This is a genomic window from Solwaraspora sp. WMMB762 (assembly GCF_049179115.1).
Lineage (GTDB): Bacteria > Actinomycetota > Actinomycetes > Mycobacteriales > Micromonosporaceae > Micromonospora_E.
Genome location: NZ_JBMHMD010000001.1, coordinates 6,661,367 through 6,716,933, shown reverse-complemented (window position 1 = coordinate 6,716,933; position 55,567 = coordinate 6,661,367). Strand labels below are relative to the sequence as shown.

58 protein-coding genes, 1 CRISPR repeat array and 1 riboswitch (2 of these 60 cut by a window edge) are annotated in these 55,567 nt (G+C 71.2%); of the genes, 33 read left to right on the top strand and 25 right to left on the bottom strand.

Annotated elements, in window-relative coordinates; all coding sequences use genetic code 11:
* The 3 genes from ACN27J_RS30265 to ACN27J_RS30255 form a co-directional block, all read right to left on the bottom strand.
* Nucleotides 1-1,062 carry the 5' portion of a M16 family metallopeptidase gene (locus ACN27J_RS30265; RefSeq protein WP_421371470.1) on the bottom strand. Its footprint begins 231 nt before the window's first position, so only the first 1,062 of its 1,293 coding nucleotides appear in the window; it begins with the start codon at nt 1,060-1,062; its stop codon lies beyond the left edge, outside the window.
* 75 nt (nt 1,063-1,137) lie between these two features.
* On the bottom strand, nt 1,138-1,383 hold the full coding sequence (locus ACN27J_RS30260) for a hypothetical protein (protein WP_421371468.1): 246 nt from the start codon (nt 1,381-1,383) through the stop codon (nt 1,138-1,140).
* A 56-nt stretch (nt 1,384-1,439) separates the two neighbouring features.
* Nucleotides 1,440-2,594 carry an alkaline phosphatase PhoX gene (locus tag ACN27J_RS30255; protein WP_421371465.1) on the bottom strand — a complete coding sequence of 385 codons (1,155 nt, stop codon included), beginning with the start codon at nt 2,592-2,594 and terminating at the stop codon, nt 1,440-1,442.
* Nucleotides 2,595-2,957: 363 nt separating this feature from the next.
* Here ACN27J_RS30255 and ACN27J_RS30250 point away from each other — a divergent pair, with 363 nt between their 5' ends.
* The gene (locus tag ACN27J_RS30250) at nt 2,958-4,043 is read left to right on the top strand and encodes a 3-deoxy-7-phosphoheptulonate synthase (protein WP_421371464.1); all 1,086 of its coding nucleotides are present in this window, start codon (nt 2,958-2,960) and stop codon (nt 4,041-4,043) included.
* 123 nt (nt 4,044-4,166) lie between these two features.
* Here the strand turns inward: ACN27J_RS30250 and ACN27J_RS30245 are convergent, their stop codons facing one another.
* Nucleotides 4,167-4,457 carry a GlsB/YeaQ/YmgE family stress response membrane protein gene (locus ACN27J_RS30245; protein ID WP_123600346.1) on the bottom strand — a complete coding sequence of 97 codons (291 nt, stop codon included), beginning with the start codon at nt 4,455-4,457 and terminating at the stop codon, nt 4,167-4,169.
* A 140-nt stretch (nt 4,458-4,597) separates the two neighbouring features.
* Between ACN27J_RS30245 and ACN27J_RS30240 the strand changes: the two genes are divergently transcribed.
* Both ACN27J_RS30240 and ACN27J_RS30235 read left to right on the top strand, forming a co-directional pair.
* A complete protein-coding gene (locus tag ACN27J_RS30240; protein WP_278167595.1) occupies nt 4,598-4,810 on the top strand; it encodes a hypothetical protein in 213 nt (70 codons plus the stop codon).
* A 6-nt stretch (nt 4,811-4,816) separates the two neighbouring features.
* Nucleotides 4,817-5,020 (top strand): hypothetical protein, encoded by a 204-nt coding sequence (locus tag ACN27J_RS30235; protein WP_123600344.1) that lies wholly within the window; start codon nt 4,817-4,819, stop codon nt 5,018-5,020.
* A gap of 51 nt (nt 5,021-5,071) precedes the next feature.
* Here ACN27J_RS30235 and ACN27J_RS30230 read toward each other — a convergent pair whose 3' ends face one another.
* Entirely contained in the window at nt 5,072-5,401 is a 330-nt protein-coding gene (locus ACN27J_RS30230) for a hypothetical protein (protein WP_278167592.1), read from the bottom strand.
* A gap of 3 nt (nt 5,402-5,404) precedes the next feature.
* Nucleotides 5,405-5,605 carry a DUF6158 family protein gene (locus ACN27J_RS30225; protein ID WP_416596009.1) on the bottom strand — a complete coding sequence of 67 codons (201 nt, stop codon included), beginning with the start codon at nt 5,603-5,605 and terminating at the stop codon, nt 5,405-5,407.
* Between the two features lie 311 nt (nt 5,606-5,916).
* On the opposite strand from ACN27J_RS30225, the gene ACN27J_RS30220 reads away from it, so the two are divergent.
* Nucleotides 5,917-6,351 carry a hypothetical protein gene (locus ACN27J_RS30220; protein ID WP_421371460.1) on the top strand — a complete coding sequence of 145 codons (435 nt, stop codon included), beginning with the start codon at nt 5,917-5,919 and terminating at the stop codon, nt 6,349-6,351.
* A gap of 25 nt (nt 6,352-6,376) precedes the next feature.
* Nucleotides 6,377-6,706, top strand: coding sequence for a DUF3817 domain-containing protein (locus ACN27J_RS30215; protein WP_278167589.1), 330 nt, complete (start codon nt 6,377-6,379; stop codon nt 6,704-6,706).
* A 126-nt stretch (nt 6,707-6,832) separates the two neighbouring features.
* Here ACN27J_RS30215 and ACN27J_RS30210 read toward each other — a convergent pair whose 3' ends face one another.
* The gene (locus ACN27J_RS30210) at nt 6,833-7,048 is read right to left on the bottom strand and encodes a DUF397 domain-containing protein (protein WP_421371457.1); all 216 of its coding nucleotides are present in this window, start codon (nt 7,046-7,048) and stop codon (nt 6,833-6,835) included.
* 247 nt (nt 7,049-7,295) lie between these two features.
* On the opposite strand from ACN27J_RS30210, the gene ACN27J_RS30205 reads away from it, so the two are divergent.
* Nucleotides 7,296-8,177, top strand: coding sequence for a DUF5753 domain-containing protein (locus ACN27J_RS30205; RefSeq protein ID WP_421371456.1), 882 nt, complete (start codon nt 7,296-7,298; stop codon nt 8,175-8,177).
* Nucleotides 8,178-8,224: 47 nt separating this feature from the next.
* On the opposite strand, the gene ACN27J_RS30200 is transcribed toward ACN27J_RS30205, so the two are convergent.
* The gene (locus ACN27J_RS30200) at nt 8,225-8,761 is read right to left on the bottom strand and encodes a DUF6232 family protein (RefSeq protein ID WP_421371455.1); all 537 of its coding nucleotides are present in this window, start codon (nt 8,759-8,761) and stop codon (nt 8,225-8,227) included.
* Between the two features lie 475 nt (nt 8,762-9,236).
* Nucleotides 9,237-9,368: riboswitch (cyclic di-AMP (ydaO/yuaA leader) on the top strand.
* Nucleotides 9,369-9,378: 10 nt separating this feature from the next.
* Here ACN27J_RS30200 and ACN27J_RS30195 point away from each other — a divergent pair.
* Nucleotides 9,379-10,338, top strand: a complete 960-nt coding sequence (locus tag ACN27J_RS30195; protein ID WP_421371453.1) for an NlpC/P60 family protein — start codon at nt 9,379-9,381, stop codon at nt 10,336-10,338.
* A 149-nt stretch (nt 10,339-10,487) separates the two neighbouring features.
* Here ACN27J_RS30195 and ACN27J_RS30190 read toward each other — a convergent pair whose 3' ends face one another.
* Together ACN27J_RS30190 and ACN27J_RS30185 are read right to left on the bottom strand one after the other, a co-directional pair.
* Nucleotides 10,488-11,480, bottom strand: a complete 993-nt coding sequence (locus tag ACN27J_RS30190) for a sigma-70 family RNA polymerase sigma factor (RefSeq protein ID WP_416553775.1) — start codon at nt 11,478-11,480, stop codon at nt 10,488-10,490.
* Nucleotides 11,481-11,923: 443 nt separating this feature from the next.
* Nucleotides 11,924-12,607, bottom strand: coding sequence for a dTMP kinase (locus ACN27J_RS30185; protein ID WP_278167582.1), 684 nt, complete (start codon nt 12,605-12,607; stop codon nt 11,924-11,926).
* A 272-nt stretch (nt 12,608-12,879) separates the two neighbouring features.
* Here ACN27J_RS30185 and ACN27J_RS30180 point away from each other — a divergent pair, with 272 nt between their 5' ends.
* From ACN27J_RS30180 to ACN27J_RS30140, 9 genes are all read left to right on the top strand, one after another.
* Nucleotides 12,880-13,170: a hypothetical protein gene (locus ACN27J_RS30180; RefSeq protein WP_421371450.1), complete on the top strand. Its 291-nt coding sequence runs from the start codon at nt 12,880-12,882 to the stop codon at nt 13,168-13,170.
* Nucleotides 13,171-13,199: 29 nt separating this feature from the next.
* Entirely contained in the window at nt 13,200-13,889 is a 690-nt protein-coding gene (locus ACN27J_RS30175) for a metallophosphoesterase family protein (RefSeq protein WP_421372605.1), read from the top strand.
* A 49-nt stretch (nt 13,890-13,938) separates the two neighbouring features.
* Nucleotides 13,939-14,082 (top strand): GPGG-motif small membrane protein, encoded by a 144-nt coding sequence (locus ACN27J_RS30170; protein WP_199757467.1) that lies wholly within the window; start codon nt 13,939-13,941, stop codon nt 14,080-14,082.
* 219 nt (nt 14,083-14,301) lie between these two features.
* On the top strand, nt 14,302-14,760 hold the full coding sequence (locus tag ACN27J_RS30165; RefSeq protein WP_421371448.1) for a TspO/MBR family protein: 459 nt from the start codon (nt 14,302-14,304) through the stop codon (nt 14,758-14,760).
* A gap of 164 nt (nt 14,761-14,924) precedes the next feature.
* Complete coding sequence (locus ACN27J_RS30160; protein ID WP_421371446.1) at nt 14,925-16,271, top strand: ABC transporter substrate-binding protein; 1,347 nt, start codon at nt 14,925-14,927, stop codon at nt 16,269-16,271.
* 89 nt (nt 16,272-16,360) lie between these two features.
* On the top strand, nt 16,361-17,434 hold the full coding sequence (locus ACN27J_RS30155) for a carbohydrate ABC transporter permease (RefSeq protein ID WP_421371444.1): 1,074 nt from the start codon (nt 16,361-16,363) through the stop codon (nt 17,432-17,434).
* Between the two features lie 5 nt (nt 17,435-17,439).
* Entirely contained in the window at nt 17,440-18,408 is a 969-nt protein-coding gene (locus ACN27J_RS30150) for a carbohydrate ABC transporter permease (RefSeq protein WP_123600331.1), read from the top strand.
* Nucleotides 18,409-18,458: 50 nt separating this feature from the next.
* On the top strand, nt 18,459-19,544 hold the full coding sequence (locus ACN27J_RS30145; RefSeq protein ID WP_421371442.1) for a LacI family DNA-binding transcriptional regulator: 1,086 nt from the start codon (nt 18,459-18,461) through the stop codon (nt 19,542-19,544).
* 110 nt (nt 19,545-19,654) lie between these two features.
* Nucleotides 19,655-21,346 (top strand): glycoside hydrolase family 13 protein, encoded by a 1,692-nt coding sequence (locus tag ACN27J_RS30140; RefSeq protein ID WP_421372603.1) that lies wholly within the window; start codon nt 19,655-19,657, stop codon nt 21,344-21,346.
* Here ACN27J_RS30140 and ACN27J_RS30135 read toward each other — a convergent pair.
* Nucleotides 21,315-22,718 (bottom strand): MFS transporter, encoded by a 1,404-nt coding sequence (locus ACN27J_RS30135; protein WP_421371440.1) that lies wholly within the window; start codon nt 22,716-22,718, stop codon nt 21,315-21,317. The genes ACN27J_RS30140 and ACN27J_RS30135 overlap by 32 nt on opposite strands.
* On the opposite strand from ACN27J_RS30135, the gene ACN27J_RS30130 reads away from it, so the two are divergent.
* Both ACN27J_RS30130 and ACN27J_RS30125 read left to right on the top strand, forming a co-directional pair.
* Nucleotides 22,687-23,142, top strand: a complete 456-nt coding sequence (locus tag ACN27J_RS30130) for a hypothetical protein (RefSeq protein WP_421371438.1) — start codon at nt 22,687-22,689, stop codon at nt 23,140-23,142. The two genes, ACN27J_RS30135 and ACN27J_RS30130, sit on opposite strands and share 32 nt — an antisense overlap.
* A gap of 178 nt (nt 23,143-23,320) precedes the next feature.
* Nucleotides 23,321-24,619, top strand: a complete 1,299-nt coding sequence (locus ACN27J_RS30125; protein ID WP_421371436.1) for an MFS transporter — start codon at nt 23,321-23,323, stop codon at nt 24,617-24,619.
* A gap of 660 nt (nt 24,620-25,279) precedes the next feature.
* Here the strand turns inward: ACN27J_RS30125 and ACN27J_RS30120 are convergent.
* Together ACN27J_RS30120 and ACN27J_RS30115 are read right to left on the bottom strand one after the other, a co-directional pair.
* On the bottom strand, nt 25,280-25,465 hold the full coding sequence (locus tag ACN27J_RS30120) for a DUF397 domain-containing protein (RefSeq protein WP_421371434.1): 186 nt from the start codon (nt 25,463-25,465) through the stop codon (nt 25,280-25,282).
* The gene (locus tag ACN27J_RS30115) at nt 25,456-26,241 is read right to left on the bottom strand and encodes a helix-turn-helix domain-containing protein (protein WP_421371432.1); all 786 of its coding nucleotides are present in this window, start codon (nt 26,239-26,241) and stop codon (nt 25,456-25,458) included. Before ACN27J_RS30115 ends, ACN27J_RS30120 begins: the two co-directional genes overlap by 10 nt.
* A gap of 189 nt (nt 26,242-26,430) precedes the next feature.
* On the opposite strand from ACN27J_RS30115, the gene ACN27J_RS30110 reads away from it, so the two are divergent.
* Together ACN27J_RS30110 and ACN27J_RS30105 are read left to right on the top strand one after the other, a co-directional pair.
* Entirely contained in the window at nt 26,431-26,817 is a 387-nt protein-coding gene (locus ACN27J_RS30110; protein WP_421371430.1) for a hypothetical protein, read from the top strand.
* Nucleotides 26,810-27,085: a hypothetical protein gene (locus ACN27J_RS30105; protein WP_421371428.1), complete on the top strand. Its 276-nt coding sequence runs from the start codon at nt 26,810-26,812 to the stop codon at nt 27,083-27,085. Before ACN27J_RS30110 ends, ACN27J_RS30105 begins: the two co-directional genes overlap by 8 nt.
* Before the next feature lie 201 nt (nt 27,086-27,286).
* Nucleotides 27,287-27,838: a CRISPR direct-repeat array (repeat unit 36 nt; unit sequence GCCTCAATGAAGGGCAGCTCCCGAGGGAGCTGCGAC).
* A gap of 266 nt (nt 27,839-28,104) precedes the next feature.
* On the opposite strand, the gene ACN27J_RS30100 is transcribed toward ACN27J_RS30105, so the two are convergent.
* The 4 genes from ACN27J_RS30100 to xylA form a co-directional block, all read right to left on the bottom strand.
* Nucleotides 28,105-28,302 (bottom strand): DUF397 domain-containing protein, encoded by a 198-nt coding sequence (locus ACN27J_RS30100; protein WP_421371427.1) that lies wholly within the window; start codon nt 28,300-28,302, stop codon nt 28,105-28,107.
* Nucleotides 28,293-29,081, bottom strand: coding sequence for a helix-turn-helix domain-containing protein (locus ACN27J_RS30095; protein WP_421371425.1), 789 nt, complete (start codon nt 29,079-29,081; stop codon nt 28,293-28,295). Before ACN27J_RS30095 ends, ACN27J_RS30100 begins: the two co-directional genes overlap by 10 nt.
* Nucleotides 29,082-29,400: 319 nt before the next feature.
* A complete protein-coding gene (gene xylB / locus ACN27J_RS30090; RefSeq protein ID WP_421371423.1) occupies nt 29,401-30,819 on the bottom strand; it encodes a xylulokinase in 1,419 nt (472 codons plus the stop codon).
* Nucleotides 30,820-30,868: 49 nt separating this feature from the next.
* Entirely contained in the window at nt 30,869-32,056 is a 1,188-nt protein-coding gene (xylA, locus tag ACN27J_RS30085; RefSeq protein ID WP_421371420.1) for a xylose isomerase, read from the bottom strand.
* A 74-nt stretch (nt 32,057-32,130) separates the two neighbouring features.
* Between xylA and ACN27J_RS30080 the strand changes: the two genes are divergently transcribed.
* On the top strand, nt 32,131-33,345 hold the full coding sequence (locus ACN27J_RS30080) for an ROK family protein (protein WP_421371418.1): 1,215 nt from the start codon (nt 32,131-32,133) through the stop codon (nt 33,343-33,345).
* Between the two features lie 59 nt (nt 33,346-33,404).
* Here the strand turns inward: ACN27J_RS30080 and ACN27J_RS30075 are convergent, their stop codons facing one another.
* From ACN27J_RS30075 to ACN27J_RS30065, 3 genes are all read right to left on the bottom strand, one after another.
* The gene (locus ACN27J_RS30075) at nt 33,405-34,889 is read right to left on the bottom strand and encodes a sugar transferase (RefSeq protein ID WP_421371416.1); all 1,485 of its coding nucleotides are present in this window, start codon (nt 34,887-34,889) and stop codon (nt 33,405-33,407) included.
* 242 nt (nt 34,890-35,131) lie between these two features.
* Nucleotides 35,132-36,835 carry a VWA domain-containing protein gene (locus ACN27J_RS30070; RefSeq protein WP_421371414.1) on the bottom strand — a complete coding sequence of 568 codons (1,704 nt, stop codon included), beginning with the start codon at nt 36,833-36,835 and terminating at the stop codon, nt 35,132-35,134.
* Nucleotides 36,836-37,091: 256 nt separating this feature from the next.
* Nucleotides 37,092-38,162, bottom strand: coding sequence for a lactonase family protein (locus tag ACN27J_RS30065; RefSeq protein WP_421371411.1), 1,071 nt, complete (start codon nt 38,160-38,162; stop codon nt 37,092-37,094).
* Nucleotides 38,163-38,329: 167 nt separating this feature from the next.
* Between ACN27J_RS30065 and ACN27J_RS30060 the strand changes: the two genes are divergently transcribed.
* From ACN27J_RS30060 to ACN27J_RS30045, 4 genes are read left to right on the top strand one after another with little or no spacing between them, the layout of a single operon-like run.
* Nucleotides 38,330-38,998 (top strand): GntR family transcriptional regulator, encoded by a 669-nt coding sequence (locus ACN27J_RS30060; RefSeq protein ID WP_421371408.1) that lies wholly within the window; start codon nt 38,330-38,332, stop codon nt 38,996-38,998.
* Between the two features lie 4 nt (nt 38,999-39,002).
* Nucleotides 39,003-39,737 carry a (Fe-S)-binding protein gene (locus ACN27J_RS30055; protein ID WP_421371406.1) on the top strand — a complete coding sequence of 245 codons (735 nt, stop codon included), beginning with the start codon at nt 39,003-39,005 and terminating at the stop codon, nt 39,735-39,737.
* The gene (locus ACN27J_RS30050) at nt 39,734-41,278 is read left to right on the top strand and encodes a lactate utilization protein B (protein WP_421371403.1); all 1,545 of its coding nucleotides are present in this window, start codon (nt 39,734-39,736) and stop codon (nt 41,276-41,278) included. Before ACN27J_RS30055 ends, ACN27J_RS30050 begins: the two co-directional genes overlap by 4 nt.
* Nucleotides 41,271-41,981, top strand: coding sequence for a LutC/YkgG family protein (locus tag ACN27J_RS30045; protein WP_421371400.1), 711 nt, complete (start codon nt 41,271-41,273; stop codon nt 41,979-41,981). Before ACN27J_RS30050 ends, ACN27J_RS30045 begins: the two co-directional genes overlap by 8 nt.
* Here ACN27J_RS30045 and ACN27J_RS30040 read toward each other — a convergent pair.
* From ACN27J_RS30040 to ACN27J_RS30025, 4 genes are read right to left on the bottom strand one after another with little or no spacing between them, the layout of a single operon-like run.
* The gene (locus ACN27J_RS30040) at nt 41,960-42,562 is read right to left on the bottom strand and encodes a GTP-binding protein (RefSeq protein WP_278167549.1); all 603 of its coding nucleotides are present in this window, start codon (nt 42,560-42,562) and stop codon (nt 41,960-41,962) included. The two genes, ACN27J_RS30045 and ACN27J_RS30040, sit on opposite strands and share 22 nt — an antisense overlap.
* Nucleotides 42,543-42,929 (bottom strand): DUF742 domain-containing protein, encoded by a 387-nt coding sequence (locus tag ACN27J_RS30035; RefSeq protein WP_278167548.1) that lies wholly within the window; start codon nt 42,927-42,929, stop codon nt 42,543-42,545. The genes ACN27J_RS30040 and ACN27J_RS30035 overlap by 20 nt, the downstream gene beginning before the upstream one ends.
* The gene (locus ACN27J_RS30030) at nt 42,919-43,317 is read right to left on the bottom strand and encodes a roadblock/LC7 domain-containing protein (protein ID WP_278167547.1); all 399 of its coding nucleotides are present in this window, start codon (nt 43,315-43,317) and stop codon (nt 42,919-42,921) included. The genes ACN27J_RS30035 and ACN27J_RS30030 overlap by 11 nt, the downstream gene beginning before the upstream one ends.
* A 23-nt stretch (nt 43,318-43,340) precedes the next feature.
* On the bottom strand, nt 43,341-45,941 hold the full coding sequence (locus tag ACN27J_RS30025) for a nitrate- and nitrite sensing domain-containing protein (protein ID WP_421371396.1): 2,601 nt from the start codon (nt 45,939-45,941) through the stop codon (nt 43,341-43,343).
* Between the two features lie 335 nt (nt 45,942-46,276).
* On the opposite strand from ACN27J_RS30025, the gene ACN27J_RS30020 reads away from it, so the two are divergent.
* The 3 genes from ACN27J_RS30020 (at nt 46,277) to ACN27J_RS30010 (ending at nt 48,031) form a co-directional block, all read left to right on the top strand.
* Nucleotides 46,277-46,912 carry a hypothetical protein gene (locus ACN27J_RS30020; protein WP_421371394.1) on the top strand — a complete coding sequence of 212 codons (636 nt, stop codon included), beginning with the start codon at nt 46,277-46,279 and terminating at the stop codon, nt 46,910-46,912.
* A 10-nt stretch (nt 46,913-46,922) separates the two neighbouring features.
* Nucleotides 46,923-47,567, top strand: coding sequence for a hypothetical protein (locus ACN27J_RS30015; protein ID WP_421371392.1), 645 nt, complete (start codon nt 46,923-46,925; stop codon nt 47,565-47,567).
* Between the two features lie 152 nt (nt 47,568-47,719).
* Complete coding sequence (locus tag ACN27J_RS30010; RefSeq protein ID WP_421371390.1) at nt 47,720-48,031, top strand: hypothetical protein; 312 nt, start codon at nt 47,720-47,722, stop codon at nt 48,029-48,031.
* A gap of 123 nt (nt 48,032-48,154) precedes the next feature.
* Here ACN27J_RS30010 and ACN27J_RS30005 read toward each other — a convergent pair whose 3' ends face one another.
* Entirely contained in the window at nt 48,155-49,984 is a 1,830-nt protein-coding gene (locus tag ACN27J_RS30005; protein WP_421371388.1) for a glycoside hydrolase family 6 protein, read from the bottom strand.
* Nucleotides 49,985-50,467: 483 nt separating this feature from the next.
* Here ACN27J_RS30005 and ACN27J_RS30000 point away from each other — a divergent pair, with 483 nt between their 5' ends.
* The 5 genes in view from ACN27J_RS30000 to ACN27J_RS29980 are tightly spaced (at most 3 nt apart) and all read left to right on the top strand, a layout consistent with a single transcriptional unit that may run on beyond the window.
* Nucleotides 50,468-51,343: a glycosyltransferase family 2 protein gene (locus tag ACN27J_RS30000; protein ID WP_421371386.1), complete on the top strand. Its 876-nt coding sequence runs from the start codon at nt 50,468-50,470 to the stop codon at nt 51,341-51,343.
* 3 nt (nt 51,344-51,346) lie between these two features.
* On the top strand, nt 51,347-52,306 hold the full coding sequence (locus ACN27J_RS29995; RefSeq protein WP_421371384.1) for a glycosyltransferase family 2 protein: 960 nt from the start codon (nt 51,347-51,349) through the stop codon (nt 52,304-52,306).
* Nucleotides 52,306-53,619 (top strand): glycosyltransferase, encoded by a 1,314-nt coding sequence (locus ACN27J_RS29990; protein WP_421371382.1) that lies wholly within the window; start codon nt 52,306-52,308, stop codon nt 53,617-53,619. The genes ACN27J_RS29995 and ACN27J_RS29990 overlap by 1 nt, the downstream gene beginning before the upstream one ends.
* Nucleotides 53,616-54,974 (top strand): lipopolysaccharide biosynthesis protein, encoded by a 1,359-nt coding sequence (locus ACN27J_RS29985; protein WP_421371379.1) that lies wholly within the window; start codon nt 53,616-53,618, stop codon nt 54,972-54,974. The genes ACN27J_RS29990 and ACN27J_RS29985 overlap by 4 nt, the downstream gene beginning before the upstream one ends.
* Nucleotides 54,971-55,567, top strand: the beginning of a protein-coding gene (locus tag ACN27J_RS29980; protein WP_421371377.1) for a hypothetical protein. It continues 1,737 nt past the right edge of the window; the window shows 597 of its 2,334 coding nt (coding positions 1-597); its start codon is at nt 54,971-54,973; its stop codon lies off the right edge, out of view. Before ACN27J_RS29985 ends, ACN27J_RS29980 begins: the two co-directional genes overlap by 4 nt.

Genomic DNA, 55,567 nt, shown 5'->3' with positions numbered 1-55,567 from the left:
GTCGACCTCCCCGTCGGTGACGCCGTCACGGGCCACCTCGTCGAGCACCTCGATCAGGCCGTCGGCGAGCCGCTCGGCGGTCACCGTCGGCTGGGCGGTCGCGGTGATGATCAGCGGTGCGGGCGCGTGCGCCAGGTCGACGCCGTACGCACCCAGGTAGTCGGGCTGCGCGATCCGGGCGCCGTCGGCCAGCCGTTGGTAGAGCCGGCTGCCCCGGCCACTGCCCAGTACGGTGCCGAGCACGGTCGCCACGTCGTACGCCGGGGTTCCGAACGGGTGGGTGCGGTAGGTGAGGTAGTGCCGGGCGGCCGGGACGTCGGCGGTGACCGTCTCGGTCACCGGGCCGGCCAGTGGCGCCGGCGTACGCCCGTCCGGTGCCGGCGGGATGTCGACCCGCGCGGCGATCCCACCGAAGTACTTGTCGGCCAGGCTGAACACCTCGTCGGCGTCGGTGTCGCCGACCACGGTCAGCACCGCGTTGTTCGGCGCGTAGTACATCTCGTGGAACGCCTGGAAGGTGGCCAGATCGGCGGCGTTGAGGTCGTCCATCGAGCCGATCGTGGCGTGGTGGTACGGGTGCCCCGGCGGGTAGAGCAGCGGCAGCAGCCGTAGCCAGGCGTCGCCGTACGGCACGTTGTCGTAGCGCTGCCGCCGCTCGTTCTTGACCACCTCGCGCTGGTTGTCCAGCGTCTCCTGGGTCAGCGCCGGCACCAGGCCGCCCATCCGGTCGGCTTCCAGCCACAACGCGAGGGCCAGATGCTCGGCGGGGACGGTTTCGAAGTAGTTGGTCCGGTCCGGGTTGGTGGTGGCGTTGAGCGAGCCGCCCGCGCCCTGCACCAACTTCATGTGCTCGGTCTTGGCGACGTTGACCGATCCCTCGAACATCAGGTGCTCGAAAAGGTGGGCGAATCCGGTCCGGCCGGCGGGCTCGTGACGCGAGCCCACGTCGTACCAGAGATTGACCGCGACCACCGGCGCGCTGGAGTCGGGGCTGACGACGACCCGCAGGCCGTTGTCCAGCCGGGTGGTCTCGATCGGCCAGGGGTACCCGTTGGGCGACATGCGCCCGACGTTATCCGATCGGGGCCCCGGCCGGCCGCACCGGGCCGGCCGGGTGCCGGCCCGGCGCCATCGGGGTCAGCCGGGCGGCTCGCTGCCCGACTGCGGACGCGGCTGCTCGCGCCGGTCGGAGTCGTCCAGGATGGCTGCGGCCTGACGCACCGGGTCGTCGCTGCCGGCCGCCTCCTCCTCCGGCAGCAGGTGACCGGCGCGCGATTCGATCCGCTCCGCCTCGGCTTCGCTGTCGGCTGCCGCCTGACCCGTGGTGGCGGCGCCCGGTGGTGGTGGGCCGGTGAACGGATCGTCGTCGGTGTCAGTGTTCATGGGCCGAGGGATTACCCGGGCGGCGGCCGAGTCATGCATGTCGCCCTCCACGTAGGTCAGGAGCGGAACGGGCCGCGTACCTCGTAGGTGATGCCGCCGGAGGACGCACCTGAGGTGCCACGCTGCGACGAAAAGTACAGCCGGCCGCCGGCCGGGGAGAACGCCGGACCGCAGATCTCCGACGACGACTGGCCGCTGATCCGCAGGAACGGCGCGATCCGCCCGTCCGGGGTGATCAGGCAGATCTCCATGTTGCCGCCGTCCTCGGCGACGTACAGGTCACCGCCCGGCGTACCGACGATGTTGTCGACACCGGTCAGCGGCGGGGTGCCGGAGACCAGCGAGTCGTCGTAGGCCAGATCGATCCGCTGGCCGACCGCGTCGTACGCCCAGACCCGGTTGTCGCCCTTGGTGGTGAACCAGCAGACGCCGTCGGCGTAGTGGCATCCTTCTCCGCCGTTGAACCGTTTCGCGCCGGAGACCTGGAAGCGGGTGGCGATCGGGCCGCCGTCCGGGTCCGGCACCCGGGCCCAGCTGACCGGCCCGCTGGTGCCGCTGCCGGCCACCAGCACCTCCAGGGTGCCGGTGGACAGGTCGCCCCAGGTGTCCGGCCGGAACCGGTAGAAGCAGCCGTTGCCCTCGTCCTCGGTCAGGTAGATCACGCCGCGGACCGGGTCGGCGGCGGCGGCCTCGTGGCAGAACCGGCCCATCGCCGGGCGCCGGACCGCGCCGGTGCCGCCGAGCGGGTACGTCTCGTAGACGTACCCGCGGGCCACCTCCTCGCAGGAGAGCCAGGTGCCCCACGGCATGGCGCCACCGGCGCAGTTGCGGTTGGTGTCCGCCAGGATCCGGTACGCCGAGACGACGTCGCCGGCGGAGTCGAACCGGATCGCCGAGGCACCGCCGGTACGGGAGATCTCCGAGTTGGAGACGTACACCCAGCCGGTCCCGGCAGCGAAGCAGGCGCCGCCGTCCGGCGCGTCGTGCCAGACGTACGAGGTGTCGCCGACCCGCTGGCGCGACCGGGCCACGATCCGGCTGGTGAAGCCGGCGGGTAGCGCGATGCCGTTGGCGTCGGGGCTGCCCAGTGGCCCGTACGGGCCGGCGCCGGGTTGCGCGGGTGCGGCGAAGGCGCCGGTCCAGAGACTGCCGGAGAAGGCAGCGGCACCAGCGCCGACCACCGTGGCACGCAGTACGCTACGACGATCCATCTCGACCTCCATCGATGCTTGTGGCAATCGATGAAGCTAGGTGTCGCTGGTGGCCACGGATGCCGGTCGTGGTTAACAGACGGCGAGAACCGGCCGAAGTCCGGTGGTGGCACCCGACTGCCGGCCCGGCCGGGGTGGCACTCAGCGGCTGATCCGGTACAGTGTGCGTCGTGGTGCGCACGTATCGATGGTTTAGGCAGCCGGCCCTGGTGCCGGTGGCTCAGCCTTGACCTGACGTCACCCCACCAGAGCCGGCCAAGGGCAGCGGGCATCGAGCCCCTGCCCTTTCGTATGCCAACGAGCAGCCGGCTCGGCTGGGGGCGCCGGCTCCCCAGGGAGACTGGCGGAAGGAACTGACACCACATGAGCACCTCCATCGGACGCGTCGCCGATCAGCGCATCGACCGGGTCGTCCCGCTCACCACCCCGGCCCTGCTGCACCACGAGCTGCCCCTCGACGACCAGCTCACCGCGCGGGTGCTGGACGGCCGACGAGCCGTCGCCGGCGTGCTCGACGGACAGGACGACCGGCTGCTGGTCGTGGTCGGCCCATGTTCGGTGCACGACCCGGCCGCCGCCCTTGAGTACGCGCACCTGCTCGCCGCCGCCGCGCAACGGCACGCCGACGACCTGTTGATCGTGATGCGGGTGTACTTCGAGAAGCCGCGGTCGACGGTCGGCTGGAAAGGTCTGATCAACGACCCGGGCCTGGACGGCTCCGGGGACGTCAACTCCGGGCTGCGGATCGCCCGCTCGCTGCTGCTCGAGGTGCTGCGGGCCGGGCTGCCGGTGGGCTGCGAGTTCCTCGACCCGATCACCCCGCAGTACATCGCCGACGCGGTGGCCTGGGGGGCGATCGGCGCCCGCACCGTCGAGAGCCAGGTGCACCGGCAGCTGTCCTCCGGGCTGTCCATGCCGATCGGCATGAAGAACCGCCCGGACGGCAGCGTCGCCACCGCAGTGGACGCCATCCGGGCCGCCGCCGTGCCGCACGTCTTCCCCGGCATCGACATGTCCGGGACGCCGGCGATCCTGCACACCCGGGGCAACGCCGACTGCCATCTGGTGTTGCGCGGCGGCGCCGGTGAGCCCAACTACGACGCCGAGTCGGTGGCCGCCGCGCTGGACCTGCTGCGGGCCGCCGGACTGCCGCAGCGGCTGGTCATCGACGCCAGCCACGGCAACAGCGGCAAGGACCACCGCCGGCAGCCGCTGGTCGTCGAGGACGTCGCCGGGCAACTCGGCGCCGGGCAACGGGGCATCGTCGGGGTGATGCTGGAGTCGTTCCTGGTGGCCGGCCGGCAGGATCTGGACCCGACCAGGGAACTGGTGCACGGACAGTCGATCACCGACGCCTGCCTGGGTTGGGACCAGACCACCCAGGTCCTTGGGCGGCTGGCGACGGCGGTCGGGGACCGCCGGGCGGCGCTGGCGGCCGCGCAGCGGTAGCCTGCAGCGCTCGGTTGCGGCCAGGCTGCCGAGCCAGGCCGCGGCCGGCGCACCGGCCCCGAGCTGAGTCAGCGGGGCCCCGGGCGGAGTCAGCGGGTGGCCCCGGGCACCGGGGGCGTCAGGTCAACGGGTCGCGCGACCCGGGGCGTCGGTCGGCCGGTGGCCGGCCACCCGCGCGGCGATCCAGACGAAGAACACCGCCAGCGCGACTTGGATCGCGTGTCGCAGCCAGTCGATCCCGGCGGTCTCGCCGATGCCCAGCCAGGCGGCGATCACCCCGCCGAGCAGGGCGGCGGCGATTCCGACGCCGATGGTCAGCCAGACTGAGATGTTCTGCCGGCCGGGTAGCAGCAGACGTCCCAGAGCGCCGATGATCGCGCCAGCGACGAGCGCCCACAAGATGGTGCCGATCATGAGTCCACCTCCTGGCCCGAGCGTAGGTGCCCGGATCGGACCGAGAGGGCGGAACGCCGACGGTCGGCAGGATGAACCCGGCAGTCCGGTCGGTACGTGGAGCGTCGTTTGCCGTGCCGCGTGCGGGGTAGCAGGCGGAGGTGACCGATGAGACGTCCCGTGCCGAGCTGTACGCACTGCTCGACGACATCTACCTCGGCAAGGAACGGGTGAGCCGGGCCGAGATCGCCCGCCGGGCGGTCGCCGCCGAGCTGCCCGCTCACCTGCTGACCAGGATCAATGCCCTGCCGGAAGGCGAATACGCCCAGGACGAGGCGGAAGAGGTCCTGCATTCATCTACGGAAGGTGCCTGATCACCGATGGACGAGCACCAGAACCGGCCGGCCGCCGCACTCGGCCAGACCCCGGACGGCCAGCCACCCGAGGACGACCCGGACTTCGCCGGCGAGCACGACGACACGGCGGTCTCCCATGACATCATCGAAGGGACCGACCGGGACCGGGAGCCGGAGACGCCCCGCGGCTGGTCCGGGATGGAGAAGCCCGGATTCACCGCCGACTGACAAGCAACCGGCGTTACGGACTGACGGTCAACCGGCGTTACGGGCTGACCGTCAGCCGGCGTTGAGGTTGTCGGTGACCGCTCGGACCAGGCTGGTCAGCGTCTCGTCGGCGAGCCGAGTCAGTTGCTCGTGCGGCAGGTCGGAGTCCAGCTCCAGGCGGAGCATTGCACCACCCGCCTGCACCGGGTACACCTGCACGACAGCCGTCCACGGGCCGCCCGCCGTCGACCACCGGGCCTGCAGGTGGTCGCCGTGGGCTGGTTCCGCCGGCACCTGACGCAGCGGCCCCGGCAACCAGGCGGCCCTGCGGTCGGGGTCGGTCGCGGTGCCGAACGCCACCTCAGGGGGCGCGGAGACACCGCGTTCGGCGTACGCGGGCACGGCTCACTCCCCATGCCGCAACCGGGCGGCATCGACCTCCCGGCCCGGGTGCCGGGTGAGGTACTCGGTCTCCAGGTCGGCGGTGCGGTGCAGATGGTTGGCCAGCGCCGCGTCGGTGCCGTGCCGCAGCGTGTCCAGCCGGGTCCGGTGCAGGCTGCCGATCTCGCGGAGCAGTTCGTCGTCGGCCAGCTCGACCGGGTCGATCCCGGTTTCGTCGACCGTGTCGACCCAAGTCTCGGCACCCGGTTCGGGCGGGGCCGACCAGGTTCGGGTGGCACCACCGGGCGGGTGGTCCGGGCGGGGCTCGAAGGGCCGACCGGCCGCCGCCGGGGAGTAGCTGCCGTACCGCGTTGAATCCGTCATCTCCGGCCTCCGGGGAGTCGACGAGGCATTACCGTCGTAGGGTTCCCCGGCCGGTCGGCGGCAAACACCGGGCGCCGGCTTCCGGGCGGCCACGCACCTGACTACGACGGCTCGTCGGAGAAACCGACGGGCGGGCCGGTACGCTTCCCTGCATGCGGCAGCTGTGGACCCCGGTGTGGATCCTGCGGCACCTGGTGGCGGTGGCGCTGGTGGTGGGCTTCCTCGCGCTCGGCTGGTGGCAGATCAGCCGGGCCGCCGCTGGCAACACGCTGAGCTGGGCGTACGCGGTGGAATGGCCGGTTTTCGCGGCGTTCGTGGTGTTCATCTGGGTCCGCGAGATACGGCAGGCCCACCGGGCGGTACCCGGCCCGGACAACGGCACACCGGACAACGGCACACCGAGGAATGGCACGCCGGAAAACGCGCCATCGCGGGAGGAGGCGTTCGGCCGACCGGTACGGGTCCGGTCTGCCTCTGGCGTGACCGCCGCTCCCGGCTCGGACGACCCGGACCTGGCCGCCTACAACGACTATCTGGCCTGGCTGAACGCGAACCCGCACGCCAGGGCCGGCGACTACCCGGGCTGACCGGAAGAGAGAAGGACGGACGACAGTGTCAGGCGCACTCACCCGGTACCGGCTGATCGCGTACGTGGTCGGCGTGGTGCTGATCCTGCTGATGGTGATCGGCATGCCGTTGAAGTACCTGTTCGACCAGGCCATCGTGGTCGAGACGGTCGGGCCGGCGCACGGGTTCCTCTACATGGTCTATCTGGTCGCCGCGTTCGACCTGGCCCGGCGGGCCAACTGGTCACTCGGCCGGATCCTGGCGATCATGCTGGCCGGGACGGTGCCGTTCGTGTCGTTCTACGCCGAGCGGGTAGTCAGCCGCTGGGCGAGCGAGCAACCGCGTACCGAGCCGGACAAGGTGTTCACCGGCTGACACCGGGCGGGCGGTGACCGGTTGACAGCGCCCCGGCCGGGCCGGCACCGTTGTCGGGCCGACCTGACCGGGGCGTACGGCCGACGTTGTCGGCGGCCGTGGAGCCGAGCCTTGTGCGGCGTCGGATCAACCCGTGGTGTGGCCGCCGGAGCTGGTCGGCGTGCCGGACAGCCCGGCGACGAATGCCGACCAGGCGGCTGCCGAGAATTCCAGGTGCACTCCGGGGTCGGTGGAGTTGCGCACCCCGACCGCCGGGCCGATCTCGGCTACCTCGACGCAGGTCGTCGCCTCGCAGCGGCGGCTCTTACGCCACGCCGGACCGGCAGTGCTGATCACAGTCACCCAGACTCCTTAATAAGGATAAATCGGTAAATTTGCCATCAGAGCACGCAGGCAATCGGGCGGACTGTACCAGTTCTCGATCTTGCTGACGCGACTGGCCGACACCGGGGAGAGCCGGCGGAACCGCCATCCGGACAATGCGGAGGGGCCGGCCGTCCTTAGCAGACCTGACGGCGGCGGTGTAGCGTGCAACAGGGTGGCAACCAGCCAGGTAGCACTCTGCTAGGCACTCCCCCGGAGCGTTCCCATGTCTGCCCGACACCAGGGCCCGACCATCGGGCGTCGCCGGCTGCGCGCGGCGCTACGCCGGGCACGCGAGGCCGCCGCGCTGACCCAGGACTACGTCGCCGCTCAAATGGACTGGTCGCTGTCGAAGCTGATCCGGATCGAGTCGGGGTCGGTCAGCATCTCGACCAACGACGTCAAGGCCCTGCTGGACCTGTACGGCGTACGCGACCAGCAGCAGGTGCAGGAGCTCGTCGAGTTGGCCCGGGCGGCACGACGGCGCGCCTGGTGGAGCGGATACAAGGACCGGGTGCCGGCCGCCTACGCGGCCTACATCGGCCTGGAGGCGGAGGCGTCGGCGCTGCGCTACTTCCAGCCGATCAGCTTCCCCGGCCTGCTGCAGACCGAGGAGTACGCCCGCGCGGTGATCCCGGCCGACGGCCCGCACCACGTACCGGCGGCCGAGATCGAAGGGCGGGTGCAGATCCGGCTGGCCCGCCAGCACGAGGTGCTGTTCGGCGCGGATCCGCCGCAGATCGAGGTGATCATCGACGAGGCGGCGCTGCGCCGGATGACCGGCGGCCCGCGGGTGCTGCGCGAGCAGCTCCAACACGTGGCGAAGATGTCGGCGGCACCTCATGTCACGGTCCGGGTGCTGCCGTTCACCGCCGGAAGCAACACGGTGCTCGGGCCGTTCGTCATCCTGCACTTCGCCGACCAGGCCGACGCCGACGTGGTGTACGTGGAGAGCGCTCTGGTCGAGGAGGTCATCGACCGGGCCGACGAGGTCCGGCCGTACCAGCATGTCTTCGACCGACTACGGGCAGAATCCCTGTCACCGGCCGACTCGGTGGCGATGCTGCACGACCTCGCCCGCCAACTGGACGGGCGAGACGCGGGCTGATCGACGTCGACCAGCCCGCTGGCGACCGCAGCGGCGGCCGGGCCCGCTCACCGCCGGTCGGGCACCCACGGTTCGATGGTGACCGGCTCGGACAGACCGGCCAGCCGGGACATTTCCCGGGCCCGCATCAACGCCCGGCTCACCTGGCCGTACTGGCGTTCGTCGTCGGTGCTGAACAGCAGCAACAGCAGTCCCTGGTGACGGCCCCATAGTTCGTACGCCCGCGGCCGCAACCGGTCGCCGAGCCAGGCGACCGCCACCGGCACGAACGCGGCCGCCAGCATCGCGAGGTAGGCACCCGCGCTGACCTCGTCCAGCCCGCGGGTGTAGCCGACGGTCACCGCGACCGCCGTCAGGGTCACGGCGGTCACCGCGATCACCCGGCCGGTGAGCCGGTCGCGGGCGCCCCGCGCGGTCCGGAGTTCGGTGAGGTCGCGGACGGCGAACCGCCGGCCGGCCACGACGAACCATTCACCGGTCACGCAGATACCGGGCTGCCGGTAGAAGGTCCGTCCGACACTGGAGCCGGGCCGGGCGGGCACCGGGGAACCGCGTCGGGGTGGGGTCTGGCGAGTAGCACGCATAGCTGCCTCCGAAGGGCTCGTGCGGCGCTTGACCTTGCGGGTCCATTGTGCAAACAGCAAGCTACTCGATGGAAGGTAGTCATTCTGCCACCTAGCAGAATGACGTACGGCAGGCCGCGTCCTGGATGGCGAATCGGACCTTTTGCACCTATTTATCCAGATAGCTTACTGACGACAACCGCGCAGACCGACTAATGACGCATTATTCGCAATTGATCAGGCGCTGTCCAATGACGACGCGCCGCAGTCAACCGGTCACGCGAAGGCAATAGGAATGTTGCCCAGAGCAGCCAACCGTCACATTCAGTAACCATCAACGGACTCCGGCCAGTTCCATGCCACGGATCACGATCGCAGCACTTTCCGGGTCGCGACCCTTGCGGCTAAGTTGGACCGGCTGGTCCGGTCGCCAGTCGCCGGGAAGCGGTGACGCCGGTCCAGTGCCGCCGAATCGCCGTCCCGAGATTATCTGACGTTACAAACAGTGATCTCACGGTTGCGATCCGGGGACCCATCGGCAACTGGGGTGAATCCGCGGTCCACCGCGGTAGGGCGAACTTCCCGCCCGAATCCGTCAGCTAACCCGGTAGGCGGCGAGGAAGAAGGGTTCTGCGTTCTTGTCAACAGCGCGGATTCTGCTGCGCACCCTGATGCTGACCGGCGTAAGCCTCGGCCTGGTGCTACCGGCTACCGCCGCGACCGCCCAGCCGACGGTCAGCGAACTCACGCAGCAGATCGACAAGGAATCCGAAGAGCTGGCCAAGGTCGTCGAGTCGTACAACCGGCTCAGGGAGGAGGCCAAGGCCACCCGGGCGGCGGCCGAGGAGATCGACGCCAAGCTCGGCCCGCTGCAGGCCGAACTCGCGGCGGCACAGACCGAGGTCGGTCAGATCGCGGTCAACGCGTACAAGACCGGCGGGTTGAGCACCGCGACCGCTCTGCTCGACGGCACCTCCGGCAGCTTCATCCACCGGCTCGGCACCCTCGACCACCTGGCCCGGGACCGGCAGCAGCGGCTCACCGAGTTCACCAGCACCCAGCTGACCTACCTGGCCGAGCAGGAGAAGCTGCAGGCGGCCCTGAAGAAGCAGGACGCCCAGGTCAAGGAGCTCGCCGACCGCAAGAAGAGCATCGAAGCCGACATCGACGAGCTGATGGACAAGCGGGAACGGGCCTACGGTGCCGCGAGCGAGACCGGCTCGTCGTACACCGGGACCGTCCCGTCGGTGTCCGGTGCCGCCGGCTCGGTCGTCGAGTTCGCGTACGGGGCCATCGGCAAGCCGTACGTCTGGGCTGCCAGCGGCCCGAACGGTTACGACTGCTCGGGCCTGACGCTTGCCGCGTGGCGTACCGCCGGCAAGAGCCTGCCGCACAACGCGGCGATGCAGTGGGACGTGGTCGCGAAGATCAACCGTGGTTCACTGCAGCCAGGTGACCTGGTGTTCTACAACGGTCTCGCCCACGTCGGCCTGTACGTGGGCGGCGGCCAGGTGATCCACGCACCCACCTTCGGCCGCACCGTCGAGCTGGCCAGCGTGGACATGATGCCGCCGTACGGCTACGGCCGGGTCCGCTGACCCGGTCGCTCGCCCGACACTGCCGACGGCCCGGCATCCGCTAATCGCGGATGCCGGGCCGTCGGCAGTTTGTCAGTTCGTCGGCAGTTTGTCAGTTCGTCGGCGGGCTGTCAGTTCGTCGGCGGATCCGGTCGCCTGCGGTCAGTTCGTCAGGCGGCCTGCAGCCCCTCCGCCCGGGCCAGCTCCCGCAGCCGGCCCAGCGCCTGGATCTCCAGCTGACGGATGCGCTCACGGGACAGCGAGAAGCGCGACGCGACCTCGGTCAGCGAGTGCTCCCGCCCGTCCTCCAGGCCGTACCGGGCCCGCATGATGCCGGCGGACCGGTCGTCCAGGTGGTTGAGCAGGCCCTCGATCCGCTGCCGCTCCAACCCGGTCAGCACGATGTCCTCCGGCGACGGTGCGTCGCTGTCGGCCACCAGGTCGCCCAGGTTGGTGTCGCCGTCGTCGCCGACCGGGGTGTCCAACGACACCGTGTCCTGCGACCACCGCACCAGCTCGTGCACCCGCTCGACCGGCACGCCGAGCGAGGCGGCGATCTGCTCCGGCTCGGGGTCCGAACCGAGCTCGCGGGTCAACTGGCGGGCGACGTTGCGCATCCGGTTGACGTCCTCGACCAGGTGCACCGGAAGCCGTACGGTCCGCTCCTGCTGGGCGATCGCCCGGCTGATGGCCTGCCGGATCCACCAGGTCGCGTAGGTGGAGAACTTGAAACCACGCTCGTAGTCGAACTTCTCCACCGCGCGGACCAGACCGGTGTTGCCCTCCTGGATCAGGTCCAGCATCGGCATCCCGGACCGGACGTAGCGGCGGGCGATCGACACCACCAGACGCAGGTTGGCCCGGATGAACAGGTCCTTGGCCCGCTCGCCCTCGACGACCAGCCGCTCCAGCTCCTCGCGGCTCACCCCGGCCCGCGGCACACCCTGCTCCAGCAGGTGCTCCGCATACAGGCCGGCCTCGATCGCCTTGGAGAGGTCGACTTCCCGGGCCGCGTCGAGCAGCGGCGTACGGGAGATCTCATGCAGGTAGACGCCAACGAGGTCCCGCTCCTCGGCGACCTCGTCGGTCCGCAAAGCCATCGTCTTCTCCACGTTGCTCACGGTCCCCTCGTTAACCCCACGTCGTGCCCTGTCACCTGCGATGCGCATCTCCATCAGCCTCTCCCCCGTCACGTCCGCCTCCGATCCGGCGAACCTGATGTGGCAGGCCCCGCCGTATGGCGCCGACACCTGCACAACAGATGAGACGCGTCAGGGATTCCGTCTCGTGAGTCGAAGCTGACACGATTGCCTGAATAATTGCTGTGAACGGGATTGGCGTTTCCTGCCAGGCTCCTCGATCGCCGCGCTGCGTCGGGCCGGCCGACTGCCCGATTCATTGAGGTCGGCGGGGTGTGTGGCAGGCTTCCAGCACACCACGACACCGGGCAGGGCGCAGCGATTCCCGTCACTACCCCTCCTGCGATCCTCGTCACTGCCCGCCGGTCGGTTGGTCCTGGCCAACGCCGGTTGGTTGGTCCTGGCCAGGAGTACGGCCCGAGCGGGGTGCACGGTTCATCACCTCCCGACAGACACCGGCCTGCGGGTCACGACGCACGCGAATCGTCTGGATCCGGCCGCCACGAGGCGCCGGCTGGACGGCCGTCGTCCGGCCGCCATTCGGTCAGCCGCTGCCGGATCACCGCAGCGACCTGGGCGGCCGTGCCCCGAGCGTCGATGACCACGAACCCGGCTGCCTCCGGCAGCGATCCGTACGCGGCCGCGCTGGTCGCCAGGAACTCCAGCGACTCGTGGTCGGTGCCCCGGGCGTCGATCCGCCGGGCCGCTTCGGCGGGCGGCAGCAAGAGTAGGAACGTCACGTCCGGTTGGGGAAACACCCGGTAGGCCAGCCGGGCGAGCCGTTCCCAGCGGCCAGCACCGTGGGTACGGATGCTGGCGTACTGGCAGACCGCGTACCGGTCCATCACCGCGATCGCCCGGCGTGAGCCGAGCACCGACCGGGCGATCGCGAGCCAGCGCAGCAACGCCTCGAGGAACATCAGCCCACCACGGCCGACCATCCGCCGGGCGTCCGGGCGTCCGAGTCGGACTGCGAACCGGTCGAGCCAGCGTCGGCCGCCAGCGTTGCGCCAGTACCGGGCGGGCCGGCCGGCAGTGGTCAGCGCCTCGGCCAGCAGGTGCGCCTGAGTGGTCTTGCCGACCCCGTCGATGCCCACCAACGCGATCCGTCGCAGCCCGGCCGGCGGCGACCAGGCCGGATCGGCGTCCACTGTGCTCCCTGCGGTGTCCGGTGGCGGGCATGGCGGCACGGCTGACGACGTGGACTGTACGGGCGACGGCTGGCGGGACGCTGGCCGGGACGGTGACGGTAATGGTGGTGGCGGCGCATGGGTCACTGTGACGAGCACCTTCCCAACGGTAGCGAGCACGTGCACGTCGCCACCCCGTTCACCCCTTGTGACGCGCTGTGCCTGCAGGCACGAACCGGCCGGGAACGGGTAGGCCACCGACGGGCACCCGACGACAGCCAGGAGGTGGGGAGATGACCCGGACATCGGGGCAGTCGACGCGACAGACCGGGCCGGACCGGCTCGACGGCTACACCGAGGCGGCGGTGCAGCGGATGCTCAGCGAGCACGCCGACATCGCCGAGCAGGGGGTGGGCGTGTCCCGCCGGGACCACAGCCTGGTGTTGTGCGGCGAGGTCGAGAGCGCCCACCGGCGGGCGGAAATCGTCCGGCTGGTGGCCGAGCGCTTCCCCGGCGTACGCCTGATCGTCGACATCGTCGTCAGTCGGACCACCGCGCCCACCGAGACGGAGGAGTTGTCGTGATCCGCGTCGCGGCCGTCGGAGACGTGCACATGGACAGCGACGTGCTGGGCCGGTTCCGGCCGGCGTTGGCGCAGCTCGGCGACCGGGCCGACGTCCTGCTGCTGGCCGGCGACCTGACCCGGCACGGCACGGAGTCGGAGGCGCGGTGCGTGGCCGACGAGTTCGGCGGTCTGGCGGTCCCGGTGGTGGCGGTGCTCGGCAACCACGACCACCACTGTGACCAGGTGCCGCAGCTGGTCGGGATACTCAGCGACGCCGGGGTCACGGTGCTCGACGGCGACGGCGTGGTGGTGGACTGCCCCGGCGGCCGGCTCGGGGTGGCCGGGGTCAAGGGGTTCGGCGGCGGGTTCGCCGGGCGCTGCGCGAGCCGGTTCGGCGAGCCGGAGATGAAGGCGTTCGTCGCCACCACGGCGGACGCCGCCGACCGGCTAGGGGCGGCGCTGGTCGACCTGGATTGCGACGTACGGGTGGCGCTGACCCACTATTCGCCGGTGCCGGAGACGCTCACCGGCGAGCCGCCCGAGATCTACCCGTTCCTCGGCTCCTACCTGCTTGCCGAGGCGATCGACGCGGCACCGACCGACCTCGCGGTGCACGGCCACGCGCACTTCGGCAGTGAACGGGGCACCACGCCCGGTGGGGTACGGGTCCGTAACGTCGCCCATCCGGTGATCAAACAGGCGTACAGCGTGTATTCGCTCGCCGGGTCGGTCGCTTGACCAGACCGGTGAAGGTTTCCGTCGCCGGTCGCAAGGGTATTCAGCGGCCATGGAGCTACTTCTCTGGATTCTCGCAGTCGTCCTGGTCGTCGCCGGCGTTCTCGCGCTGTTCCGTCGGCAACTGCTCTGGGGCATCGTGCTGATCGTCGTCGGGCTGCTGGTCGGTCCCGGTGGCGTGAGCCTGTTCGCTTGACGGTGCCGGGCGTACCCCCGGCCCCCTCGACCGACATCGACCTGACCACATCGACCCCGAGCCTGCCGGGGCCGCCGGACCGGCCCGGTCCTCCCCACCGCGGACCGGCGTCGGCGGCCCCGGCCTGACCTGTTGGCCCTGGAGTCGCTTCGCGCTCCCCAATCTGCTGTTTCCAGGAGCGCTTCGCGCTCCCTGACCTGCTGTTTCTCTGGAGTCGCCATGCGCTCGTGGTGGGGTTTCCTGGTGTTCCTCGGCCTGGTGGCGGCGGCCGCGGCGGTTGGGGCGTTCGCCGCCCGCGACGCCGGTTCCCGGTACGCCGAACTGGTCCAGCCATCCTGGGCACCGCCGTCCTGGCTGTTCGGCCCGGTATGGACGGTCCTGTATGTTTTGATCGCGGTCGCCGGGTTCATCGTCTGGCGGCGGGCCGGTGTCGGCCTGGCGATCGCCAGTTGGCTGGCCCAGCTGGTGCTCAACGCCGCCTGGACACCGCTGTTCTTCGCCGCCGGCCGCTACGGTCTGGCGTTCGCCGAGATCGTGCTCCTCTGGCTGCTCGTCGGCACCACCGTGGCGCTGTTCTGGCGGATCTGGCGGCCGGCCGCCCTGCTGATGGTCCCGTACTGGGGCTGGGTCACCTTCGCCGCCGCGTTGAACCTGTCCATTTGGCGACTCAACAGCTGAGTAGCGGGTCAAGGTTTCCGAATCGTTACTGGCTCGTAGCTGGTCAGGACTGGACGCGCTTCCATTGCAAGCGCTTACATGTGAAGACGCCCAGACAGCAACCGACCGGCGCAGCCAGACCGCAGGGACGCGGGGGCCCGCCGGCTAGGAAGGGAGAACGCTCCATGGCGGTCTTCACCAGACCACGCCAGGCCTTCGCGCTCGCCAGCGTGCTCGGTCTGGCCCTCGCCTCGACGGCATGTGCTTCGGACAGCAGCACCAGCGCGGACCCGGATTCCGAGGAATGCGCCCCATACAGTGACTACCAGGGCAACGACGGCACCGAGGTGACGATCTACGCCTCGATCCGCGACGCCGAGGCGGACCTGCTCGAGCAGTCCTGGAGCGAGTTCGTCGACTGCACCGGCATCGACATCCGCTACGAGGGCAGCGGCGAGTTCGAGGCACAGCTGCAGGTCCGGGTGGACGGCGGTAACCCGCCGGACATCGCCTTCATCCCGCAGCCCGGCCTGCTCGGCCGGTTCGCCGAGGCCGGCCAGCTGCAGGCCGCCTCGGACGAGACCAAGGCGATGGCCGAGGCCAACTACAGCGAGGACTGGCTGGCGTACGGCACGGTCGACGGCACCTTCTACGGCGCTCCGCTCGGCTCCAACGTCAAGTCCTTCGTCTGGTACTCGCCGAGCATGTTCGCCGACAACGGCTGGACCGTGCCGGAGACCTGGGACGAGCTGATCGCGCTCAGCGACGAGGTCGCCGCCACCGGCACCAAGCCGTGGTGCGTCGGGGTCGAGTCCGGTGACGCCACCGGCTGGCCGGCCACCGACTGGATCGAGGACATCATGCTCCGGACCCAGACGCCGGAGGTCTACGACCAGTGGACCACCCACGACATCCCGTTCAACGACCCGCGGGTCGCCGAGGCCGTCGACCAGGCCGGCTCGATCCTCAAGAACGAGGAGTACGTCAACGGCGGCTTCGGTGGCGTCTCCAGCATCACCGCGACCGCCTTCCAGGAGGCGGGCGTGCCGATCCTCGACGGTGACTGCGCGCTGCACCGGCAGGCCAGCTTCTACGCCAACCAGTGGCCGGAGGGCACCGAGGTGGCCGAGGACGGCGACGTCTTCGCGTTCTACTTCCCGACCAACGACCCGAGCGCCGGCCAGCCGGTCCTCGGCGGTGGCGAGTTCACCGTGGCCTTCGCCGACCGGCCCGAGGTCCAAGCGGTGCAGACCTACCTGGCCTCGCCGGAGTACGCCAACAGCCGGGCCTCGCTCGGCAACTGGGTGTCGGCCAACAGTGGGCTGGACATCGCCAACGTGGAGAACCCGATCGACCGGCTCTCCGTGGAGATCCTGCAGGACGAGAACACGACGTTCCGCTTCGACGGTTCGGACCTGATGCCGGCCGCGGTCGGCGCGGGCACCTTCTGGCGCGGCATGGTGGACTGGCTCAGCGGTCAGAGCACCGAAGAGACTCTCGACTACATCGAAGGCTCCTGGCCGACCAGCTGACATCACGCGGCCGGCCCATCCCACAAGCACACCGGGGTGGGCCGGCCGCACCATAGCTGGCTCCGGTCGACGATCCGTTGGGAGGGCGGATGTACTTCGACTTCGCTGAGCAGTACCCGAAGCTGTTGATGCTGCTGTACGGCCTGATTGCGTTCGTGGTGATCGTCGGCGGCATGCTGCTGTTGCTCGACGCGGTGCCGAGCTGGTTCGCCCGCCGACGGGAGCAGCGGCTGATCGCGGCCAGCGCCGGCGGTGGTGCCGGCGGCGGCGGATCGGTGCCGATCGGCCGACCCCGGCGCGGCGGCGAAGGCCTGTTCGGCCTGTTCTTTCTGCTGCCGGCCCTGCTGCTGCTCGGGATCGGGCTGGTCATTCCGGCGCTGCGCACCACCGTCCTGTCGTTCATGGACGGACGCAGCGAGAACTGGGTCGGCCTGGAGAACTACCGCTGGATGTTCTCCCAGGACGAGATCATCCAGGTGCTGACCAACACCCTGATCTGGGTGATCCTGGTGCCGACGGTGGCGACCGCGATCGGCCTGCTCTACGCGATCATGGTGGACAAGGCCCGGTTCGAGGCATTGGCCAAGTCGCTGGTCTTCATGCCGATGGCGATCTCCTTCGTCGGCGCCAGCATCATCTGGCGGTTCGTCTACGCGTACCGGGGCGGCGAACAGGAGCAGTACGGCCTGCTCAACTACCTGGTCACCCTGTTCGGCTTCGAGCCGCAGCGCTGGCTGCAGCTCAACGCCCCGCTGAACACGCTGCTGCTGATCGTGGTGATGATCTGGATCCAGGCCGGATTCGCGATGGTGGTGCTCTCCGCCGCGATCAAGGCGATCCCGGCCGACATCATCGAAGCCGCCCGCCTCGACGGGGTGAACGCCTGGCAGATGTTCTGGCGGGTCACCATGCCGAGCATCCGTCCGGCGCTGATCGTCGTGGTGGTGACCATCTCGATCGCCACCCTGAAGGTCTTCGACATCGTCCGGACGATGACCAACGGCAACTACGACACCGGTGTGATCGCCAACGAGATGTACAACCAGGCGTTCCGCTACGGCCAGAACGGCTACGGCTCGGCCCTGGCGGTGTTCCTGTTCGTGCTGGTCATCCCGATCGTCATCTACCAGATCCGTAACCTGCGCAAGCAGCGGGAGGTGTGACACCCGTGACCACCACCACGCCCCCCGTGGCCGCTCCGGCCAGCAGCGGGGAGGAACGGCCCCGTACCCGGGTCGGCCGGGTCCGCAAGCGGCTCAACACTCCGACGGCGACGATTGTCGCGATCGTCATCGCGGTGATCTGGACCATCCCGACCTTCGGTCTGTTCGTCTCCTCGTTCCGACCGGCCGAGGAGATCCGGACCACCGGTTGGTGGACCTTCTTCACCAACCCGCAGGTCACTTTGCAGAACTACCAGGACGTGCTGTTCGGCCGGTCCTCGTCGTCCGGGCAGTTGTCCAGCTACTTCGTCAACTCGCTGGTGATCACCATCCCGTCGGTGCTGTTCCCGCTGGCCTTCGCGGCACTGGCCGCGTACGCGCTGGCCTGGATCAACTTCCGCGGCCGGGACCTGATCTACATCTGCATCTTCGCGCTGCAGATCGTGCCGCTGCAGATGGCGCTGGTGCCGTTACTGCGGTTCTTCTCGCAGGGCACCACCATCGGCGGCGTCACCATCACCCCGCCCTGGGGGCTGGACAGCTACGAACGCTACGTCCAGGTCTGGTTCGCGCACACCTGCTTCGCCCTGCCGCTGGGGGTGTTCCTGCTGCACAACTTCGTGTCGCAGCTGCCCAAGGACCTGATGGAGGCGGCCCGGGTCGACGGGGCCAGCCACCCGAAGATCTTCCGGACCATCGTGCTGCCGCTGATCGCCCCGGCGCTGGCCGCGTTCGGCATCTTCCAGTTCCTCTGGGTCTGGAACGACCTGCTCGTCGCGTTGATCTTCGCGGGCGGCGAGAGTCGGGTGGCACCACTGACGGTACGGCTGGCCGAACTCGCCGGCACCCGAGGTGACCAGTGGCAACGCCTGACCTCGGGCGCCTTCGTCTCGATCATCGTGCCGTTGATCGTCTTCCTCTCCCTGCAGCGGTACTTCGTCCGAGGGCTGCTGGCCGGCAGCGTCAAGGGCTGACCGCGAGGGCGACGCCGGCCGCGACCGCGCGGAGGGCGAGGTGATGATCCTTGACCAGAATCGACGACGTCGCCCGGCTGGCCGGGGTCTCCACGGCGACCGTCTCGCGGGCCCTGCGGGGCCTGCCGACGGTCACCGAGGCGACCCGGCTGCGGGTCCTCGACGCCGCCGCGCAACTCGGATACATCGCCTCGCCCAGCGCGTCGCGGCTGGCCGGCGGCAAGACCCGGGCCGTCGCGGTCGTGGTGCCACGGATCACCCGCTGGTTCTTCAGCACCGTCGTCGAAGCCGCCGAGGACACGCTGCAGGAAGCCGGCTACGACCTGCTGCTGTACAACCTCGGCGGGCGGGAGAACGCCCGAGAGCGGATGCTGCACACCGCCAGCCTGCGCCACCGGGTGGACGCGCTGATGCTGGTCGCCACCCCGCTGCGCCGGACCGACTTCGCCGCCATCTCCGCGTTGGGCATGCCGGGGGTCACGGTCAGCTCCGGCACCGGCGTACCCGGCTGGCCCAGCATCCGGATCGACGACGTGGCCGCCGCCCGGACCGCCACCGGCCACCTGATCGGGCTCGGCCACCGGCGGATCGCCCACATCTCCGGCAACTCCGGTGAAGAACTGGCCTTCACCGCCCACCTGGACCGCCGCCGCGGCTACCGGGAAGCACTGGTCACGGCCGGTCTCACCCCGGACCCGGCACTGGACGTGGAGGGCGACTTCACCATCGCCGGCGGCGGACTGGCCACGGCAGAACTGTTGCGCCGTGGCCCGGTGCCGACCGCGATCTTCGCCGCCTGCGACGAGATGGCGCTCGGCGCCATCGCCGTACTGCGACAAGCCGGACTGCGGGTGCCGGCCGACGTCAGCGTGATCGGCATCGACGACCACGACGTGGCCCGGGTGGTCGGGCTGACCACCGTCGCCCAACCCGCCGCCGAGCAGGGCCGGCTTGCCGCCGGCACGCTACTCGGCCCACTCGCGGCCGGAACGCCGCCCGGCCCACTCGCGGCCGGAACGCCGCCCGGCCCGCTGGCAGCCGGCACGCCGCCCGCCGCCGCACCGACCGACACGGTGACCCTGCCCACCCGACTGGTGGTCCGCGAGTCGACCGCGCCACCCCGGGAAACCGGGTAACCACACCGGCCGACCTGGTAGACCCACGTACGAGGCACCGGTAAGCCTGCTGACAGGGACGTTCCTGGCAGCAGGTAAACCCCGCCAACCAAGCTGAACTGAGGAGCACACTGGTGAACACGCCATCGACCCGTACCCGTGACGGTGCCGGGAACCGTACCGGCACCGACTGGTGGCGGGAGGCGGTCATCTACCAGATCTACCCCCGGTCGTTCGCCGACTCCGACGGCGACGGCATCGGTGACCTGCCCGGCGTGATCGCCCGGCTGGACGATCTCGTCGCCCTCGGCGTCGACGCGATCTGGCTGTCACCGTTCTACCCGTCGCCGCAGGCCGACGCCGGCTACGACGTGGCCGACTACCGCGACGTCGACCCGATCTTCGGCCGGCTGGCCGACGCCGACCGGCTGATCGCCGAGGCCCACGACCGGGGGCTGCGGGTGATCGTCGACCTGGTGCCGAACCACACCTCGTCGGCACACCCCTGGTTCGTCGAGGCGCTCGGCGCCGAGCCGGGCAGCCCCGCCCGGGACCGGTACGTCTTCCGCGACGGACGCGGCCCCAACGGGGAACGACCGCCGAACAGCTGGCGGTCCGTCTTCGGCGGCCCGGCCTGGACCAGGGTCGACGGCCCGGACGGTACGCCCGGCCAGTGGTACCTGCACCTGTTCGACGCCGGCCAGCCCGACCTCAACTGGGACTGCACGCAGGTCCGCGACGAGTTCGTGGCCATCCTGCGGTTCTGGCTGGACCGGGGCGTCGACGGCTTCCGGGTCGACGTGGCGCACGGCCTGGTCAAGCAGGCCGACCTGGCCGACTGGCACTACCCGGAGGAGACCACCTCCGGCGACCACGTCGACCAGCCCCGCCCACCGATGTGGGACCAGGACGGCGTACACGAGATCTACCGGCAGTGGCGGTCGGTGCTGGACGCGCACCCCGGGCAGCAGATCCTGGTCGCCGAGGCGTGGGTGCAGCCAGCGGAGCGGCTCGCCGCGTACGTCCGGCCGGACGAGATGCACCAGGCGTTCAACTTCGAGTACCTGGAGGCGGCGTGGACCGCCGACGCGCAGCGTACGGTGATCGAACGCTCGTTGGCCGCCACCGACAAGGTCGGCGCGCCCACCACCTGGGTGTTGTCCAACCATGACGTGCTGCGCCACGCCACCCGGCTGGCGCTGCCGATCGGCGCGGCCCGGCCGCGCGGCATCGGCGCGAACGACCCGCAGCCGGACACCGCGCTCGGGCTGCGCCGGGCCCGCGCCGCCACCCTGCTGATGCTGGCCCTGCCCGGCTCGGCCTACCTCTACCAGGGTGAGGAGCTGGGTCTGCCGGAGCACACCACGCTGCCCGATGAGGTCCGGCAGGACCCGACCTGGCGGCGCACCGACCACACCGAGCGCGGCCGGGACGGCTGCCGGGTGCCGATCCCCTGGGAGGCCGACAGCCCGTCGTACGGGTTCGGGCCGACCGACGCCAGCTGGCTGCCGCAGCCGCCGGTGTGGGCCGAGTACGCCCTCGACCGGCAGCGCGACGTGCCGGGGTCGACCTACGAGCTGTACCGGACGGCGCTGCGACTGCGCCGCGAGCTGGGGCTCGGTGCCGGCCGGCTGCGGTGGCTGGAGTCGCCGGAGGACGTGCTCGCCTGCTGCGTCGACGAGGTGACCGTGGTGACGAACTTCGGTGCCGAGCCGGTGTCGCTGCCGCCGGGCACCGAACCGCTGATCGCCAGCGGTCCGCTCAACGGCAGCGGCCGGGTGCCGACCGACGTCACCGTCTGGGCCCGGCAGCGCGTTCGCTGAGCAGGGTGTGCACGTCGGCGATGTCGCCCGGCGCCGACCGGGACGCCAGCCAGTACATGATCCCGGTCGGGACGAAGAACAGCTGGAACACGGCCAGGCCGACGGCGTAGTTCAACGGCGGCGGGACGACACCGCCGACCGCCCGCAGGGCGACCGGCAGCAACGCGTTGCCGGTCGCCCGCCCCACCCCGTTGACCAGGTTGCCGAGGCTGTAGACGGTGCCCCGGTGCTCCGGCGGGTTGACGTCGGCGATCAACGCGAACCAGTTCGGCGAGTTCGCCGACGTCAACGCCAGGGCGAGCAGCGCGGTGAGGAAACTCAGCCCGATCGTCGGCTCGGTGAACACGCCGCGCAGCACGGCGGCGGTCACCGCACCGGCACCCGCGCCGTCGGGCACGTCGATGCGCATCGGCACGAAGAACAACACCAGGTAGAACGGCACCGCGGCGAGGATGCCGACCGCCGCGACCAGGGCCCGACCCCGGGGGGTACGCCGTTGCAGCCGGTCGCCGACCAGCCCACCGACGATCGACAACGCCCCGCCGAGCTGGAACAGGGTGGCGAAGACGCTGCCGACGATGATCGCCGTACCGGCGGTGTAGCCCTGCTCCTCGGCGCGGGCCCGGAACAGCGCCGGCAGCCAGACCAGCGAACCGAACGCCACCTGGGCGGTGAGCCCCTGCGCCACCAGCCAGACGTTGGTCCGCCGCCGGGCGATCGTCGGCAGGTCGGCCCGGCTGATCCGGTGCTCGTACTCACCGCCGGCGGCGAACCGGCCGGCCAGCTCCGGCTGGCTCTGCCCGCGCCGCACGTCGTAGGTGAACAGGTACGCGACCGTGGCGGCCAGCCCGGCGGCGGCGAGCACCAGGAACGGCCGCCGCCAGTCGGCGTGCCCGAGCAGCCCGCCGAGCAGGGTGCCAGCGAGGGTGCCGACGCCCTGCGACAGCCCCCAGAAGCTCATCACCAGACCCCGCCGGCCGGGGGTGATCAGGTCGCTGACCACGGAGAAGCCGACCGAGGCGACCGCGCCCAGGCCGACGGCGGCGACCAGCTGGGCGGCGAAGAACAGCGGGTAGCTGCCGGCGAGGGCGGTACCGGCCGCGCCGAGGCCCCAGATCACCGTACCGGCCATCAACAGCGGTTTGCGGTTGCCGTGGTCGCCGACGTACGCCCAGCCGACCGCGGCGATCGCGCTGATCAGGAAGGTCGCGGCGGTGACCGCGCCGATCGCCCCTTCCGGTACGGCGTACGTGTCGGCGATGCTGCCGTACAGCGGCGGGACCAGGCCGATCGCCACGTTGTCCAGCGAGGCGAGCACGATGAACACGACGACGCTGTAGATGCGGTGCGCCCGCCCACCGGTCAGCGTCATGCCGCTGAGTATGGATCAGCGCGCCGTCGATCGGTGCGCGGGCCACCGTCAGCCGAGGAGAATGCTCAACATGCCAGCGGACTACCGCTCCTACGGAGACCGCAAGCCGTACGTCGTGGCGGACACCCTCACCGCGTTGACCGGCCCGGCCGAGGGCGTGGTCACCCTCCCCCACCATCTGGACTGGTCCGGTCACGCCGAGTATGACCTGAACCGGCCCGCGCGCCTGGTCAGCATGTACAAGGTGGTGCTCACCGAGGCCGGCTCGGTCGACGACCTGAACACCTGGCTCAACGCCGACCTGCTCCGGCGACTCTGGCCCGCCCTCTGGCTGCCGACCCGACTGCGGCGACTCTGGGAGGGCACCTTCCCCGAACTCCGCCGCCACTACGAGCCACTCGAAGGGCAGCACCGCACGGCGTGATCCGCGAGGCACGCCCGGTGTGACGGGCGTCGACCTGGTACGTCCGGCGACGCGGCTCGGGTCCGGTTTCCGCTGGGCGTGAACTTGCTAGCGAGGTGACCGACGGTATTGGAAGGCTTTCGGGATGGGAGTCCGGGGAGCTCTACCGTCACTCGTTCGGTCGTCGCCCTACTGGCCGGTGGTCAGGCATCGGATCCTGCGGCGGCTGCTTCCAGGGTTCGCTCTGTCGTATGTGGGCGAGGGCATGAGTCTGCTCGCGGTCAGTTGGCTCGCGATCCAGTTGGCGCCTGAGCGCAGCGCCGGTGTCTGGGTGGCGGTGGCGGTCGCCGCATACACGCTGCCGGGTGCGCTCGGCAGCGTGTTGTTCGGCCGGCTGCTGAACGGTCGCAGTGGTGCCCAACTGGCAGCCTGGGACGCCGTCCTGCGGGCGGTGGTACTGGCGGTGATCCCGGTGGTCTACCTCGCCGGAGCGCTCGACATCGCGCTGTACGCCCTGCTGTTGGGGCTTTCCTCGCTGTTGCGGTCCTGGGGGTCGGCGGGCCGGTTCACCCTCATCGCCGAACTGCTGCCGCAGGAACACCGGCTGGCGGGCAATGCCCTCATCGGCCTGTTCGCCGAGGCGTCGATGCTGGTCGGTCCGGCATCGGCGGCGATCCTCATCGGTGTCGGCGGTCCCGTCCTCGTCATCGCCGTCACCGCCGCGACGTTCGCGGTCCTCGCGATCACCTACCTGCTCGCCGTGCCGAGGTCCGCCCGGACCCCGATCGAGCAGCGGCAGGCGTCCAGCCTGGCCGGCTTCACCGCGATCTGGCGCGACCGCACCCTGTTGGGCCTGTCCGTGCTGACCTTCGGATTCTTCTTCCTCTACGGGCCGGTGCAGGTGGCGCTCCCGATCCACGCCGTACAGGCACTCGGCGGCACGGCCGGAGCCCTCGCCGCGTTCTGGACGGTGTTCGCGGTCGGAGCGATCGTCGGCGGCTTCGCCGCCGGCTACCTCCGCCGCTGGCCACTGTGGCCGGCCACGATCGCCATCGTGCTCGGTTGGGGGGCGGCGCTGCTGCCACTCGGCCTCGGCGCACCCACCGGCCTCGCCCTTGCCGCGTTCGCGGTCGGCGGACTGATCTGGGCACCGTTCCCCGCCACCACGATGGCCCTGCTGCAACAGTCGACCGACGGCACCATGAGAGCACCCGTGCTCGCCGCGTACGCCGCCATCGTGACCCTGTCCGTGCCGCTCGGCACCATGGCCGGAGGGCCGCTGATCACTGGCATCGGTGCCCAACCCACCATCGTCGCCACCGCCGTGCTGACTCTGGCCTTCGGCGCGGCGGCGGCAGGTATCGCGTTGTCCAGGGCGTACCGATCGAAGCGCGGCAAGCAGGAAGTCCACGACCAGCCAGGCGAGCCCGGACAAGGTGCTGACAGCTCGGTCCCGATCGCCGCGGGCACCAGTGCGGCGTACCAGGATCAGCTCTGATCCACCGAGCCTGGACCTTGATACCGATCATCGTCGGCTGTTCCGCATCACCTCGACGATCTCAGAAGTCGATGGGCCAGCAGGTCGGCTACTGATCTTCAGCCTCTGGACGATCTCGGCATTCGTCGGACGCTCGGTGATCTTGATCGGTTGGCGCGCGACGTAGGCCGACGGCGACTTGCCGACAGCCGCCGCCCGCCGCTTGATCGCCTCGGCGGAATCATCGGACATGGTTCGGATATACAGCGTGGCAACGAAGGGTGGCTAGCACATTGCGAGCTAGCCGGTGGTCACTGCCGGACTGACCACACCGTGAAGAAGTCGACGCCGGTCGCACGGACCGGCATCGACTATCAGCGAAGGGCAGCTCCCGAGGGAGCTACGGCTGAAGGTGTCGGGCCGCACTTCAGCCCACGACCAGCCTCAATGAAGGGCAGCTCTCCAGAACTGCGACAACCGGGTCGAAATTCTACCCCGCGAAGGGTCCGCGATCACGGGCGTCAGCGTGGTCGAGTTCGCGCCGCCGCGCAACATCGCCTCCGGGGCGACGGGGATCTTCGCGGGGGCTGACGGAGGAGCCCCGGGACCGTGGCGACTGGCGCGGGGTCCCGGGGCTCGGTGTACTCCGGCTACGGATGACCGAAGTGGGTTCGCAGGATCTCAGGCGTACGTCTTGGCCAGCTCGACGAAGCTCGACCACGACGACGGGGCAAACGCCAACGTACCGCCGTCACGGTTCTTGGTGTCCCGGACGTAGACGCGGCCCGGCAGGTTGTCGGCCACCTCGACACAGTTCGCCGAGTCGGACCTGGTGCTCTTGCGCCAACGCGCCTCGGTCAGCTCCATGTCTCGATCGCCTCCATGATCATCTCGTGGGACTGCTGGCCGGGCAGAGCGTACCCCCGGATCGTCTCCCAGTCCTCTTCCAGCGCCTCGGTGGCATCCGTGGCCTCGATCAGCCGCCCTTCCAGGTGGCCTTCGAGGAAGCCGACCGTCCGGCCGTCCACGGTCGCGAGCACCATCGGCCCGAGCACCCCGGGATAGCCTCCGGTGGTGAACGGCACGATGTGCACCTGCACGTTCTGCCGCTGGTTGGCGTCGGCGATCGCCTTCAACTGGTCGCGCATCACCTCCGGCCCACCCACCGAACGGCGTAGCACGATCTCGTCGAGCACCACCACCAGTCGGCAGGCGTTGGTGGCCCGGGTGACGATCTCCTGGCGGTCCAGTCGGGCGGCCAGGGTCGGCTCAAGCTCCTCCGGCTTGGTGTTGAGCGCCTGCAACAGAGCGCGAGCGTACGCCTCGGTCTGCAGCAGGCCGGGCATCACCATCGGTTGGAAGATCCGCAGCAGTTTCGCGCGGCCCTCGTACTCGACGAACGGGCGGTACCACACCGGTGTCCACTCGCCACGGATGAACTCGCGATAGAACTTCATGAACGCCGTGCCGTGCGCCCGGTCCACCGCACCGAGGTAGTCCGGCAGCGCCGGCCGCTCGCCACGCTCCACCGCGCCGACGTGCGACGCCGAGAAGTGCAGGCGCTCGCCCCAGGCCTCCTGGGTGAGACCCAGCATCTCCCGCACCCGCCGAAGGTCCTCTATCAGATACTCGCTCGCAGACATAGACGTTCACATCCCCCAATTCAACACGGCGTACCACTCTCCGGTATCGGACCTTTCCTGGAGTCACCCACCCGAGCCCTGTGGCCACCTGGTCACCCTCGGTCGCCATTCATCTTCCGCCGAGTGGGGCTGGCAGTCCAGGGTGGAAATCGACGGATACCCCGATCGTCTCCACCCGAAGGGGGAACAGTGCCCAGGAATGACGGCATCGGCGGAACTCCCCGCCTCGCCCGGTACATCTCGTTCAGATCTGCGGACGGTTCGGCAGCGTCCATTCCGGACCCGCCGGACCGACTCACCCGGTCACCTGAGCTGTCCCGGGCGGTCCACGACGCGAACTCGACCGCCCGTACCCACATCCCGAACCGGACCACCGGCGAGTGCCACCGGTGCGGCGGCGTGCCCGGCCCCTGCCGGCCGTTCCTGCGGGCGATCGCCATCCTGGACCGCTGGGACCCCAGTAGTGCCCGGCGGATCCGCGCCGTACTCCATCTCTCCGGGCTGATGCCCGCCGGATACCCGCACGACGACCAGGACGAGTCCGCCGAGTCGTACGGAGCGTCGGACGATGCCTGACGACGAGGCTCTGGTGTGCCCCGGTGATCTGGTGGCGCTGCGGCAGTGCGACCACCTGGACGGCAAGCGCCCGGTCCGGCTCCGAGTCCAGGAGGTCTGGCCCTCCCCCGAGTGGCGCTCGTGGGTGCTGCTCTACGGCCGGGAAATCAACGACGAGGAACCTGACCGCGACGGCAAGGCGGTCGGGGTCCAAGCGTACAAGGACGCGCTCGGCCGGCCGGGCGTTGTGATCAGGACGGACCGAGGGCTACCGCCGGGTCCCTGCTGAACGCCCGTCGGGCGGCCCGCCGAAATCTCCCCGGGCGGGCCGACCGACGGGTCAGCGGCGGGGTGCCACGTCGGCAGCGAAGGCGCTGACCCACGCCAGCGCCGAATTCCAGTTGAAAGTGATCTCGTTCGTCAACCAGGTGCCTCGCATCGTTGGAGCTGCGACCATCGACGCACATCTGCAGTGGTGTAGGGCAGCTGGGCCTCAATGAAGGGCAGCTCCCGAGGGAGCTGCGACACACCCCTGCCGAGTGGTCGCCGTCGCCGTCGACCCGGCCTCAATGAAGGGCAGCTCCCGAGGGAGCTGCGACTCGGTGGCGGTCATCCGCCGCCGCTGCTGGCCGAGCGGCCTCAATGAAGGGCAGCTCCCGAGGGAGCTGCGACCGGGTCCGGCTGACCGGCACCCCCACGTCGGGGGTGCTGACGCCTCAATGAAGGGCAGCTCCCGAGGGAGCTGCGACCTCACCGCCTGACCACGCACCACCAACCCGAGAGGATGCCTCAATGAAGGGCAGCTCCCGAGGGAGCTGCGACGGAAAGCGTTGCGAGCCGGCAAACAGCCGAACGGTGCGCCGCCTCAATGAAGGGCAGCTCCCGAGGGAGCTGCGACCATCGACCCGGTAACCGGACCAGTGGTGCAGCGGATGCCTCAATGAAGGGCAGCTCCCGAGGGAGCTGCGACGACCTGCTTTGCGGTCGGGCGGAGCTGCACGGTAACGCCTCAATGAAGGGCAGCTCCCGAGGGAGCTGCGACAGGGTCGAAATTCTACCGCCTCTGACCTGCGGCGGAACAGGCCCGCCGCGAGGGGTCTGCCGGACACGGGCTCCGCGACAGCCCCAGACCAGGCATCGTCCACTGCAGAACAGGCCTTGAGCAGGGAAAACATCCCCGCGAAGGGTCCGCGCTCAGAAGCGTCACGACGGACCCTTCGCGAAGGAGACACAGGAGGAGCCCCGGACCCGGTGACCAGCGGCGGGGTCCAGGGCTCCGTCCGCCGTCCGTGAACTACTCCCGGCGGGTTACGGGTGCAGGCTCAGCCGTACCTTCGCCATCTCGACGAAGCTCGACCACGACGACGGGGCGAACGCCAACATGCCGCCGTCGCGATCCTTGGTGTCCCGGACGTAGACGCGGCCGGGCACGTTGTCGGCCACCTCGACACACCCACCACCGTCGCTGTGGGTGCTCTTGCGCCAACGCGGCTTGGTCATGTCCATGTCTCTGCCGTCCTCATGATCAGTTCTTGGCTCTGATGGCTCGGCAAAGCGTACTCCCGGATGCTCTCCCATACCTGTTCGAGCTCGGCCGTAGCGTCAGGGCTCTCCACGACCCGACCCAGCAGCTGCCCCTCCGCATACCCGACCGACCTTCCGTCAACTGTGGCAAGGGCGAACGGGCCGTCCATACCCGGATGAACGCCGACGTCGGACGGGATCACCTGGACTGTGATGTTCGGCCGATCGTTGGCCGACACGAGGGCCTTCATCTGGTCGCGCATCACGGCAGCAGCCCCGGCACGGCATCGCAGGACGTTCTCGTCGACCACCGCGACAAGCCGGCAGGGTTCCGGATCCTCCCGGTACAGGATCTCCTGCCGAGCGAGTCTGCCCGCGAGAGCTGTGGCAGCTGCCTTTCCCTGGCGGCCGTACCTCGTGATGACGGCCTGCGCGTACGCCTCGGTCTGGAGTAGCCCGGGGATGAGCAGCGGCTGGTAGACGCGCAGCAAGGTGGCGCGTCCTTCGTGTTCGATGAACGGGCGCAGCCACACCGGGGTCTGCTCCCCGACGACGAACTCTACATAGAACTCGACAAGCGCCGTACCGAATGCCTTGTCGACGGCGCGCAGGTAGTCCGGCAGGACGGGCCGTTCGCCGCGCTCGACCGAGCCGACGTGGCTCGCCGAGAAGTGGACGCGCTCGCCCCACGCCTCTTGGCTGAGCGCCGCTGCTTCGCGTAACCGCCGGAGTTCCTTTACCAGAAACCTGCTGCCGCTCATAGACCTTCGCGCCCCTCAATTCAACACCGGACGCCACGCGCCGGCCACCGGCACTCCCGACCCCACCCACAGCCCTTCCGCGTCACCACCGAGTCACTCCGGGTGGTCATCCATCTTCCATCGGCCGGGGGTGGCAGTCCAGGATGGAAATTGACGGACAGCGTCCCACTGAACGCCCCGGGGCGCAGCACATCCCACCGGTCTTTGGGACCCCGAGGGGGGCCGGCAACCCCCGACCGGGCATCTCAGACGGGAGACCCGGGAAGCTGCGCCTCGGGGGTCCGCACCTGCGATGCCAGGGGAGGGCTCCGCCGCGAAATCAGCCGGCGGTGACCCGGTTCAGGACGTGGTCGCGGGCGTCGGCGTACCGGGCGCGAATCGCCGGCACCGCCTCGGCGGCGTACTCCTCGGTATCGGCCGGGGTCCAGTCCGGCGCGTCGGCGGTGCCCAGCGCCAGCCAGGCGGCCTGCCGGGCGGCACCGTCGGCGACGTACTCCCCCGGCGGTGGCACCAGCACCGGGCAGCCGAACACCTCGGGCGCGATCCGGCGTACCGCCGCAGAGCGCGCCCCGCCGCCGACCAGGATGACTCGGTTGACGGTCGCGCCCTGGGCGACCAGGGCGTCCAGGCCGTCGGCGAGCGCGCAGAGCATGCCCTCGACGGCGGCCCGCGCCAGGTGCGCGGGGGTGCTGGTGGCCAGGGTGAGCCCGTGCAGCGAGCCGCTGGCCGTCGGCCGGTCCGGGGTGCGTTCCCCTTCGAGGTACGGCACCAGCACCAGCCCGTCCGCGCCGGCCGGTGCGCTGAGCGCCAGCTCGGCCAGCCGCTCGTGGTCGACGCCGAGCAGTTTCGCGGCGGCGTCGAGCACCCGGGCGGCGTTGAGGGTGGCGACCAGCGGCAGGAACCGGCCGGTGGTGTCGGCGAAGCCGGCGACGGTGCCGCTGGGGTCGGCGGCCGGGGTGTCGGCGACGCTGAACACGGTGCCGGAGGTGCCGATCGACACGATCACGTCGCCGGGGCGGGCGCCGACGCCGAGGGCGGCGGCGGCATTGTCCCCGGCACCGGGGCCGAGCGGGGCACCGGTGGCCAGCGCGCCGGCCGGGTCGGTGGGGCCGAGCACCGTCGGCACCAGCGGCGTCCGGCCGAAGGCGTGTTCGAGCAGGTCGGGGCGGTACTGCCCGGTCGCGGCCGACCAGTAGCCGGTGCCGCTGGCGTCGCTGCGGTCGGTGCGCAGCGCGGCCAGGTCGCCGGTGCCGGCCAGCCGCCAGGTCAGCCAGTCGTGTGGCAGGCAGACCGCGGCCGTACGGTCGGCGGCGGCCGGCTCGGCGCGGGCCAGCCAGCGCAGTTTGGTGATGGTGAAGCTGGCCACCGGCACCAGGCCGACGGCGTCGGCCCAGGCCTGCCGCCCGGCGGTGCCGCCGCCGAACTCGTCGATCAGTTCGGTGGCGGCACCGGCCGAGCGGGTGTCGTTCCACAGCAGGGCGGGGCGGACCACCTGCCCGCCCTCGTCCAGGCAGACCATGCCGTGCTGCTGGCCGGCGACGGCGGCGGCGGAGACGTCGTCCAGCCCGCCGGCCGCGTCGATGGCCTGTTGCAGCGCCGCCCACCAGGCGTCCGGGTGCACCTCGGTGCCGTCCGGATGCGCCGCCCGGCCCTCACGGACCAGTTTGCCGGTGTCCGCGTCGCGGATCACCACCTTGCACGACTGGGTCGACGAGTCGACGCCGGCGACGAGGGTCACGGCTGGTCCTCCAGGAGGGTCGGGCGGGTTCGCGTTGGACGGTGCGGGATCAGCGGGCGCCGAGCAGGTGCTCGACCGCGAGCTGGTTGAGGCGGACGAAGTGGAAGCCCTGCTCGGCGACGGCCTCCGGGTCGAAGTCCTCGAAGCTGGCCCGGTCGGCGAGCAGGTCGGTGTAGGTCTCGCCGGGGTTGAGGGTGGGCACGGCGAGGTCCGGGACCTTGCTGGCCGCGAGGGCCTCCTGCACCTCGGGGTCGGCCCGGAACGCCGCGGCCCGCTCCTTGAGCAGCAGGTACGTGCGCATGTTGGCGGCGGCGGAGGCCCAGACGCCGGTGTAGTCCTCGGTACGCGACGGCTTGTAGTCGAAGTGCCGGGGGCCGTCGTAGGCGGGGGTGCCGTCGGGGCCGCCGTTCTCCAGCAGGTCGACCAGGGAGAACGCGTTGAGCAGGTCGCCGTGGCCGAAGACCAGGTCCTGGTCGAACTTGACCCCGCGCTGGCCGTTGAGGTCGATGTGGAACAGTTTGCCGTGCCACAGGGCCTGGGCGATGCCGTGGGTGAAGTTGAGCCCGGCCATCTGCTCGTGGCCGACCTCGGGGTTGAGGCCGACCATCTCCGGACGGGCCAGGCTGGAGATGAAGGCGATCGCGTGGCCGACGGTCGGCAGCAGGATGTCGCCGCGCGGCTCGTTGGGCTTGGGCTCGATGGCGAACCGCAGGTCGTAGCCGCGGTCGACGACGTACTGGCCGAGCAGGTCGACGGCCTCCCGGTAGCGGTCGAGCGCGGCCCGGATGTCCTTGGCGTGGTCGTACTCGGAGCCTTCCCGGCCGCCCCACATGACGAAGGTCTTCGCGCCGAGCTCGGCGGCGAGGTCGATGTTGCGCAGCACCTTGCGCAGCGCGAACCGCCGGATGGAGCGGTCGTTGCTGGTGAAGCCGCCGTCCTTGAAGATCGGGTGGCCGAAGAGGTTGGTGGTGACCATCGGCACGACCAGGCCGGTCTCGTCGAGCGCCTTGCGGAACCGGGCGATGTGCTGGTCGCGGCTGGCCGAGTCGGAGCCGAACGGGATCAGGTCGTCGTCGTGGAAGGTGATGCCGTACGCGCCGAGGTTGGCGAGCTGGTGCACCGCCTCGACGGCGTCGAGCGGGCCTCGGCTGGCGTCGCCGAACTGGTCGCGGGCCTGCCATCCAACGGTCCAGAGCCCGAAGGAGAACTTGTCGGCCGGCGTGGGCTGGACTGTCATGGTGACCTCCGCGTAACACGACAGATTTGTTTAGTGATTGAATTATTTTCCCGCCGTGTGGCATTGTCAAGGCCATGCGCACGCCAGAATCCCCGCTCCGCCAGGCTGGTCTGCGCGAGCACCATCTCGGGCTGGTGGTCCGCCAGGTCGCCGCCGCCCAGCGCCCACCATCCCGCGCCGAGATCGCCGCGACGACCGGGCTGACCCGGGCCACCGTCTCGGCGCTCGTCGACGAGCTGATCGGCGGCAACCTGCTCACCGAGGTCGCGCCGGTGCCCCGGACCGGTGCCGGCCGGCCGGCGACCGGGCTGGCACTCGCTGCCGACGGCCCGGCCGGTCTCGGCCTGGAGATCAACGTCGACTACCTGGCCGCCTGCCTGGTGGATCTGTCCGGAACGGTACGCCATCGGGCGGTGCTACCGGCGGATCAACGGCCGCACCCGCCGGAGCTGGTGCTGGCCCGGCTCGCCGCGCTGGCCGACCAGGTGCTCACCGCGCCGCAGGCGCGCGAGCTCCCGCTGGCCGGCGCCGCGCTGGCCGTACCCGGGCTGGTGACCGGGGACGGGCTCGTCCGGCTCGCGCCGAACCTGGGCTGGCACGACGTGGACGTTGCAGCCGTGCTGGCCACCGACGGCAGCCCGCTCGCCGACGTACCGCTGACCGTGGACAACGAGGCCAACCTCGCCGCCCTGGGTGAGCTGCACGCCCGCCACGGCGAGCCGGCCGACTTCGTCTACGTCTCCGGCGAGATCGGCATCGGTGCCGGGATCGTGCTGGACGGCCGCCTGTTCCGGGGCACCCGGGGGTGGAGCGGCGAGCTCGGCCACCTCGCGGTCCGCCCGGACGGACCGAGCTGCCGCTGCGGGGCACGCGGCTGTCTGGAGCAGTACGCCGGACAGGAGGCGATCCTGCGCTCGGCCGGCCTGGCCGGGCAGGGGCTGACCGCCACCGAGGCGCTGCGGCAGGTCGCCGATCGGGCGGCACGCTCCGAACCGCAGGTCCGCCGGGCGTTGACGGCGGCGGCCGGCGCGCTCGGCGTGGTGCTCGCCGGGGTGGTCAACCTGCTGGATGTGCAGACCATCGTGCTCGGTGGCATCTACGCGCCGCTGGCACCGTGGCTGTCGCCGGTCGTCGAGGCGGAGATCGGTCGACGGGTGCTGACCGTCGGCTGGTCACCGGTGACCGTCCAGGCCTCGCTGCTCGGCGCCGAGGCGGCGGGGACCGGCGCGGCCGGCGCGGTGGTCCGGGCGGTACGCGACCACCCGGCCCCCTGGCTGGCCGCTGGCTGACGCCAACGGCCAAGGTCAGTGCGTGCCGCGATCAGGGCCGGCTGGTGTCAAGACCCAGGTCAGTACGCGCCGCGGCCGTTGACGACCGCGCCGAAGGTCTTCCACAGGATGGTCAGATCACTGGCCAGCGACCAGTTCTCCACGTAGTAGAGGTCGAGCCGGATGCCGTCTTCCCAGGACAGGTCGGACCGGCCGCTGACCTGCCACAGGCCGGTCATTCCCGGCTTGACCAGCAGCCGGCGGGCGACGTCGCCGTCGTAGCGGGCCACCTCCGACGGCAGCGGCGGGCGCGGACCGACCAGGCTCATGTGGCCGAACAGTACGTTGGCCAGCTGCGGCAGCTCATCGAGCGAGTACTTGCGCAGGAACCTGCCGACCCGGGTGATGCGCGGATCGTCGCGCATCTTGAACATCAGCCCGTCGGTCTCGTTCTTGGCCGCCAGCTCGGCGAGCAGCTTGTCGGCGTCGACCACCATCGTGCGGAACTTGTAGACGTGGAACTCCCGCCCGCCCTGGCCGACCCGGACCTGCTTGAAGATGACCGGCCCTCGGCTGTCGAGCTTGATCGCCAGGGCGAGCAGGGTCAGGATCGGCAGCAGCAGGGTCACCGCCAGCAGCGACACCGACCGGTCGACGAAGCCCTTGACCAGCTTGCGGGTGCCCCGGAACTCGGGTGCCTCGACGTGGATCAGCGGCAGCCCGGCGACCGGCCGGGTGTGGATCCGCGGACCGGCCACGTCGGTCAGCGCCGGGGCCAGCACCAGGTCGATGCCGGTGCCCTCCAACTGCCAGCCGAGCCGGCGCAGCCGGGTGGCGGTCAGCTCCCCGGACGCGGTGACCGCGACGGTGTCGGCGCCGGTGGCTGCGGCGGCGTCCGGGATGTTGCGGAACGAACCGGCGACCGGCACGTCACCGAGCCGCTGCGGCACCGGGGCCAGCAGCGCGTCCGGGATGCATGCGCCGACCACCCGGTAGCCCGCGTACGGCTCCCGCCGCAGGGTGTGCACCAGCTCCAGCACGTGCGGGGTGTCCCCGACCACCAGCACCTTGCGGAACCACCCCGTCCCGGTGGCCCGCTGGCGGTGCAGGTACTTGCGGGCGCCGAACCGGCCGGCGACCAGACCGACGGTGCCGACCGCGAAGGCCACCGCCAGGAAGCCTCGGCTGATCCCGACGTTGGCGACGTAGCCGATGATCGCCACGGTGCCGGCCAGCCGCAGGCTGGCGGTGATCACCCGCCGGTACTCGTCGGCGCCGTAGCCGAGCACCCGGTCGTCGTAGCAGCGCAGCAACTTCAGCGAGGCCAGCCACGCGATCATCAGGCAGGGGGTCGTCAGGACGTACGGTAGGTCCGCTCCGGTGGCTTCCTCGGCACCGAAACGCACCACGTAGCCGGCCAGCACGGCGGCGCAGAGCACGCCGATGTCAAGGGCGGCGATCGCCCGAATGTAGGCACGCTGTCGCGCGTGCAGCACTGCGGTGGGCGCTCCCGGTGTGGATTCCGGTTGCACCACCGCAGCGTTGACCAAAGTCGCCGACGTCACTAGCCCTCCCCAGCTTGCTCGAGTCGACGCAGACCCCGGGCACCTCGCTGGCCCGTCGTTGGTACCGGTGGTGCCACGGCACCCCGATATCTTGGCCCACCATCCAGCACGGCCGAAGCTTGCGACAGATTACCGTCAGTCGGCCAGAGGGCTTCCACAATAGAGGTACAATATGGAGCCATTTCACAACCCTCAGTCACTCGGTGGCTCGACAAAACCTCTCGAACCGCCACATCACCGACTCAGCGCACGGTTGTCGGGCGGAGAGCGATCGCCTTGAGCAAGATGTCACCGATGTTGGCCGGATCCTCGGTTACGAACACCCCGCCACCGGTGGTATTGGTGATCGACTCCAGTTCCTCCTGACTCACCCCGTCCCCGATGCCAACGTAGATCACCTGGATGGGCCGCCGTGGATCAGCCGTCTCGGCCAACTCGGCCAACAGCTCATCCTGGGTCAACCCGCTGTCGTCCTCGTTCCTACCATCAGTGAAGATGACCACCGAGTTGACACGCCCGGCTGCCCATTCGTCCTGCACCGTCAGATAAGCGGCGAGGGTCGTGTCGTACAAACCGGTATTTCCGTTTCGCTTCGGCACGACCTCCGACAGCGACGCTTCCAACTCGGCCCGACTGCTACTCAACGGACTGATCGGTACGAGTTCCCGCCAGTCCTGCTCGCCGTCCAGCTCGGTGGAAAAGATCCACAGTCCGAGGGCCCATGAATCGTCGAACAGGCCGAGCCCTCGGCGGGCCGCTTCCCGGGTGAGATCGGCCCGGGTGACGTTGTCCGCGGTGGGCACCGGCTCCAGCATCGAACCGGAGACGTCGATCACCGCGAGCATCTGAGCGGGCAGGGTGACCGACGTCCAGGTAGCGAGGGTCCGGTCGATCACCACCGGGTCCAGGCCACCGGCCGCCGTACCGCCGGAGTCCGGGGTGACAGTCGCCGGTGCGGTGCCGGCCGGGCTCGGCGCCCCCTGGGGCGCGCTGAAACCGGCACCCCAGGTGCCGTCCGGTGCCCGCAGCCCCTGGTCACCGAGCCGGTTCCGGAACCCGGCACCGGTCAGCACCGAGTAGAAGCCGGCCGCCGCCGCGGCCGTCGCCGGGTCGGCACCGGGCAGCACCGCGTACGGGTAGTCGAGCGACATCGGCGCCGGTTCCAGGTACAGCGCCGCGAGCGCGATCGGCGGCTGCGCGGCGTTGTACTCGATTACGTCCTCCTCGGACAGGGCGGCGGCACCGAGCGCGGAGGCGACCGACGCGGGGTCGGCCGAGCGGGGGAAGCGGGCCATCAGGTCCTCCCGCAGCGCGGACCGGCCGGTGGCCAGGGCGCGCAGCGCCGCCGTGGTCGCCTGCTGCGCGTTCGCTCCGGCCTCGCCGGCCGCCTCACCGAGGGCGAGCAGGCCGGACAACCCGGCGGCGTCGCGGGTCGGCTCGACGATGCCGGTCCGCAGCTCGGTGCCGGTGGTGATCTGCTGCAGCAGGTCGGTCCAGGTCAACTGCTGGTCGGGCCAGCCCAGGTTGGTCGCCACCGGCTCGGGCATCGCGACCACCACCGGGCTACGGGCCACCGACTCGTTGTTGGCCGGGGTGAACCCGGGGGCCAGCGAACTCAGCCGGAGCAGCCAGGTAGACGAATCGGGCACCCACACATCCGGCGCGATCGCCGTACCGCTGGCCTGGCCGACCCCGGCCAGCGCGACACCGTGCTGCCCGGCCACCACCGCGGCCACGTCGACCGGGTCGGACGCGGCGACCTCGACCGCGACGCAGGTGTCACCGAGCGCGCCGCCCTCGGCCCGCCACTGGTCCGCCGCCGCCTGCAGGGCGGGCGCGATCTCCGGCGCGGCGGAGACCACCAGCGGCAACGCCCCGGAGCAGGACGGAGCGGTGAGACGTTGGTAGCCGAACCAGACCCCGGCGGTGACGACGACAAGCGCCATCGCCGCTGCGATGGCGCCTGCTCCGCGAACCCGACGTCGCATCCGATGGCGGCCTGGCACGGTCCCATACTCCGGATGAGCAGGCCACCGTGCCAGGTACGTTCGGACGAAAGTTACGGAGGAGAAACACTTGAATGGAAATTGGTTACTTCAGGTAGCCGCGCCGCTTCCGTACGTTTCGAGAAGTCCGGCAGGATGCTGTCGACCTCGACAAACAGCCCGTCGCGTCACGAGCCGGGCATCAGCCGCACAGTCCTCAGAAACCCGGCAGGACGCAGGTCGGCGTCGGCGCCGGGACCGGGTCGCCGACCGGGGCCGGCACCCCGTCCGACGGGTCGATCACGAACACGCCCACCGAGTCCGACCGCTCGTTGGCGACGTACAGATGATCGCCGACGATCGCGAAGTGGCGCGGCCAGTGGCCGCCGGAAGGCACCTCGGCGACGTACCTCGGCTGGTCGGGGACGGCAAGCGAGAAGACCGCGATGGTGTCCGGGCCGCGGTTGGCGACGTAGAGGAACCGGCCGCCCGGCCCGACCGCGATCTCGGCGGGCTGGGCGCCGCCGGCCGCACCGGCGGACGACTCGCTCGCCGGCACCCGGGCACGCTCGGTCAGCCCACCGGCCCCGTCGATCTCGTACGCCGTCACGCTGGCGTCCAGCTCCCCCACCAGATAGGCCCACCGGCCGTCGGGGTGCCGGGCGAGATGCCGAGGGCCGCTGCCCGGCGTCGCCGCCATTGCCGGGTCCGGCTCCGTCAGCGTGCCGGTCGCCGGGTCGAGCAGGTAGCGGTGCACGGCGTCGGTGCCCAGGTCGACGACGTACAGCCCGGCACCGTCCGGGTCCGGGGAGACCATGTGGGCGTGCGGGCCCTCCTGACGGTCGGGTCGCGGCCCGGTGCCCGAATGCGTCTGCAGATCGGTACGCGGCAGTAGCGTCCCGTCGTCGTCGACCGGATGCACCGCTACGCTGCCGCTGACATAGTTCGCGCTGACCAGATGCCCACCCGTCGCGACGAACGCCAGGTGGCACGGGCTCGACCCACCGGTGGACTGGCTACCCAGCGGACGCAGCCGGTCACCGCTGACCGACCAGGCGCTGACGGTGCCCTCGTCGACCTCGTTGACCGCGTACAGCACCGGACGGCGCGGGTGCCGGGCGAGGAACGACGGCGAGGCACACTCGGCGGCCAGCGTCGGCTCGCTGAGCCGGCCGGTCGCCGGGTCCCGTCGGGCGACCATCACCCCGGTCCCGTTCCCACTGCCCTCGGCCGTGTAGCAGCCGAGGTAGATCGTCTCTGCCGCCGGATTCGGCTCCGCTGCGCGCACCGGACTCCCTTCCGCCGTCCGCGTCGGCCGGGCCCGACCGCAACCCGGGCCACCGACGTCGGACACTCGATTCAATCCGAGCGATCCTATAGGATCTTTGATCTACCCGCTGCCGGGCCGGCCGATCCACGGCCGGCGCCTGCGGGTCGAGCACCGAGGAGGGTCCCGTGCGGCCAGCGCGTCGTCTCACCCTCACCGACGACGTGTACGAGACCGTCCGCGCCCAGGTGATGGACCACGTGGTCGCTCCGGGCGCCCGGATCAACATCGACGCCTTGGCCCGCGATCTGCAGGTCTCACCCACCCCGGTACGCGAGGCGCTCGCCCGGCTGGAAGCCGACGGGCTGGTCCGCAAGCGCCCACTGGTCGGATACACCGCCACGCCACTGCTTACCCGCGACGAGTTCGACGAACTCGTCGAGATGCGGCTGATCCTGGAGACCGCCGCCGCCCGAGGGGCCGCAGCCCGGTCGGCGACCGCCGAACCGGCCGTCCTCGGTCTGCTCCGCGAGGCCGCCGACCTGCCCGGTCCGGTACCCGGCGCGCAGGGCTACGCGAGCATCGCCGCCTTCACCGCCCAGGACGCCCGGTTCCACAACCTGCTCGCCGAACAGTCCGGCAACCGGATGCTGCACGACGCGGTCGTCCGCCTCCGGCCACACCTGCACCTGTTCCGGCTGCACTTCCCGCCGACCCACTACCGCACCAGCGGGGCCGAACATCACCGGATCGTCGACGCGGTGGCGTCCGGTGACCCGGACCGGGCCGAGGCAGCGGTACGCGAGCATCTGCTCGCCGCCCGGCAACGCCACCTCCCCTACTTTCGGCAGGGCTGACCCGATGCGTGTCGCACTCTTCGTCACCTGCGTCAACGACGTGCTCTACCCGGGCACCGGACGGGCCGTCGTGCAGTTGCTGGAGCGGCTCGGGCACACTGTCGACTTTCCGCTCGACCAGAGCTGCTGCGGGCAACTGCACGGCAACAGCGGATACCGGGCCGAGGCGATACCCCTGGTCCGCCGGTTCGTCGAGACGTTCCGTGACCACTCGGTGGTGGTCGCGCCGTCCGGTTCGTGCGTGGCGATGGTCCGCGACGCGTACCCGCGACTGGCCGCCGACGACCCTGCGCTCGCCGCTGCGGTCGACGAGCTGCGACCCCGGGTGTACGAATTGTCCGAGCTGCTGGTCGACGTGCTCGGCGTCACCGATGTCGGAGCCGCCTTCCCGCACCCGGTCACCTACCACCCGACCTGCCACGGGCTGCGGATGCTGCGGCTGGGCGACCGGCCGCTGCGGCTGCTGCGCGCGGTCCGCGGGATCGATCTGCGCGACCTGCCGGACGCCGAGGAGTGCTGCGGTTTCGGCGGCACCTTCGCGATGCGCAACGCCGCCGTCTCCAGCGCCATGCTGGCCGACAAGTGCCGGGCGGTACGCGGCACCGGCGCCCGCTACCTGGCGGCGGCCGACAACTCGTGCCTGGCCCATATCGGCGGCGGGCTGACCCGGTCCCGCAGCCCGGTGCGAGCGGTGCACTACGCGCAGATCCTGGCCGGCACGGCGGAGGAGCCGAATTGACCAGCACCAGCGGCAGCGGCAGCGGCAGCAACGACAGCGGCACCGGCAACGTGACCGCCCGGCTGCCGTTTCCCACCGCGGCGGCCCGCGAGCTGGGCAATGCCCAACTGCGGGCCAATCTGCACCGGGCCACCCGCACCATCCGGGGCAAGCGGGAACGGATGGTCGCCGAGCTGCCGGACTGGGAGGCGCTGCGGGTCGCCGGGGCGGCGGTCAAGGACGACGTGCTGGCCCGCCTGCCCGAGCTGCTCGAGGAGTTCGAGGCGGCGGCCACCGCCGCCGGGGCCCAGGTGCACTGGGCGCGGGACGGGGCCGAGGCGGGCCGGGTGGTGACCGACCTGGTCCGGCGGACCGGCGTCGACCAGGTCGTCAAGATCAAATCGATGGTGACCCAGGAGATCGGGCTCAACGAGACCCTCGCGGCCGCCGGCATCGAAGCGATCGAGACCGACCTCGCCGAGCTCATCGTCCAGCTGGCCGGCGACACGCCCTCGCACATCCTGGTCCCGGCGATCCACTACAACCGGACGCAGATCCGGGAGATCTTCGCCCGCCGGATGCCCGGTGTCGACCTGACCACCCTCACCGACGACCCGCCGGCGCTGGCCGAGGCGGCCCGCCGCCACCTGCGGGAACGGTTCCTCTCCGCGCGAGTGGCGATCTCCGGGGCGAACTTCGCCGTGGCGCGCACCGGCACCCTGGTGGTGGTCGAGTCCGAGGGCAACGGACGGATGTGCCTGACCCTGCCGCAGACGATGATCTCGGTGGTCGGGGTGGAGAAGATCGTCCCGACCTTCCAGGACCTGGAGATCTTCCTGCAGCTGCTGCCGCGTTCGTCGACCGGCGAACGGATGAACCCGTACACCTCGATGTGGACCGGGGTGACCCCCGGCGACGGGCCGCAGCAGTTGCACATCGTGCTGCTCGACAACGGCCGGGCCGACACCCTCGCCGACCCGGTCGGCCGCCAGGCGCTGCGCTGCATCCGCTGCTCCGCCTGCCTGAACGTCTGCCCGGTCTACGAGCGGGTCGGTGGCCACGCGTACGGCTCGGTGTATCCGGGGCCGATCGGGGCGATCCTCTCCCCGCAGCTCACCGGCCCCCGGGCCGGAGCGAACCGGACCCTGCCGTACGCCTCGACCCTCTGCGGTGCCTGCTTCGACGCCTGCCCGGTACGCATCGACATCCCGCAGGTGCTGGTGCACCTGCGCCAGCGTGGGGTCGACGAAGCCCGCCGGCGCCCGTCCGCCGAGCGCGCCACGATGGGCGCGATGTCCTGGGTGATGCGCGACCGCCGACGGTACGCCGCCGCGCTGCGTGCCGCCCGGCGGGCCGCCGCCCCGGTCCGGCTGGTCGCCGGGCGGCGCGGCACGGCCCGCCGACTGCCGTGGCCGTTGGCCGGTTGGACGGCGAGCCGGGACGCGCCGGTGCCACCCCGGCAGAGTTTCCGTGACTGGTGGCTGACCCGCTCCGACGACAGGACCGGACCGCAGGACGACAGCGCCGGACCGCACGAGGACGGGAGGAAGCAAGGTGGCTGACGCGCGTACCGAGATCCTGGCCCGGTTGCGGACGGCGCGGGACCACCAGCCGGCACCGCTGCCGGTGCGGGTGCCACGCGACTACCGGACAGCCGGCGCGGACCCGGCCGGCGCGGACCCGACCAGCGCCGACCAGACCGGCGCGGACCCGGTGGCGCTGTTGGTGGACCGGCTGGTCGACTACCGGGCGACGGTGCACCGGTGCGTTCCGGACCGGTTGGCCGACCGGATCGCCGAGGTACTCACCGGGGTACGCCGGGTCGCGGTGCCACAGGACCTGCCGGACGACTGGCTGGGCGGCTGCACCGCCGAGGTACTGCGCGACGGCTCGGCACGACCACTGTCCGTCACCGACCTGGACCAGCCCGGCCTGGCCGCGCTGACCGGTTGCGCGGTGGCGATCGGCCGGACCGGGACGGTGCTGCTGGACACCGGGCCGGCGCAGGGCCCGCGCCGGCTCACCCTGGTGCCCGACCACCACGTCTGCGTGGTCCGGACCGACCAGGTGGTGGCCGAGGTGCCGGCGGCGCTGGCCCGGCTGGCCGACCCGACCCGACCGATCACGCTGATCTCCGGGCCGTCCGCCACCAGCGACATCGAGCTGAACCGGGTGGAAGGGGTGCACGGGCCGCGCCGGCTCGACGTCGTGCTGGTCGACACCGGCCGGCAACCGGCGGCAGGTCAGCCCGCCGGCACCGGCTGACCGCGCAGGTACGCCACATGCTCGACCAACGCGATCAGCACCGTCTTGCCCGAGCCACGGTTACGGGCGTCGCACAGCACGATCGGCACGTCCGGGTCGAGGTCGAGCGCACGGCGCACCGAGTCCTGACTGAACTGCTGCGCCCCCTCGAAGCAGTTGACCCCGACCACGAACGGCGTGCCCCGCTGCTCGAAGTAGTCGACCGACGGGAAACAGTCGGCGAGCCGGCGGGTGTCGGCCAGCACCACCGCACCGAGCGCGCCGAACGCCAACTCGTCCCAGAGGAACCAGAACCGGTCCTGCCCCGGCGTACCGAACAGATAGACCTGCAGATCATCGTTGATGGTGATCCGGCCGAAGTCCATCGCGACGGTCGTGGTGTTCTTGCCCTCCACCCAGGACGTGTCGTCGGTGCCCAGGCTGGCACTGGTCAGCACCTCCTCGGTCTGCAGCGGCCGGATCTCACTGACCGCGCCGACCAGGGTGGTCTTCCCGACGCCGAAACCGCCCGCGATGAGTATCTTCAGCGCGAGTGGGACCCGTCGGGAGGGCTGATGCCGGTTAGAGCGCACGGAGTCCATTGACCACCGCCTTGAGTATGTCGTCGTGGGGGTGAGCGGCCGAAGCCGGGGGTTCGTAGAGGGCGATCAGTCCGGCGGCGAGCAGGTCCCCGAGCAGGACCCGGACCACACCGAGCGCGAGATCAAGGTCGGCCGCCAGGTCGGCGACCGAGACCGGCTGCTGGGCCAGCCCGACGATGCGCCGATGTTCCGGCTGCAGCGGAACTTCGGCGCCGGCGCCCTCCGGGGCTTTCGCCACCACGAAGGCCAGCAGGTCGAAGGTGGCACCGGTCGGCTGCACCCGACCACCGGTCACCGCGTACGGACGGACCACCGGGCCGGCGTCGGAGTCCAGCCAGTCGTGGGGTCCGGCCGGGTCACCCCGCATCGGATTGCGCCGCAGGTGTCCGGCTCGGCGCGCTGAGAGTCTGCCCGACCCGGGTGACCAGCATCGCCATCTCGTACGCGATCAGGCCGATGTCCGCGTCGGCCGCGCTGAGCACCGCCAGGCAGGCCCCGTGCCCGGCCGCGGTGACGAACAGGTACGCAGACTCCATCTCGATCACGGTCTGCCGTACCGGGCCCGACCCGAAGTGCCGGCTGGCGCCCTTGGCGAGGCTCTGGAAGCCGGCGGCCATCGCCGCCATGTGCTCGGCACCCTCCCGGGTCAGCCCTCGCGACGCGCCCATCAGTAGGCCGTCGGCGGACAGCACGACGGCCTGCTGCGCGGTCGGGACCCGGTCGACGAGGTCGTCGAGCAGCCAGTCGAGGTTCATCGCATGCCGCATGGTGTGCACAGCTACAGCTCCCTCTCCGACTCTTCCGTCGCCGGGGGCGGCAGCACCGCGCCCGGAGGCGGAGTCGCGGTGCCCCGGACCGGGCCGGTCGACCCGGTCGGGGACGGTTCCGATGCCACGGAAGCCGGCTCGTCGCCGGAACCGGGGGTGCCGTCGCCGACCGGCAGCACCGGGCCGCCGTCGACGATCGGCGTCGTGTCGCCGGTACCACCCGGCTGCCCGGCCGCTGGCAGGCCGGCCGCCTGCCGGCCCCGGGCGGTTCCCGCCTGCAACGCGGACATCAGGGACCGCACCTCCTGCGGTGACCGTTGCGGGGCTTCCCGCAGCGGCTGACCGTCGGCCCCGGACGAATCGGGTGCCTGGCGCAGTTGGGGCGCCAGGCTGGACTGGCGTACCCGGCGCGGCAGGCCGTCCTCGGTGGTCGCGCCGGCGCCGCTGGACCGCCGGGTCGGCAGGGTGGTGGGACGGCGGCGGGCCGGCAGCTGAACCCCGGTCGGCTCCGCTGCGGGCTCGGGGGTCGGTCGGCCGGCCGGGTCCGGTCCCGGGCTCGGGCTCGGGCTCGGGCTCGGCCGGAGGGCGGTCAACGCGTCCGGCTCGGGTCTCGGCCGGAGGGTGGCCAGCGCGTCCGGCGTGGGAGTCTGCCGGACCGTGGTCAGTGCGGTAGGTGGCCGACCGGACGGCAGCGCCAGCACCTCGGACTCGGGCACCACCAGCTCCGCCGGGATCAGCGTGACGGCGGTGATCCCGCCGAACGGTGACGGCCGGAGCCGGACCCGTACGCCGTGCTTGGCCGCCAACTGGGCGACGACGAACAGGCCGAGCCGGGCGCTGTTGTGCGGGTCGAAGTTCGGCGGCTCGGCGAGGCGCTGGTTGGCGTCCTCGATCGCGTCCGGTTCCATGCCGAGACCCCGATCCTCGACCTCGACCGCGTACCCGTTGGGCAGGCTCTGACCGATGACGGTGACCCGGGTCTGCGGCGGGGAGAAGGACGTGGCGTTCTCGATCAGCTCGGCCAGCAGGTGGATGACGTCGCCCACGGCCCGGCCGGCGACCGCCGCGGCCTCCACGGTCGTGACGTGCACCCGGGCGTAGTCCTCGACCTCGGAGACGGCGCCCCGGATCACGTCGACCATCGGCACCGGGTTGCGCCATCCCCGGCCCGGTGCCGCTCCCGCGAGGATCACCAGGTCCTCCGCGTGCCGGCGCATCCGGGTCGCCATGTGGTCGACCCGGAACAGGTCCTCCAGCTCCGTCGGGTCGGTGCTGCGCCGTTCCATCCGGTCCAGTACGGCCAGTTGCCGGTGCAGCAGCGTCTGGCTGCGTCGGGCGATGTTGAGGAACGTCTCGTTCAGCCCACGACGCAGCGCCGCCTCCTCGACGGCCGACCGTACGGCGGTCCGCTGCACCTCACTGAACGCGTGCCCGACCTGGCCGATCTCGTCGGCGCCGTACTCCAGCGGCGGGGCTTCGGTGACGACGTCGACGTCCTCGCCGCGGCGTAGCCGGGCGACCACCCCGGGCAGCCGCTCGCCGGCCAGCTCCAGGGCGGCGGCGCGCAACCCGGTCAACCGGTGGATCAACGACCGGCCGACCCGCAGCGAGATGACCACGGAAACGATCACCGCAGCCAGGCCGACCAGTCCGGCTGCGGCGAGCCGGGCCAGAATGGCGATCGCGGTCGGCATGCTGCGTTCGGCCAGTGCGTCGGCGGCGAGCAGCTCGAAGTCGCGCAGTTGCTCCTGGACCAGCTGGTAGCTGGCCCGCCAGCGGGACTCGGAAACTGGCAGCCCGTCCTCGGCCGGCCCACCGGCGATCAGCGTGTCCTGCATCTGCCGCAGCCCGGTGTAGTCGTCACCGGCGGCGAGCTGGTGGTAGGTCCGGCTGTCCGGGTCGGGCAGCTCGGCCACCGCCCGGTCGAACAGGAACCGCTGGTTGGCGACGATCTGCACCAACTGCAGGTGGCCGGCGGCGGTCAGCTCGCCGGCGGCGAAGGCCCCGGCGAGCAGAGCGTCGGTCCGGCCGAGCAGGTCGCGGCCCAGGCCGATGTCGGTCAGCGCCCGCGCCTGCCGGTTGATCTCGTTGTCCGGCAGCCCGGCCAACGCTGCGAACATCTGGAACGCGGTGTCGACGATGCCGCTGTACAGGCCCAGCGCGCCGGCGGCGTCCATCTCCCGACGTTCGACGAACCCTCGGCCGGACGGCAGCAGCTCCAACTCGGACAGGGTCGCCGCGATCCGCTCGTCCAGCACGGACGGATCCGCCGGCGGTTCGTCGCCGCGAGCGGAGCTCCGGAACTCGTCGACCGCCGCGTCGGTGGCCTCCCACTGGTCGCGCAACTGCCGCAGGTCACCGGCGCGCAGCGCGTTCTGCCCATCGGCGCGGGACAAGTACACCACGGAGAGCCGGCGTTCCCGCTGCAGCTCGGCCACCACCGCTTCGCCGGGGCGGCCGACGTCGTCGAGCAGTGCCTGGGCACCCAGCAGGCTCAGCGCCGGGCCGACGGTCAACGACGTCGCGAAGATCCACAGCGCCAGCAGCGCGGCGATCGGGACAGCGACCAGCGCAACGATCTTCGAGCGGATCGACCAGTTGCGGGTATTCATCAGACCTCGCCGGCGCGGTGGTGGCTGAGCTGGCGCGGCGGATGCGAACCGACCGGTCCGGGTGAGTGGATGGTCAGTCGTGTCCGGCGCCTCCGGAAGGATACGTAATTAACGGCTCAGGCACTACCAGAGGCACTCAGCGGTCGATTGTGGGCACGGAGCGTACCGAAAGCGGCCGCATGCGGCAGCATCCACGGTCGTCGTCGCGACCTGCAGCGGACCAGCCCGGCGGGCGATCCGGATCAGATGCCGACGAGATCGTCAAGGAAATGTGACAAACCTGGATTGAGGATCCGGGTCGAGCGGGAATACCAGGGTGAGAAGGAGGAACAACCATGTCGCCCATCGAGATCGTCCTCATCGCCGCCGTACTTCTCGTCGTGCTCGCGGCGCTCGCCCTGCTCGGGACCCGGTGGCGGCGGCGCCACGACCTGCGTGGCACCTTCGGTCCGGAGTACGACCGGGTCGTCGCCGAGCAGGACAGCCGCAGCGCCGCCGAGCGCGAGCTCCGGCAGCGGGAACGCCGGCACGCCGAGTTGACCCTGACCCCGTTGTCTGACACGTCCCGCGCCCGCTACGCCGCCGCCTGGGCCGACGTGCAGACCCGGTTCGTCGACGCGCCCGGCGCCGCAGTCGGCGACGCCGACGAACTGCTCACCCGGCTGATCGCCGAACTCGGCTACCCGACCGGGGACTACGACGAGCAGGTGGCTCAGCTCTCCGTGGAGCACGCCCGTACGCTCGGCAGGTACCGCGAGGCGCACGAGGTCCATCTGGCCAACGAGCGCGGGGAGGCGAGCACCGAGCAGTTGCGCCAGGCCGTGGTGCACTACCGGGCGCTCTTCGCCGAGCTGCTCGGTGAGGACCCCGTGCCCACCTCGACCCCGACCGAGCAAGCCTCGACCCCGACCGGACAAGCCTCGACCCCGACCGGACAAGCCTCGACCCCTACGGAAGCTTCGACCCGCTGAGGAGAGACACATGACCCGCACCGATCAGTGGCACGACGAACGTACCGAGGTCATCACCCCGCACGGCGGACCGGGCCGCCCGGCTCCCGGCCGCGACCACGACGGGTACGTGGACCCGGACCGCACCGAGGTCGTCTCCGGCGTGGCGACGCCCGAGCGGGACGAGCCGGTCCACCACGAGCCGGTCGAACAGCCGACCGCGTTCGGCGCCGCCACCGTCGGCGGCGCGGTCGCGGCCTCGGCGATGGCCGGCCCGGAGCGGCTACACGAGCCGCGCGACCCCAGCGACGACGACACCGTACAGGTGGGCGACGGCGGCGAACCGGAGCAGACCGGGCAGCCGGAGCCGACCGCCACCGCCGACCAGACGGCCGATCCGGGTTCTTCCCCGGCGGGGATCTTCGTGGCGGAACAGGCGGACGCGTTCCGGGACCGGTGGCGGGACGTGCAGCTGCGCTTCGTCGACGACCCGCACGCCGCGGCGGGCGAGGCACAGAACCTGGTGACCGAGGCCGTCGAGGCGGTCACCGCGGCGTTGACCGCGCAGCGCGACGAACTCGGCGGGTGGACCGACGCCGGTCCGGAGGACACCGAGCAACTGCGGATGGCGGTCCGCCGCTACCGGGACCTGCTGGACCGGGTGCTGTCGATCTGAGCCGTCGCCAGAACCCGACCTTGCCGACCTCTGCGACCTCCGGCGCCAGCTGCGCCGGAGGTCGCGCATTTCCGCCGGCCGACGCCCGCACATATTCGCCGCTGCCCCGGGTACCCGGTTCCTCGACGGCTTCCGACGGGAGGGGGGCAGCCATGACAGACCGGGACAATGCGATCGGCCGGGTGCCGCTGGAGGAAGAACCGGCAGTGGCCGCCGCGGTCGAGGACGACACCACGGTGCCGCTGCTGGTCACCGACCCGGACACCGAGCAGGACAGTCCGGACTTCCAGCCGCCGGCCGGCCAGTCCGGTCCGGCACGGGTACGGACCGGTGCCGAGCAGCCGTGGGACGCGGAGGACCTCGCGGTGGCCAAGGGCGGCGACGGCAGCCCGGAGCAGGTGGAGCGGGCGCGTCAGGAGCTGGAACACGACGGTGCCGCAGCGATCGAACGCACCGTGCCCTGACCTGCGCCGCGCCGTGACCAACTGACCCGCTGGGCGCTGACCCGCCCGGGTGGCAAAGGCCGAAATGGGGCGGGGCCCGGTGCCATGTCCGGCATCGGGCCCCGCTCAGTGTTACGTCCAGCCTTACGACAGCGGCGGGTACGCGTTCGCCATCAGCTCCTGGAACTGAGCCGAGAACCAGTGCCCGGAAACCGGCGCGTCCGGCAGGGCACCACTCATGTTGTTGTTGTTCCGCGGGTTACCCGTGTACGTCGGGTCACACATCCGGTCGAAACCCTTACCCTCGTCGTTCGGGATCTCCGAGCTCGAACCGTCCGACTCACCCGGCGGCTTGATCCACACGTACGCGTCGATACCCGAAGCGGGCGCCGCCGTCGGACGCTCACCCAGACCCGCACCCGACTGGTTACACCAGTTCCCCTTCTGGAACCGCCGGTCGATCCGCGACTCGTCCACCCGGGTGTCCACATCACCGGCACTGCTCGGACCGGTCGGACGGTCCGGACCGCCCCAACCGTTACGCGACGTGTCGATCAACATACCCACACCCGACGGGAACCCGGCCTGCACCAACCGCTGCCGGAACGCCTGCGCGAACGACAACTCGTCGTTGTAGTTGTTCCAGTCGATCCACGTCGACGGACGCGTCGTCGAGTCCACCGTGATGTACGGCTCCTCCAACGCCGAGTAGTTCGCCGTGTTCGTGATGAACCCGTGCACATCCGACGGCGACGCACCCGACGCGTTCGCCGCCTCAGCGATCAGATCCGCACTCGGCCCGAAGTTGTCCTCCCAGCCGATCCAACCGTGGTGCCCGGCGTCGATGTAGTTGTACACGTTCGGCACATCCGCCAACTGCGAAATCGCGTAACCGACACCCGTCACGTAGTTGCCGTTCGCCAACATCACGTCACACTCAGGCGTCGCCGTCGCCCGCGAACCCACATTCGTCACCAGGTTCGGCAGCGAGTCGATCTCGATCACCGCCACGATCCGCAGATTCCGGTACTCCGCCCGACCCACGATCTCCGCGATCGGATCAATGTAGTCGTCCCGGTACGCGTCGATCTCGTCCGGACCCAACTCACCGTTGGACGCCAACGCCGCGCAGTCCCGGCCCGGCAGGTTGTAGATCACCACCTGGAACACCAACGGACGGCTACCGTTCGCCGCGTCCTGCCGGACCGCCTCGTCCAGATGGTCAGCCAGACCCATGTCACCGGTCGTCGGGCTGTTGTTGCCGTAGATCGCGCTCGTACGGTCCAGCCACACACCCGTCGGCTCGTCCGCGATCCGGCTACCACCCGGCTCAGCCGCCGCGTTCGCACTCCAGATCGGGTTCACGTACACATCCGCACCCACGTACGGGTTGTCCACCCGCGGCCCACCCGTCGGCGGCGGAGACGTCGGCGGCACCGTGGTAGGCGGCAGCGTGGTGGGCGGCGGCGCGGTCGTGGGCGGCGGCGCGGTGGTCGGCGGCGGCGCGGTGGTGACCGGCGGCTGGCTCGTCGGCTGGGTGGTGCCGTTGCAGGCCACGCCATTGAGGCGGAACACCGTAGGGGCGGTGTTGGTGCCGGAGTAGCTCGCGTTGAATCCGGGGTTGACGCTGGCGTTGGTGCCCAGCGAGCCATTCCACGGGGCGTTGCGCAGGGTCACCCGGGTGCCGCTCTGGGTGAACTCACTGTTCCACGCCTGGGTGATCCGCTGGTTGCCGGAGTAGTCCCACTCCAGGGTCCAGTTGCTCAGCGGGTCACCGAGGTTGGTGACGGTCAGGTTGGCGGTAAATCCGGTGTTCCACTGGTTGACCGAGTAGTCGACACGACACCCGGCGGCGGCGCTGGCCTGCGTGGCCGCGACGACGAGCACACCGGAGCCGAGTACGACCGCGGCGGCCGCGGACAGCCCGCGACGCATCCGCGAGCGCCCAGCGCCGCGTAGTGGGTTCAGGTTCATGCGGAGTTGTCTCCTCGCGACATAACTGGTCACCGGCGCATCGGCCGGGACCCTGGTGAGGTCGGTGCACCACCTGTCGTCGGACGGACGACTCGGCGGTCGGATCGCCGGTCCGGAAACTCCGGTTGCCCTCGGCGAAACAGGTGTGCTTGGCTGGCTCCGCAGCGCCAATCGATCATCATCATGTCATGGGAACGCTCCCACCGCAACCGCCCGGAAACCTGCCGGTGACCATTCCCCGCTTGGTTCCCACCCGGCACGGCGCAGCGCGCACGCCCGGCACCACCTGATGCCGGCCCTGGTCGGACCGACCACGCAACAGCGGATGTGACCCAGCCCACTGACGTGCGCGGCGCCCGAAATAACCGGCATATCAGGTTGTTGACCCCCGGTGATGGACCGCTAGTCAGTCCGGGCGACTCGCGAACGGCCCCGCGTCGCCTGGTGTCCCGCACCCTCCCCCACCCCCCGGAGGACACCGGCATGTCCGTCTACGCCAACCCGCGCGTGCACCCGACCCCGGCAGCGCCGCACCCGATCCCGCCGCCGGCCCGACCCGGCCCGCACCTGCCGTCGGTGACCGTCGTCATCCCCACCATCAACGAAGAGCGGAACCTGCCGCACGTCTTCGCCCGGCTCCCCCGCGACGTCGACGAGGTCGTCGTCGTCGACGGCGGCTCGGTCGACCGTACGGTGCAGGTCGCCCGGGAACTCTGGCCGGCGGTGCGGATCGTCCAGCAGACCCGTACCGGCAAGGGCAACGCCCTCGCCTGCGGGTTCGCCGCCGCAACCAGCGACATCGTGGTGATGATCGATGCCGATGGGTCGACCGACCCGGCCGAGATCCCGCGCTTCGTCGCCGCGCTGCTCGCCGGAGCCGACTTCGCCAAGGGCTCCCGCTTCCGCGCCGGTGGCGGCAGCCACGACATCACCCCACTGCGCCGGCTCGGCAACGAAGGCCTCAACGGAATGGTCAACTTGCTGTTCGGCACCCGGTTCACCGACCTGTGCTACGGCTACAACGCCTTCTGGCGGCGGGTGGTCCCGACGCTGAACCTGCCCGACCCGGCCACCCCGGGACCTGCCGACGGCGGCAAGCTGTGGGGCGACGGCTTCGAGATCGAAACGTTGATCAACGTCCGGGTCGCCGCCCACGGGCTGCGGATCACCGAGGTGCCCAGCATCGAGCACCTGCGGATCCACGGCGAGAGCAACCTCGACACGGTGCGTGACGGCACTCGGGTGCTGCGCACCATCCTCAGTGAGTTCGGCCGCGAACGCCGACTGCGCCGGACCCGCCGCCGGCAGCACCGCCGGCAGCGGACCGCCGCCGTACCGGTGACCGTCGAGGAGGGCTGAGCGATGCGTCGACCGACCGTCAGCGTGGTGGTACCGACCCACCACCCGGACCGGCTCGCCGGGCTGCGTACCGCCGTCGAATCCGTCCGCCGGCAGGACCTCGAGCCGGCCGAGATCATCGTGGTGGTCGACCACCACCCGGCGCTCGCCGACCGGATCCGCCGGGAACTGCCCGCGGTGACCGTGCTCGGCAACGCGTACCAGCGGGGCGTCTCCGGCAACCGCAACACCGGTGCCCAGCACGCCGGCAGCGATCTGGTGGTGTTTCTCGACGACGACGTCGTCGCCCACCCCGGCTGGCTGACCGGACTGGTCGCCGCCTTCGCCGACCCGACGGTCGTCGGGGCCGGCGGCGCCATCGAACCCGCCTGGGAACGGCACCAGCCCGGCTGGTTCCCCGCCGAGTTCCGGTGGGCGGTCGGCGGCTCGTACGCCGGCCAGCCGGTCCGGCCCGGACCGGTGCGCAACGTCTGGTCGGCCAGCATGGCGGTACGCCGCGACGCGTTCCTCACCGCCGGCGGTTTCCGCACCGGCTTCGGCAAGGTCGGCAACCGGGCGCGGCCCGAGGACACCGAACTCTGCCTGCGGATGGCCGCGGTCACCGGCGGGCAGTGGTGGTACGTGCCGCAGGCGGTGATCTCGCACGGCGTACCCGTCCGACACAGCACCTTCCGTTACTTCCTGCGCCGCTGCCACGCCGAAGGCCGCGGCAAGATCATGATGGCCGGGCTACTCGACGGTGCGCCCAGCCTCGGCGCCGAGCAGGACTACCTGCGCCGTACGCTGCCCGCCGCGCTACTGCGAGAAATCGGCGCGGCCCTACGCGGGCGCGGCCACCGGCACGCCGCCCGGGCCGGCGCCATCCTCGCCGGCACCGCCGCCGCGGCCACCGGCGCGCTGACCGAACTCGCCAGCCGCACCACCCAGACTCCGTCCGCACCCCCACCGATCGGAGCCGCCTGATGAACCCGCGTACCTCCGTGCACTTCCCGGCCGGCACCGCGGACCGGATCCCGGCCACCGTCATCGACCTGGAAGTCACCGACCGGTTCCCGGACATCCCCGGGACCGACCCGGCCGGCCGCCGGGTGGAACGCGCCTGGCTGCTGGTCCGGCAGTTCACCCAGCCGATCGGCGCGCTGCTGCTCGACGTACCGCCGCACGGGCTGACCGCCGCGGACCTCGCCGCCGCCGTCGACCGGGAGATCCCCCCGGCCGGCCGGCCCGAACCCGGCTACCTGACCCGGCGGGCCGAGGTGCTCGAGGACGCGCCGCACATCACCGTGGTCGTCTGCACCCGGGAACGGCCCGCCGGGCTGGCCCGCACCCTGGACAGCGTGCTGGCCCAGCAGTACCCCCGGTTCCGGGTGCTGGTGGTGGACAACGCGCCGGTCAGCGACGCCACCGTCCGGGTGGTCGCCGCCCGCGCCGCCGACGGCGGCGGGGCGGCCGACGGCCACGGGGCACCGGTCGACTACGTCCGCGAACCCCGGCCCGGGCTGTCGCACGCCCGCAACCGGGCGCTGCGTGCCACCGTCGGCGAGATCGTCGCCTGGATCGACGACGACGAGGTGGCCGACCCGCACTGGCTCGCCGAGATCGCCCGCGCCCTGGCCGACCACCCGCAGGCCGACGCGGTCACCGGAGCCATCGTGCCGGCCGAACTCGCCACCGACGCGCAGCTGTGGTTCGAGCAGTACGGCGGGCACAGCAAGGGCCGTGGCTTCACGCCGGACGTGTTCTCCCCGGCCACCGCGCACCGGCAGAGCCCGCTCTACCCGCTGCCGCCGTTCGGCGCCGGCGGCAACATGGCCTTCCGACCCGGCGTGCTGGAGCGCATCGGCGGCTTCGACACCGCGCTCGGCGCCGGCACCCCCGCGATGGGCTCCGAGGACACCCTGGCCCTGATGCAGGTGCTGGTCGCCGACGGCACCGTCGCCTACCAGCCCAGCGCCCTGGTCTGGCACCACCACCGCCGCGACCTGGCCGGGCTGCGCAACCAGCTGGTCGGCTACGGCACCGGGCTGACCGCCGCCTACACCAGCCTGCTGCTGCGCGAACCTCGGCTGCTCGGACCGCTGCTGCGGCTCGCCCCGACCGCGCTGCGCGACACGTTCGGCGGCGGTGACGGGCAGCGGCTGGCCGGGCTGCGCGACGACTTCCCCCGCGAGCTGGTCGGCGCCAACCGGCGCGGGCTGCTCGCTGGGCCGGTCGCATACCTGCGCAGCCGGATGGCCGACCGGCGGCTGCGCCGTCGGATGCGGGGCTGGCCGTGACCGCCGCCGGCACGACCGTCCCGCCACCGGCGGTGGTGGTGGTGGTCCGCCGCCCGGCGCTGCTGCGCAGCGCGGCGGCGCTGATGACCTCCACGGTGGCCAGCGCCGCGCTCGGGTTCGTGTTCTGGGTGGTGGCCGCCCGCTGGTTCGCGCCGGAGGCGGTCGGCCGGGCGTCGGCGGCGGTGTCGGCGATGACACTGCTGGCCGGGCTCGCCCAACTCAACCTGATCAACCTGTACGCCCGGTTCCTGCCCGGTGCCGGCCGGCACACCCGCCCGCTGGTGCTCACCGGATACGCCGCATCGGCGGCGATGTCACTGCTGCTCAGCGGCGGGTTCCTGGCCCTCGGCATGGGCACCGGCATCATCGGCCCGGCACCGACGCAGCGGCTGTTCTTCGTCGCCGCGGTGGTCGGCACAGCGATCTTCTTCATCACCGACGGGGTGTTGACCGCGCTGCGGCGGGCCGGCAGCGTACCGGCGAAGAACGTGATCGCGTCCACCGCCAAGGTGGCGCTGCTGCCGCTGCTGGCCGGCACCGCCGCCGGCGACGGCATGCTGGTCGCCTGGTCGGTGCCGATGCTGGCGACCATGCTCGGGGTCAACTGGTGGGTGCTGGCCCGGCTCGCCCCGGCGCACGCCCGCACCGCACCGGCGGCACCGGCCCCGGCCCGGCGGGAGCTGCTCGGCTTCGCCTCCGCCGAGTACGTCAACGGGCTGCTCACCAACGCGGTCGCGTACCTGCCGCCGGTGCTGGTGGCCAGCGTGCTGGGCGCCACCGCCAGCGCCTACTTCTACATCCCGTGGGTGATCGGGGTGGCCGGCAGCACGCTGCTGTGGAACGTCGTCACCTCGTTCGTGGTCACCGCGTCCAGCGACGCGGCGGCGGCCCGGGCACATGTCGACCGGGCGGTCCTGCTGGTCGCCGCCGTAGTGCTGCCGGGTGCCGCCGTGCTCGCCGGGGCGGCCGGGCCGCTGCTGCGGCTGCTCGGCGGGCAGTACGCCGCCGAGGGCGCCGACACGCTACGGCTGATCGGGCTGTCGCTGCCGTTCACCGGGGTGATCCTGCTCTACTGCGCGTTCGCGATGATGGAGAAGCGGATGTGGCCGGTGGTGACCGTGCAGTCGGTCGGCATCGCCGCGTTTCTGCTGGTCAGCTGGGTCGGGTTGCCCCGGGTCGGAATCATCGCGCCGGCCGCCGCGCTGTGTATGGCACAGGCTGCGGTCGCGATCGTGCTGCTTCCCGGGCTGATCCGCCGCTACCGGGCCACCGGCGACGTGACGAACGCCCCGGCCTGGGCCCGACGTACCGCCGAGTCCGAGACCGTTACCGCCGACACCGGAGGTGCCGGATGACCGATCTCGCCCTGCGCCCCGTCCGCCCGTTCCTCGAGCCGGCGGCCGTGCCGGCCACGCCGGCTGTCGAGACCACACCGGCCGGTGTCGCCGGCCGGCGTGGCGACGCCGCACCCGCTGGCGACACTGCACCCGACCCGCGTGCCGGCCGGACCGGTCAGGCGTACACCGGTCTGATCGTCGCGGTCCTGGCGCTGCTCGGCCTGTCCGCCGGCGACCCGTGGCAGGCCCCGACCGCGGTCGCGTTCGCCGCCCTCGGCCCCGGTGCCGCGCTGCTCAGCCATCTTGCCGTCCGGCCGGCGGCGACCCGGTGGGCGACGACCGTACTGGCCAGCCTCGCCGGGTACGCGGCCGTGGCCACCGGATCGGTCTGGGCCGGCTGGTGGCAGCCCAGGTTGGCCGTCGGCACGATGGCGGTGGCGGTGGCTGCCGTCAGCGCCGCCGGCCTGCTCCGGGCCGCGCGGGCCGGCCACGGCCACGGTTCCCGCCCCGGGCCGGTCCGACGGTGGCCGCACGCCCGGCGGGCGGGCCTCGCCGGGCGGCCGGCTGTCGCACGGCGGCCGCTGCTGGCGCATGCCGTAGTGATCGGTGCG

Coding starts and splice junctions, on each gene's coding strand:
- xylA (WP_421371420.1), bottom strand. CDS start 32,056: ATGACAGTCCAGCCCACGCCGGCCGACAAGTTCTCCTTCGGGCTCTGG.
- ACN27J_RS30095 (WP_421371425.1), bottom strand. CDS start 29,081: ATGAGCGGCAGCAGGTTTCTGGTAAAGGAACTCCGGCGGTTACGCGAA.
- ACN27J_RS30040 (WP_278167549.1), bottom strand. CDS start 42,562: ATGGACTCCGTGCGCTCTAACCGGCATCAGCCCTCCCGACGGGTCCCA.
- ACN27J_RS30135 (WP_421371440.1), bottom strand. CDS start 22,718: ATGACGCTGACCGGTGGGCGGGCGCACCGCATCTACAGCGTCGTCGTG.
- ACN27J_RS30105 (WP_421371428.1), top strand. CDS start 26,810: ATGCCTGACGACGAGGCTCTGGTGTGCCCCGGTGATCTGGTGGCGCTG.
- ACN27J_RS30100 (WP_421371427.1), bottom strand. CDS start 28,302: ATGGACATGACCAAGCCGCGTTGGCGCAAGAGCACCCACAGCGACGGT.
- ACN27J_RS30025 (WP_421371396.1), bottom strand. CDS start 45,941: ATGAATACCCGCAACTGGTCGATCCGCTCGAAGATCGTTGCGCTGGTC.
- ACN27J_RS30235 (WP_123600344.1), top strand. CDS start 4,817: ATGGACGAGCACCAGAACCGGCCGGCCGCCGCACTCGGCCAGACCCCG.
- ACN27J_RS30260 (WP_421371468.1), bottom strand. CDS start 1,383: ATGAACACTGACACCGACGACGATCCGTTCACCGGCCCACCACCACCG.
- ACN27J_RS30245 (WP_123600346.1), bottom strand. CDS start 4,457: ATGATCGGCACCATCTTGTGGGCGCTCGTCGCTGGCGCGATCATCGGC.
- ACN27J_RS30165 (WP_421371448.1), top strand. CDS start 14,302: ATGCGCTCGTGGTGGGGTTTCCTGGTGTTCCTCGGCCTGGTGGCGGCG.
- ACN27J_RS30220 (WP_421371460.1), top strand. CDS start 5,917: ATGCGGCAGCTGTGGACCCCGGTGTGGATCCTGCGGCACCTGGTGGCG.
- ACN27J_RS30170 (WP_199757467.1), top strand. CDS start 13,939: ATGGAGCTACTTCTCTGGATTCTCGCAGTCGTCCTGGTCGTCGCCGGC.
- ACN27J_RS30115 (WP_421371432.1), bottom strand. CDS start 26,241: ATGTCTGCGAGCGAGTATCTGATAGAGGACCTTCGGCGGGTGCGGGAG.
- ACN27J_RS30160 (WP_421371446.1), top strand. CDS start 14,925: ATGGCGGTCTTCACCAGACCACGCCAGGCCTTCGCGCTCGCCAGCGTG.
- ACN27J_RS30200 (WP_421371455.1), bottom strand. CDS start 8,761: ATGCGTGCTACTCGCCAGACCCCACCCCGACGCGGTTCCCCGGTGCCC.
- ACN27J_RS30005 (WP_421371388.1), bottom strand. CDS start 49,984: ATGAACCTGAACCCACTACGCGGCGCTGGGCGCTCGCGGATGCGTCGC.
- ACN27J_RS30030 (WP_278167547.1), bottom strand. CDS start 43,317: ATGAACCTCGACTGGCTGCTCGACGACCTCGTCGACCGGGTCCCGACC.
- ACN27J_RS30255 (WP_421371465.1), bottom strand. CDS start 2,594: ATGGATCGTCGTAGCGTACTGCGTGCCACGGTGGTCGGCGCTGGTGCC.
- ACN27J_RS30000 (WP_421371386.1), top strand. CDS start 50,468: ATGTCCGTCTACGCCAACCCGCGCGTGCACCCGACCCCGGCAGCGCCG.
- ACN27J_RS30155 (WP_421371444.1), top strand. CDS start 16,361: ATGTACTTCGACTTCGCTGAGCAGTACCCGAAGCTGTTGATGCTGCTG.
- ACN27J_RS30080 (WP_421371418.1), top strand. CDS start 32,131: ATGCGCACGCCAGAATCCCCGCTCCGCCAGGCTGGTCTGCGCGAGCAC.
- ACN27J_RS30175 (WP_421372605.1), top strand. CDS start 13,200: ATGGACAGCGACGTGCTGGGCCGGTTCCGGCCGGCGTTGGCGCAGCTC.
- ACN27J_RS30205 (WP_421371456.1), top strand. CDS start 7,296: ATGTCTGCCCGACACCAGGGCCCGACCATCGGGCGTCGCCGGCTGCGC.
- ACN27J_RS30180 (WP_421371450.1), top strand. CDS start 12,880: ATGACCCGGACATCGGGGCAGTCGACGCGACAGACCGGGCCGGACCGG.
- ACN27J_RS30010 (WP_421371390.1), top strand. CDS start 47,720: ATGACAGACCGGGACAATGCGATCGGCCGGGTGCCGCTGGAGGAAGAA.
- ACN27J_RS30070 (WP_421371414.1), bottom strand. CDS start 36,835: ATGGCGCTTGTCGTCGTCACCGCCGGGGTCTGGTTCGGCTACCAACGT.
- ACN27J_RS30055 (WP_421371406.1), top strand. CDS start 39,003: ATGCGTGTCGCACTCTTCGTCACCTGCGTCAACGACGTGCTCTACCCG.
- ACN27J_RS30035 (WP_278167548.1), bottom strand. CDS start 42,929: ATGCGGGGTGACCCGGCCGGACCCCACGACTGGCTGGACTCCGACGCC.
- ACN27J_RS30130 (WP_421371438.1), top strand. CDS start 22,687: ATGCGGTGCGCCCGCCCACCGGTCAGCGTCATGCCGCTGAGTATGGAT.
- ACN27J_RS29990 (WP_421371382.1), top strand. CDS start 52,306: ATGAACCCGCGTACCTCCGTGCACTTCCCGGCCGGCACCGCGGACCGG.
- ACN27J_RS30020 (WP_421371394.1), top strand. CDS start 46,277: ATGTCGCCCATCGAGATCGTCCTCATCGCCGCCGTACTTCTCGTCGTG.
- ACN27J_RS30250 (WP_421371464.1), top strand. CDS start 2,958: ATGAGCACCTCCATCGGACGCGTCGCCGATCAGCGCATCGACCGGGTC.
- ACN27J_RS30120 (WP_421371434.1), bottom strand. CDS start 25,465: ATGGAGCTGACCGAGGCGCGTTGGCGCAAGAGCACCAGGTCCGACTCG.
- ACN27J_RS29995 (WP_421371384.1), top strand. CDS start 51,347: ATGCGTCGACCGACCGTCAGCGTGGTGGTACCGACCCACCACCCGGAC.
- ACN27J_RS30015 (WP_421371392.1), top strand. CDS start 46,923: ATGACCCGCACCGATCAGTGGCACGACGAACGTACCGAGGTCATCACC.